Annotated in this window: 43 protein-coding genes; 20 read left to right on the top strand and 23 right to left on the bottom strand. The window is 62.8% G+C overall.

The features are described 5' to 3' along the window. Positions 1-414 precede the first annotated feature (414 nt). Together N7590_RS11345 and N7590_RS11350 are read left to right on the top strand one after the other, a co-directional pair. Positions 415-2,118 (top strand): proline--tRNA ligase, encoded by a 1,704-nt coding sequence (locus N7590_RS11345; RefSeq protein ID WP_049458183.1) that lies wholly within the window; start codon positions 415-417, stop codon positions 2,116-2,118. A gap of 222 nt (positions 2,119-2,340) precedes the next feature. Next, positions 2,341-2,724, top strand: a complete 384-nt coding sequence (locus N7590_RS11350; RefSeq protein ID WP_164241837.1) for an H-NS histone family protein — start codon at positions 2,341-2,343, stop codon at positions 2,722-2,724. Positions 2,725-2,834: 110 nt separating this feature from the next. On the opposite strand, the gene N7590_RS11355 is transcribed toward N7590_RS11350, so the two are convergent. Further along, positions 2,835-4,094 carry a threonine/serine exporter family protein gene (locus tag N7590_RS11355; RefSeq protein WP_004154117.1) on the bottom strand — a complete coding sequence of 420 codons (1,260 nt, stop codon included), beginning with the start codon at positions 4,092-4,094 and terminating at the stop codon, positions 2,835-2,837. Positions 4,095-4,186: 92 nt separating this feature from the next. Here N7590_RS11355 and N7590_RS11360 point away from each other — a divergent pair, with 92 nt between their 5' ends. From N7590_RS11360 to N7590_RS11375, 4 genes are read left to right on the top strand one after another with little or no spacing between them, the layout of a single operon-like run. Then, positions 4,187-5,308, top strand: coding sequence for an ABC transporter permease (locus N7590_RS11360; RefSeq protein WP_004154116.1), 1,122 nt, complete (start codon positions 4,187-4,189; stop codon positions 5,306-5,308). A gap of 1 nt (position 5,309) precedes the next feature. Continuing rightward, the gene (locus tag N7590_RS11365; RefSeq protein ID WP_133933750.1) at positions 5,310-6,137 is read left to right on the top strand and encodes an ABC transporter ATP-binding protein; all 828 of its coding nucleotides are present in this window, start codon (positions 5,310-5,312) and stop codon (positions 6,135-6,137) included. 3 nt (positions 6,138-6,140) lie between these two features. After that, positions 6,141-7,067 carry an MlaD family protein gene (locus N7590_RS11370; RefSeq protein ID WP_004154114.1) on the top strand — a complete coding sequence of 309 codons (927 nt, stop codon included), beginning with the start codon at positions 6,141-6,143 and terminating at the stop codon, positions 7,065-7,067. Continuing rightward, on the top strand, positions 7,064-7,705 hold the full coding sequence (locus tag N7590_RS11375) for an ABC-type transport auxiliary lipoprotein family protein (protein ID WP_049446186.1): 642 nt from the start codon (positions 7,064-7,066) through the stop codon (positions 7,703-7,705). Before N7590_RS11370 ends, N7590_RS11375 begins: the two co-directional genes overlap by 4 nt. Positions 7,706-7,748: 43 nt before the next feature. On the opposite strand, the gene N7590_RS11380 is transcribed toward N7590_RS11375, so the two are convergent. Then, positions 7,749-8,336, bottom strand: a complete 588-nt coding sequence (locus N7590_RS11380) for an alpha-ketoglutarate-dependent dioxygenase AlkB (protein WP_164241838.1) — start codon at positions 8,334-8,336, stop codon at positions 7,749-7,751. 116 nt (positions 8,337-8,452) lie between these two features. Between N7590_RS11380 and N7590_RS11385 the strand changes: the two genes are divergently transcribed. Next, positions 8,453-10,513 carry a glycoside hydrolase family 99-like domain-containing protein gene (locus tag N7590_RS11385; protein ID WP_279935518.1) on the top strand — a complete coding sequence of 687 codons (2,061 nt, stop codon included), beginning with the start codon at positions 8,453-8,455 and terminating at the stop codon, positions 10,511-10,513. A gap of 10 nt (positions 10,514-10,523) precedes the next feature. Here the strand turns inward: N7590_RS11385 and N7590_RS11390 are convergent, their stop codons facing one another. The 6 genes from N7590_RS11390 to rfbB all read right to left on the bottom strand — a co-directional run bounded on the left by N7590_RS11390 (position 10,524) and on the right by rfbB (position 15,374). Then, positions 10,524-11,156: a CoA transferase subunit B gene (locus N7590_RS11390; RefSeq protein ID WP_049446193.1), complete on the bottom strand. Its 633-nt coding sequence runs from the start codon at positions 11,154-11,156 to the stop codon at positions 10,524-10,526. Position 11,157: 1 nt separating this feature from the next. Continuing rightward, positions 11,158-11,880 carry a CoA transferase subunit A gene (locus N7590_RS11395; RefSeq protein ID WP_049459253.1) on the bottom strand — a complete coding sequence of 241 codons (723 nt, stop codon included), beginning with the start codon at positions 11,878-11,880 and terminating at the stop codon, positions 11,158-11,160. Between the two features lie 86 nt (positions 11,881-11,966). Beyond that, on the bottom strand, positions 11,967-12,866 hold the full coding sequence (rfbD, locus tag N7590_RS11400; protein ID WP_049459254.1) for a dTDP-4-dehydrorhamnose reductase: 900 nt from the start codon (positions 12,864-12,866) through the stop codon (positions 11,967-11,969). Further along, positions 12,863-13,420 carry a dTDP-4-dehydrorhamnose 3,5-epimerase gene (gene rfbC / locus N7590_RS11405; RefSeq protein WP_049446198.1) on the bottom strand — a complete coding sequence of 186 codons (558 nt, stop codon included), beginning with the start codon at positions 13,418-13,420 and terminating at the stop codon, positions 12,863-12,865. Before rfbC ends, rfbD begins: the two co-directional genes overlap by 4 nt. After that, the gene (gene rfbA, locus N7590_RS11410; RefSeq protein ID WP_053508778.1) at positions 13,417-14,304 is read right to left on the bottom strand and encodes a glucose-1-phosphate thymidylyltransferase RfbA; all 888 of its coding nucleotides are present in this window, start codon (positions 14,302-14,304) and stop codon (positions 13,417-13,419) included. The genes rfbC and rfbA overlap by 4 nt, the downstream gene beginning before the upstream one ends. 14 nt (positions 14,305-14,318) lie before the next feature. Further along, positions 14,319-15,374 (bottom strand): dTDP-glucose 4,6-dehydratase, encoded by a 1,056-nt coding sequence (gene rfbB, locus N7590_RS11415; protein ID WP_049459256.1) that lies wholly within the window; start codon positions 15,372-15,374, stop codon positions 14,319-14,321. A 284-nt stretch (positions 15,375-15,658) separates the two neighbouring features. Between rfbB and N7590_RS11420 the strand changes: the two genes are divergently transcribed. From N7590_RS11420 to N7590_RS11465, 10 genes are all read left to right on the top strand, one after another. Beyond that, positions 15,659-16,405 carry an electron transfer flavoprotein subunit beta/FixA family protein gene (locus N7590_RS11420; RefSeq protein WP_008267872.1) on the top strand — a complete coding sequence of 249 codons (747 nt, stop codon included), beginning with the start codon at positions 15,659-15,661 and terminating at the stop codon, positions 16,403-16,405. Beyond that, positions 16,405-17,346 (top strand): electron transfer flavoprotein subunit alpha/FixB family protein, encoded by a 942-nt coding sequence (locus N7590_RS11425; protein ID WP_279935520.1) that lies wholly within the window; start codon positions 16,405-16,407, stop codon positions 17,344-17,346. Before N7590_RS11420 ends, N7590_RS11425 begins: the two co-directional genes overlap by 1 nt. 139 nt (positions 17,347-17,485) lie before the next feature. Beyond that, positions 17,486-18,844, top strand: coding sequence for a phosphomannomutase (locus N7590_RS11430; RefSeq protein ID WP_164241834.1), 1,359 nt, complete (start codon positions 17,486-17,488; stop codon positions 18,842-18,844). 20 nt (positions 18,845-18,864) lie between these two features. Continuing rightward, complete coding sequence (locus N7590_RS11435) at positions 18,865-20,277, top strand: mannose-1-phosphate guanylyltransferase/mannose-6-phosphate isomerase (protein ID WP_049446209.1); 1,413 nt, start codon at positions 18,865-18,867, stop codon at positions 20,275-20,277. A gap of 52 nt (positions 20,278-20,329) precedes the next feature. Then, on the top strand, positions 20,330-21,025 hold the full coding sequence (locus N7590_RS11440) for a hypothetical protein (RefSeq protein ID WP_049446210.1): 696 nt from the start codon (positions 20,330-20,332) through the stop codon (positions 21,023-21,025). Then, positions 21,003-21,968, top strand: a complete 966-nt coding sequence (locus N7590_RS11445) for a glycosyltransferase family 2 protein (protein ID WP_049446212.1) — start codon at positions 21,003-21,005, stop codon at positions 21,966-21,968. Before N7590_RS11440 ends, N7590_RS11445 begins: the two co-directional genes overlap by 23 nt. Beyond that, a complete protein-coding gene (locus N7590_RS11450; RefSeq protein ID WP_049459259.1) occupies positions 21,965-22,387 on the top strand; it encodes a GtrA family protein in 423 nt (140 codons plus the stop codon). The genes N7590_RS11445 and N7590_RS11450 overlap by 4 nt, the downstream gene beginning before the upstream one ends. Then, entirely contained in the window at positions 22,384-23,703 is a 1,320-nt protein-coding gene (locus N7590_RS11455) for an NAD(P)/FAD-dependent oxidoreductase (RefSeq protein WP_049446215.1), read from the top strand. Before N7590_RS11450 ends, N7590_RS11455 begins: the two co-directional genes overlap by 4 nt. A gap of 4 nt (positions 23,704-23,707) precedes the next feature. Next, the gene (locus tag N7590_RS11460; RefSeq protein WP_164241833.1) at positions 23,708-25,672 is read left to right on the top strand and encodes a hypothetical protein; all 1,965 of its coding nucleotides are present in this window, start codon (positions 23,708-23,710) and stop codon (positions 25,670-25,672) included. Between the two features lie 171 nt (positions 25,673-25,843). Then, positions 25,844-26,581 carry a DUF4214 domain-containing protein gene (locus tag N7590_RS11465; protein WP_053508782.1) on the top strand — a complete coding sequence of 246 codons (738 nt, stop codon included), beginning with the start codon at positions 25,844-25,846 and terminating at the stop codon, positions 26,579-26,581. An 81-nt stretch (positions 26,582-26,662) separates the two neighbouring features. Here N7590_RS11465 and N7590_RS11470 read toward each other — a convergent pair whose 3' ends face one another. The 13 genes from N7590_RS11470 to N7590_RS11530 form a co-directional block, all read right to left on the bottom strand. After that, entirely contained in the window at positions 26,663-29,050 is a 2,388-nt protein-coding gene (locus N7590_RS11470; RefSeq protein WP_164241832.1) for a glycosyltransferase family 4 protein, read from the bottom strand. 15 nt (positions 29,051-29,065) lie between these two features. Further along, positions 29,066-30,103 carry a glycosyltransferase family 4 protein gene (locus N7590_RS11475; protein WP_279935521.1) on the bottom strand — a complete coding sequence of 346 codons (1,038 nt, stop codon included), beginning with the start codon at positions 30,101-30,103 and terminating at the stop codon, positions 29,066-29,068. A gap of 1 nt (position 30,104) precedes the next feature. Then, positions 30,105-31,088 carry a GDP-mannose 4,6-dehydratase gene (gmd, locus tag N7590_RS11480; protein ID WP_049446224.1) on the bottom strand — a complete coding sequence of 328 codons (984 nt, stop codon included), beginning with the start codon at positions 31,086-31,088 and terminating at the stop codon, positions 30,105-30,107. Next, positions 31,088-32,005 carry a GDP-mannose 4,6-dehydratase gene (locus N7590_RS11485; RefSeq protein WP_164241830.1) on the bottom strand — a complete coding sequence of 306 codons (918 nt, stop codon included), beginning with the start codon at positions 32,003-32,005 and terminating at the stop codon, positions 31,088-31,090. Before N7590_RS11485 ends, gmd begins: the two co-directional genes overlap by 1 nt. After that, positions 32,002-33,954, bottom strand: coding sequence for a methyltransferase domain-containing protein (locus N7590_RS11490; RefSeq protein ID WP_164241829.1), 1,953 nt, complete (start codon positions 33,952-33,954; stop codon positions 32,002-32,004). The genes N7590_RS11485 and N7590_RS11490 overlap by 4 nt, the downstream gene beginning before the upstream one ends. 19 nt (positions 33,955-33,973) lie before the next feature. Next, positions 33,974-35,212 (bottom strand): ABC transporter ATP-binding protein, encoded by a 1,239-nt coding sequence (locus tag N7590_RS11495; RefSeq protein WP_049459265.1) that lies wholly within the window; start codon positions 35,210-35,212, stop codon positions 33,974-33,976. Further along, positions 35,209-36,003 (bottom strand): ABC transporter permease, encoded by a 795-nt coding sequence (locus N7590_RS11500; protein ID WP_049446229.1) that lies wholly within the window; start codon positions 36,001-36,003, stop codon positions 35,209-35,211. The genes N7590_RS11495 and N7590_RS11500 overlap by 4 nt, the downstream gene beginning before the upstream one ends. Further along, on the bottom strand, positions 35,996-37,339 hold the full coding sequence (locus N7590_RS11505) for a glycosyltransferase family 4 protein (protein WP_049459270.1): 1,344 nt from the start codon (positions 37,337-37,339) through the stop codon (positions 35,996-35,998). Before N7590_RS11505 ends, N7590_RS11500 begins: the two co-directional genes overlap by 8 nt. A gap of 67 nt (positions 37,340-37,406) precedes the next feature. Next, entirely contained in the window at positions 37,407-38,579 is a 1,173-nt protein-coding gene (locus tag N7590_RS11510; RefSeq protein ID WP_049459266.1) for a cystathionine gamma-synthase, read from the bottom strand. A gap of 133 nt (positions 38,580-38,712) precedes the next feature. Continuing rightward, on the bottom strand, positions 38,713-40,083 hold the full coding sequence (locus N7590_RS11515) for a pyridoxal-phosphate dependent enzyme (protein WP_004154078.1): 1,371 nt from the start codon (positions 40,081-40,083) through the stop codon (positions 38,713-38,715). 302 nt (positions 40,084-40,385) lie between these two features. Further along, positions 40,386-40,622 carry a YdcH family protein gene (locus tag N7590_RS11520; RefSeq protein ID WP_004154075.1) on the bottom strand — a complete coding sequence of 79 codons (237 nt, stop codon included), beginning with the start codon at positions 40,620-40,622 and terminating at the stop codon, positions 40,386-40,388. A gap of 323 nt (positions 40,623-40,945) precedes the next feature. Beyond that, the gene (locus tag N7590_RS11525; RefSeq protein ID WP_080281838.1) at positions 40,946-41,830 is read right to left on the bottom strand and encodes an OmpA family protein; all 885 of its coding nucleotides are present in this window, start codon (positions 41,828-41,830) and stop codon (positions 40,946-40,948) included. Further along, complete coding sequence (locus N7590_RS11530) at positions 41,827-42,192, bottom strand: DUF4398 domain-containing protein (RefSeq protein ID WP_005415160.1); 366 nt, start codon at positions 42,190-42,192, stop codon at positions 41,827-41,829. Before N7590_RS11530 ends, N7590_RS11525 begins: the two co-directional genes overlap by 4 nt. 121 nt (positions 42,193-42,313) lie before the next feature. On the opposite strand from N7590_RS11530, the gene N7590_RS11535 reads away from it, so the two are divergent. From N7590_RS11535 to N7590_RS11545, 3 genes are all read left to right on the top strand, one after another. Then, positions 42,314-43,441: a PilT/PilU family type 4a pilus ATPase gene (locus N7590_RS11535; protein ID WP_053508796.1), complete on the top strand. Its 1,128-nt coding sequence runs from the start codon at positions 42,314-42,316 to the stop codon at positions 43,439-43,441. A gap of 123 nt (positions 43,442-43,564) precedes the next feature. Beyond that, the gene (locus N7590_RS11540) at positions 43,565-44,848 is read left to right on the top strand and encodes a putative DNA modification/repair radical SAM protein (protein WP_053508798.1); all 1,284 of its coding nucleotides are present in this window, start codon (positions 43,565-43,567) and stop codon (positions 44,846-44,848) included. Beyond that, on the top strand, positions 44,829-46,289 hold the full coding sequence (locus tag N7590_RS11545) for a UdgX family uracil-DNA binding protein (RefSeq protein WP_164241828.1): 1,461 nt from the start codon (positions 44,829-44,831) through the stop codon (positions 46,287-46,289). Before N7590_RS11540 ends, N7590_RS11545 begins: the two co-directional genes overlap by 20 nt. A gap of 48 nt (positions 46,290-46,337) precedes the next feature. Here N7590_RS11545 and maiA read toward each other — a convergent pair whose 3' ends face one another. Together maiA and N7590_RS11555 are read right to left on the bottom strand one after the other, a co-directional pair. Then, complete coding sequence (maiA, locus tag N7590_RS11550) at positions 46,338-47,006, bottom strand: maleylacetoacetate isomerase (RefSeq protein ID WP_279935522.1); 669 nt, start codon at positions 47,004-47,006, stop codon at positions 46,338-46,340. A 14-nt stretch (positions 47,007-47,020) separates the two neighbouring features. Next, positions 47,021-48,010 carry a fumarylacetoacetate hydrolase family protein gene (locus N7590_RS11555; protein WP_004154063.1) on the bottom strand — a complete coding sequence of 330 codons (990 nt, stop codon included), beginning with the start codon at positions 48,008-48,010 and terminating at the stop codon, positions 47,021-47,023. Positions 48,011-48,501 lie beyond the last annotated feature (491 nt).

Consider the following 48,501-nt stretch of genomic DNA (forward strand, 5'->3'; position numbering starts at 1 on the left):
GCGGCTCACACCCCGCAAACCCACAGTGCCCCGCCTTCGACAGTTGGCCGGTCGCCAGTAGATCCACGCCATGCGTGGATGAATCTCCATGGAAATCGAATATTTCGAGAATTGATCGAACAGCAGCCGAGCATGGCTCGGCTCTACAAAAGGGGGGCAGATCGCGGGAAACTGTCGAAGGCGGGGTGGGTCCGGTTGCGGGAGTGTCCGCGGCATGGATGCCGCGGCCAAGCCCCCATGGACGGGTTTACGGCGTCTCCCGCAACCGGACCCACCCCGCCATCCCACGGAAAACCCGCTGTTGCTGTTGCAGGTGACGTTGCCTGAGGCAGGTGCAGGGCGCAGCCCTGCCAGTACCCCCCACCCCGGCCGGGCTGGCAGAATAGGCGTCTCTGCCGTTATCCGAAGCCGACGATGCGCCTCTCCCAGTTCCACCTGCACACCACCAAGGAAACCCCCAGCGATGCCGAGCTGACCAGCCACCGGCTGATGCTGCGTGCGGGCATGATCCGCAAGCTGGCATCGGGCCTGTACACCTGGTCGCCGCTGGGCCTGCGCGTGCTGCGCAAGGTTGAACGCATCGTCCGCGAGGAAATGGACCGCGCCGGCGCCGTGGAATTCCAGATCCCGACCATCCAGCCGAAGGAACTGTGGGAGCAGACCGGGCGCTGGCAGAAGTTCGGCCCGCAGCTGCTGAAGATCAAGGATCGCAAGGACCAGGTGTTCTGCTACAGCCCGACCGCCGAAGAAGCCGCCTGCGACTTCGCGCGCAGCGAGCTGTCCAGCTACAAGCAGCTGCCGGTCAACTTCTACCAGGTGCAGACCAAGTTCCGCGACGAGATCCGTCCGCGCTTCGGCGTGATGCGTTCGCGCGAGTTCCTGATGAAGGACGCCTACTCCTTCCATCTGCACGATGAGTGCCTGGTGCGCGAGTACGAGAACATGAAGTCGGCCTACAGCCGCATCTTCACCCGCCTCGGCCTGGATTTCCGCATGGTGCAGGCCGACTCCGGCGCCATCGGCGGTGATGCCTCGCAGGAATTCCACGTGATCGCCGATTCCGGCGAGGACGCGCTGGTGTTCTCCACCGGTTCGGACTACGCAGCGAACATGGAAGCGGCGATCGCTGCCGATCCGGCGCCGCGTGCGGCCGCCGGCGAAGCCCTGCGCAAGGTCGATACGCCCACCCAGAAGACCTGCGAGGACGTTGCAGCCCTGCTCGGCATCGACCTGCAGCGCACCGTGAAGTCGGTGGCGCTGATCGCCGGCGAAGGCGAAGCGCAGCAGTTCGTGCTGGCGCTGGTGCGCGGCGATCATGAGGTCAACGAGATCAAGCTGGCCAAGGTTGCCGGCCTGGCTGAGCAGCGTTTCGCCAGCGAGGCGGAAATCGCCGAGCACCTCGGCAGCGTGCCGGGCTTCCTTGGCCCGGTCGCGCCGGCCAAGGCCATCCGCGTGGTCGCCGATCGCGAAGTTGCGGCAATGTCCGACTTCGTCGTCGGTGCCAACGAAGCCGGCTTCCACCTGGCCGGCGTCAACTGGGGCCGTGACCTGGCGGAGCCGGAAGTGGCCGACATCCGCAACGTGCGTGCCGGTGACCGTGCGCTGGACGGCGGCGAACTGAAGATCGCCCGCGGCATCGAAGTCGGCCACGTGTTCCAGCTCGGCCGCACGTATGCCAAGGCGCTGGACGCCACCGTGCTTGACGAGAACGGCAAGGCGGCGGTGATGGCGATGGGCTGCTATGGCATCGGCATCTCGCGCGTGGTCGCTGCCGCGATCGAACAGAACCATGACGAGGCCGGCATCATCTGGCCGGATGCGATGGCGCCGTGGCAGGTGGTGGTGTGCGTGATCAACCCGAAGGGCGACGCCGCCGTCGCCGACGCCGCTGCCAGCCTGCTGCAGGAGCTGCGCGATGCAGGCCTGGATGCGGCGCTCGACGACCGCGGCCTGCGACCGGGCGCGATGTTCGCCGACATGGAACTGATTGGTATCCCGCACCGCGTGGTGGTGAGCGAACGCGGCCTGGCCGCTGGTACCTACGAGTACCGCTCACGTCGCGCCAGCGAAGCGGAAAGCCTCGACAAGGCCACCCTGCTGCAGCGCCTGCAGGGTTGATCAGGAGAAGACCGGGGCATGCCCCGGTCTTTTCTTGCCGCCCGAACCACCGCCTGATACTGCAACATACATAATCCGGTCAAAATCGACGCCATGCAGCCTGCATGCCGCCAAGCCCTGACCCGCCTGCATTTGTGCTTGGATTAATTCATCTTTATTCTGTCCCGCGACGCCATGGACTGGCTCGTCCCGTCCACACATTAGTTTCCGGAGTAACCGTAAATGAGCATTGACCTGACCGGCCTGTCGGCACGAGAGCTGGGCGCCCTGATCCGCACCGCGAAGAAGCAGCAGACCATCGTCGCCAAGCGCCGGCCGATCACCAAGGTCCGGGCCCAGCTGAGCAAGCTGGCCAAGACCGAGGGTTACACCATCGAGGAACTGTTCGGCAGCGCCCCCGCTCCGCGCGCCCGCAAGGTCGCCACGGCGACCAAGGCGCCGTCCAAGACGGCTGGCCGCAAGCTGGGCAAGGTTGCCCCGAAGTACCGCAACCCGGCCAACCCGAAGGAAACCTGGACCGGCCGTGGCAAGCAGCCGCGCTGGATGGCCGAGCTGACCGCCAAGGGCAGCAAGAAGCCGGAAGATTTCCTGATCAAGAAGGCCTGAGGCCAGATCGGGAAACAATGAAAAACGCCGGCGAACGCCGGCGTTTTTCATTTCCCGGGAGGTGTGTGGAGCAACGGCCCACACCCACAGCAAGCAGCACAGAAGGACGATTACAGGGTTTTGCGCGCGGGCATCAGCAGGTTGCCGAACAGCAGGCCGGCGACCAGCGCCATCACCACGTTGAGCACGGTGAGGAACACGCTCTGGCCGGCACCCACGTCCTGCTGCTGGACCAGGGTCAGCACGCCACGCAGGCTGGTGCTGCCGGGCACCATCATGATGATGCCCGGCAGGCGGATGATCGCGCCGGGGCGACCGACCAGGCGGCCGAACAGATTGCCGCCCGCGGTCAACAGCATCGCCGACAGGAAGATGCCCGCCGGTGCCCCCCAGGCATGGCCACCGAACTTGGAAATCGCATAACCGGCCACCGAGGCGGCGATCACCCACGGGTAATCGCGGCGGTTGGCCTTGAACAGCATCGCGAACGCGAACGCGGCGGTCAGCAGCGAGCCCCACTCCACCCACGGCCCCTGGGGCCGCGCCGCACGGATCACCGGGTCCAGCCCGAGCACGTCGGCCAGGGTCACCGCGATCATCGCGCCGACGCTGAGCTTCATGATGGTGGTCAACGCGCCGGCGAAGCGCGCGGTGCCCGACACCCAGTGCTGGCTGGCCAGTTCATTGACTGCATTGGTGAGCGACATGCCCGGCAGCAGCACCACCAGCGAGGCGATGATCACCGTGTTGAGGTTGAGCGCGCCGATGAACGACGCGACCAGAGTGGCGACCAGGCCCGCCAGCAGTGCGGCCAGTGCTTCGGCCGCCTCGCGGGTGGCCGGGCGACGGTCGGTGACCATGCCGAGCAGGCCGATCATCAGGCCGATGACACCGGCGGTGGCGATGTCCAGCCACGGCAGCTTCCACATGCCGGCCACGCCGGCCGCGCCGAGGCTGAACGACAGGATGGTGCGCAGCTTGCCGCGACGGCCCGGATCCTTGTCCAGCTGGCGCAGTGCAGTGTGGCCCTGGGCGATGCTCATCCGCCCGTTGGACACTTCCTCGGCGATATGGTCGGCGACGCTGAGCTTGTGCAGGTCGTTCTCGCCGGGCGCCAGCCGGATCACACGGGTGATGTCACTGGAGCCGATCGCCTGCGCCGGGTCGCTGAAGCTAAGAATGATACCGGTGGGATTCGACCACGGTTCACAATCCAGATCGAGCTGGCGGGCCAGTGCCACGACTGCCGTTTCCAGGCGCTGGGCCGTGGTGCCGTAGCTGTGCAGGCGTCCGGCGATCTCGGAAACGAAGGCCACGCGCTGCGCGTAGGTGGCCTGGGGCGTGGGGATCGTGTGAGCGTCTGCGGACATGCGACGTAGTATTACCTAGGCCGGGCCTTACCGGAGAAATTCATCCGAGTTCGACGCGATGCCCAATACAGACCTGTTATGCTGCGACCCGAATGGCCCAAGTGACCCCGAACCTCGCCCCCCAGCTCGAACAGGACGCCCATGACCCGGGCCTGATCCGCCTGTCCGGCACCTGGACCCTGAAAACCGCGCTCGCCGCGGCCGAAGTCCTGCGTGGCGTTCCCGAAAAGCTGACCGGCATCGATGCGACCGGCATCGAGCAGATGGATTCGGCCGGCGTGCTGCAGGTACTTCGCGTGGCCCACCGCGCCGACCTCGGCGAAGACGCGCTGCAGTTTCGCCAGGACCACCAGGCGCTGGTCTGCACCATCGAAGAGGTCGCCGACGACCGGCCCAAGCCCAAGCGCGACTTCGGCGTGCTGGCGGCACTGGAGCGACTGGGTGTCAGCGTCCATGCCACCGGCCACAACATCAAGGCGCTGTGCAGTTTCCTCGGCGAGAACCTGGTCAAGGCCGCGCGCCTGGTCAAGGAACCCCGACGCTTCCGCCTGACCGCCACCGTGCACCAGATGGAACAGGTGGGGCTGGATGCGGTACCGCTGGTGGCGCTGCTGTCCTATCTGGTCGGCGCGGTGATCGCCTTCCTCGGCTCGACCATCCTTCGCGATTTCGGCGCCGAGATCTACGTCGTCGAGCTGGTCAACATCGCCTTCCTGCGCGAGTTCGCCGTGCTGCTGACCGCCATCGTGCTGGCCGGCCGCACCGCCAGTGCCTTCACCGCGCAGATTGGCGCGATGAAGGCGCGCGAGGAGATCGATGCGATGCGCACCCTCGGCCTGGACCCGGTCGACCTGCTGGTGCTGCCCCGCTTGCTGGCGCTGCTGGTGACCCTGCCGCTGCTGACCTTCATTGCCATGGTTGCCGGCCTCGCCGGCGGCATCACCGTCGGCGCATTCGACCTGGACATCCCGCCACAGATGTACATCGCGCGCATGCACGAGACGATGGAAGTGCGGCACATGCTGGTCGGCCTGTCGAAGGCGCCAGTGTTCGCGCTGGTGATCGGCCTGATCGGCTGCCTGGAAGGACTGAAGGTGGAAGGCACCGCGCAGTCGGTCGGCGAACGCACCACCTCCAGCGTGGTGCAGACGATCTCGCTGGTGATCATCATCGACGCCTTCGCGGCGTTGTGGTTCATGCACATGGACTGGTGACATGAGCACATCCGCCCGCCCCGAAATCCTCGACATGCGTGACGACCAGGGCCATGAACTGGCGATCCGCGTGCGCGGCCTGGTCAACCGCTTCGGCAGCCAGACCGTGCATGAGGACCTGGACCTGGACGTGCGCCGCGGCGAGATCCTGGGCGTGGTCGGCGGCTCCGGTACCGGCAAGTCGGTGCTGATGCGCTCGATCCTCGGCCTGCGCACGCCCGACGAAGGCCAGATCGAAGTGCTGGGCCGCGACGCACGTGCCGACGATGCCGAAAGCCGCCTGCACATCGAGCGCAACACCGGCGTGCTGTTCCAGGACGGCGCCCTGTTCTCCTCGCTGACCGTGGGCGAGAACGTGCAGGTACCGCTGAAGGAGCACCATCGTGAGCTTCCCGAGCGCTGGCACTACGAACTGGCACTGCTGAAGGTGAAGCTGGCCGGCCTGCCCGCCGACGCGATCAACAAGCTGCCTTCGCAGCTGTCCGGCGGCATGCGCAAGCGCGCCGGCCTGGCGCGCGCCCTGGCGCTGGATCCGCCGCTGCTGTTCCTGGACGAACCCACCGCCGGCCTCGACCCGATCGGCGCGGCCGCGTTCGACCGGCTGATCAAGACCCTGCAGGAAGCGCTGGGGCTGACCGTGTTCCTGATCACCCACGACCTGGACACGCTGTACGCCATCTGCGACCGCGTCGCCGTGCTGGCCGACCGCAAGGTGGTGGCCAATGCACCGTTGCCGGAAATCGAGAAACTGGATCATCCGTGGATCCAGGAATACTTCCACGGACCGCGTGCACGTGCCGCGCGCGGCGAACAGATCGAGAGTGCCTGAGCCATGGAAACCAAAGCCAACTACGTGCTGATCGGCGCGTTCACCCTGATCACCGGCCTGGCCCTGCTGGCCTTCGGCCTGTGGGCCGCCAAGTACTCCTCCGACCGTACCTGGCAGGAATACCGCGTGGTGTTCCGCGAGGCGGTGACCGGCCTGTCGGTGGGCAGCCCGGTGCAGTACAACGGCATAGCGGTCGGTTCGATCACCGAACTGAACCTGGTGCCGGACGATCCGCGCCAGGTGGTCGCACGCATCCGCCTGAACTCGACCACGCCGGTCAAGACCGATACCCGCGCCAAGCTGGCGATCACCAGCCTCACCGGCCCGTCGATCATCCAGCTCAGCGGCGGTACGCCGCAGTCGCCGGCGTTGACCACGGTCAACAAGGACCCGGCACCGATCATCCCGACCACGCCTTCGGCGCTGCAGAACATCACCGACGTGGCCAACCGCATCGTCGAGCGCATGGACCAGATCCTCAGCGACCGCAACGTCGCTTCGATCAACGCGACGCTGGCCAATCTTGAAACGATCAGTGGTGGCCTGGCCGACCGTGACCAGGGCACCCAGGCGCTGCTGCTCAGCGCGCGCGATGCCGCACGCAGCCTGGACACCACGCTGAAGACCACCAACGGCACCATCGAGCGCCTGGACAAGAACCTGGTGCAGCAGCTGCCGGGCATCATCGACAAGCTCGACGCCACGCTGGGCAAGCTCGATTCGGCCGCCGGCAATGCCGATTCGATCCTGGGCGAGAACCGTGCGGCGATCAACAGCTTCGCCAACGACGGCCTCGGCCAGCTCGGCCCGACACTGACCGAGCTGCGTGGCCTGATCCGCGACCTGCGCCGGGTCAGCGACCGCCTCGAGAACAACCCCGCGCGCTACCTGCTGGGCCGCGACGCACCGAAGGAGTTCGAACCCAAATGAGCACGACCACCCTTCCGCGCCTGCTGCTGGCCGCCTCGTTGGTCACCCTGCTGGGCGGCTGCTCCATCCTTGGCAGCAGCGAGAAAACCGCAGTGACCCTGTACTCGCCTGCCGTGCAGGTGAAGGCGGATCCGGCATGGCCGCAGGCCAGCTGGCAGCTGGTACTGGCCAAGCCCAGCGCCGCGCGCATGGTCGACAGCCCGCGCATCAACGTGCGCCCGACGCCGTCGCAGATGGAGATCTACAAGGGCGCCAGCTGGGCACAGCCGGCCACCGACATGATCGAGGACACCCTGCTGCGTGGTTTCGAGGACTCCGGCCGCATCCGCGGCGTGGCGCGCAGCAGCGCGGGCATCCGGGCCGACTACAAGCTGTCCACCGACGTACGCCGCTTCGAGTCGGATTACCAGGGCCAGGCCACGCCCACCGTGGTCATCGAGGTCAATGCCAAGCTGATCCACGTCGCCGACCAGCGCGTGGTCGCCGACCGCACCTTCCGCCAGGCCCAGCCGGTCGGCAGCACCGACGTCCCGGCGGTCACTGCCGCGTTCGAACGCGGCCTGCAGCAGCTGGCCCAGGACGTGGTCGGCTGGACGCTGGTGAGCGGACAGGCCGACCAGCCGGGCGTCACGCGCTGATCCCAAGCCCCGGTAGCGCCGGGCCATGCCCGGCGGCCGCCCATCAGCGCGGCGCAATCCAGCGGAACGTCAGGTTGATGCGCTCTGTCTGCACCCGTGCCATCTTCGGTAGTGCGTGCTGGTAGAACCGCTGGGTCTGTCCGGCCATCAGCAACAGATCGCCATGGCCAAGCAGGAACTCGGCCTTGCGCGTCGTGTCATCTCGCCGCCGCAGCAGGAAACGCCGGGCGGCCCCCAGGCTCAGCGACGCGATCACCGGCGCCGGGCCCAGTTCGGGCTCATCATCGCTGTGCCAGCCCATATGGTCAGTGCCGCCGCGATAGCGGTTCAGCAACACGCTGTTGAAGCGACCGATGCCCGCGGCCTGCAGGCGCCCACGCAGGGCCTGCAACACAGGTGGCCAGGGATGCGGCACGAACTCGGCACCGGAGTAGCGATAACGGGCCTCTGGGTCGCCGATCCAGCAGCTCAGCCGCGGCGAATCCACCCAGCGGCCGAACATGCGGATGCGATGGACCTCCCATGGCACATCAGCCTCCAGCGTAGATATGAGCCGGTCCGCGTCGGCCGCAGCCAGCCAGCCCGGCAGGTGCTGGACATCGGCGTCAGGAAGGTCGAGAGGAAGCAGCATGGTGGCACAGTAGCACCGGACCGATTTGCCGTTGAAGCAACGTTTACCGGAAAATGGACTCAGCCCCACCGCTGGTCCCCCATGATGCGCAGCTCCCTTCCCGCCAGGTTCCACCCATGAGTCACGCTGCGTCCGGCATCCGCCAGCTCAGCTTCTCGGTGCTGCGCGCGCTGTTCCGCGCTGTTCCGATGCCCGCATCGCTGCGTGATCGCCTTCGCAACAGGGGCCTGGACCGCATCGGCAGCTGGAGCCCTCCTCCGCCGCGCGGCCGTGTCGGCGCAGCAGCCGATGGGGCGCGTGCACTGCTGCGTGCCGATGAGCGGGCAATCGGCTACGCCGCCGCAGAAGACGCGCCGTTGCCGGCCACACTGCCGGCCACGCTGGTGGCCTTCTACCTGCCGCAGTTCCATCCGTTCGAAGAGAACGATGCCTGGTGGGGCAAGGGCTTCACCGAATGGCGCAACGTCAGCCGTGCCCTGCCGCAGTTCGAGGGACATGTGCAGCCGCGCCTGCCCGGCGACCTGGGCTTTTATGACCTTCGTGTTGGCGAGACACTGCGCGCGCAGGCGCGGCTGGCGACCGACCATGGCATCGGCGCGTTCTGCTTCTATTTCTACTGGTTCAGTGGCTACACGCTGATGGAGCAGCCCCTGCGCCAATGGCTGGCCGACAGCACGATTGAACTGCCGTTCTGCCTGTGCTGGGCCAACGAGAACTGGACCCGGCGCTGGGATGGGCGCAACCAGGACGTACTGATCGGCCAACAGCACAGTGCCGAGGATGACCTGGCGTTCATCGCCCACGTTGCCGATTACCTGCGCGACCCGCGTGCGTTGAAGGTCGAGGGACGACCGGTGCTGTTGCTGTACCGGCCGCAGTTGCTGCCCGATCCCAAGGCTACGGCGGCGCGCTGGCGTGGCTGGTGCCGTGACAATGACATCGGCGAGATCCACCTGGCCTACGTGCAGAGTTTCGAGCGACCGGATCCGCGCGAAATCGGCTTCGATGCCGCTGTGGAGTTCCCGCCGAACATCGCCGCGCCACGGCAGCTGAACACCAGCCAGTTCCTGCTCAACCCCGACTACGAAGGCGACGTGCGCGACTGGCGCGAGCTGGCTGCGCAGATGCGCACGGCACCGCTGCCGGACTATCCGCTCTATCCAGGCGTCAACCCGGGCTGGGACAACGAGGCCCGCCGACCCGGCCGCGGCCGTGTTCTACTGCATGCGTCTCCGCGTGGCTACAGCGACTGGTTGCACGACACGGTGCACCAGCGCCTGCGTGATGTAGCGCCCGCTCGGCGCCTGGTGTTCATCAATGCCTGGAACGAATGGGCGGAAAGCGCCGTTCTTGAACCGGATGCCCGTCTCGGGCATGCCTGGCTGCATGCCACCCGGCGCGCGCTGTCCCCCCCGCAGGCCGCTCCGTCGCGTCCCTGCATCGTCATCCACGCGTGGTATCTGGATGCGCTGCCGGAGCTGTTGCAGGCGGTGAAGGACAGTGGGCTGCAGGCACGCCTGGTCATCACCACCACAGGGGAGCGTCAGGCACAGGTGCAGTCGATCGTCGATGCGCAGGGCCTGGCCGCTGAAATCTGGGTCTACGACAACCACGGCCGTGACGTCCTGCCGTTCCTGCACGCAGCCGACCGGCTGTTGCGGCAGGATGAATCACTGGTGCTGAAGCTGCATACCAAGCGCTCCAGCCATCGTGACAATGGCGACCAGTGGCGGCGCGAGATGGTCGACGCGCTGCTGGGCCCTGCCCAGGCTGCTGCGAACCTGGCCCATCTGCAGGCCGATCCCCGCATCGGCCTGATGGCTCCGGCAGGCCACCTGCTGAAGGTGGCCGACTACATCGGCGGCAATGCACTGCGCATGGAGCGGCTCTGGGCATTGCTGGGCCTGGACAGTGCACCCGGCGATGGACAGTTCGCGTCCGGCAGCATGTTCTGGGTACGCCTGCCGGCGCTGCGCCCCCTGCTCGATGCCCATCTGCTGCCGAGCATGTTCGACGCCGAAGCAGGGCAGATCGATGGCACGCTGGCGCATGCCATCGAACGTGCGACCGGAGCCGTGGTGTCCGCTGCCGGGTTCACTGTAGCCGACACCTCCGAGGTGGAAGGCGCTCCCCCGCGCGCTTCCTCCTCGGAATATGCTTACGCCCGAGGACGCTGAGGCCCAGGCGTCAGCTGCGCGCAAACGCCACGCCGGTCTTCTCCTTCAGCTCCTCGTCGCCCACACCTGGCGCCGCTTCCACCAGCACCAGACCGGCATCGGTCACGTCGAAAACGGCCAGATCGGTGATGATGCGGTCGACCACACCGACGCCGGTCAACGGCAGCGTGCATTCGGACAGGATCTTGTGCTCGCCGTTCCTGGCGGTGTGCTCCATCAGCACCACCACGCGCTGCACGCCGGCCACCAGGTCCATCGCACCGCCCATGCCCTTGACCATCTTGCCAGGCACCATCCAGTTGGCCAGGTCGCCCTTGGCCGTCACTTGCATGGCGCCAAGGATGGCCAGGTTGACGTGGCCACCGCGGATCATCGCGAAGCTGTCATGGCTGCCGAAATAGCTGGCACCGGCACGCGCGGTGACGGTCTGCTTGCCGGCATTGATCAGGTCGGCGTCGACTTCAGCGTCGGTGGGGAACGGGCCAATGCCAAGCAGGCCGTTTTCTGACTGCAGCCACACGTCCACGCCTTCGGGAATGTGGTTGGCCACCAGCGTCGGCAGGCCGATGCCCAGGTTCACGTAGGCGCCATCGGTCAATTCCTGGGCAGCGCGGGCCGCCATCTCATCACGGGTCCACGCCATGTCAGTTGCCCTCCGCGCGGATGGTGCGCTGTTCGATGCGTTTTTCAGGATGTGCGTTGTGCACGATGCGGTGCACGTAGATGCCCGGCAGGTGCACCTGGTCCGGATCGATGCTGCCAACTGGCACGACCTCTTCGACTTCCACGATGCAGACCTTGCCGGCCATCGCGCAGGCCGGGTTGAAGTTGCGCGCGGTCTTGCGGAACACCAGGTTGCCAGCTTCGTCGGCCTTCCAGGCCTTGACCAGCGCGACGTCGGCGCGCAGCGCGGTCTCCATCACGTAGTGCTTGCCGTCGAACTCGCGGGTTTCCTTGCCTTCGGCCACCACCGTGCCATAGCCGGTGGCAGTGAAGAATGCCGGGATGCCCGCACCGCCAGCACGCAGGCGCTCGGCCAGGGTGCCCTGCGGGTTGAACTCCAGCTCCAGCTCGCCGGCCAGGAACTGCCGCTCGAATTCCTTGTTTTCGCCCACGTAGGACGAAATCATCTTCTTGATCTGCCGTGTTTCCAGCAGCTGGCCGAGGCCGAAACCATCGACGCCGGCATTGTTGGAAATCACGGTCAGGCCCTTGGCACCGCTGTCGCGCAGGGCGGCGATCAGTGCCTCTGGAATACCGCACAGGCCAAATCCGCCCACGGCCAGGGTCTGGCCATCGGCGACCACCCCCTGCAGGGCGTCCGCCGCGCTGGCGAAGCGCTTGCTGCCGGAATTTGCATGTCCCATCTCTACAGCCCTGCAGGAAAGAATCAGCGCATTCTAGCCGGACCCTATCGGGATGCTGGGGTGCACCGCAGCAATTGCGCGGACACTCAGCTGTGCGCGATCTCCGCCATCACGCGCTTCAGCCCGGCCTGCCACGCCGGCAACGCGATGCTGAAATCCCGTTGCAGCTTGCCATTGTCCAGTACCGACCAGGCAGGACGTGGGGTCGAAGCCGGGTACTCGGAACTGGGAATCGCCTCCACCACGGGTACCCTGTCCAGCAGCCCCATGGCGGCAGCTTCTGCAAAGATCGCCTCGGCAAATCCGTGCCAGCTTGTCTGCCCGGTGGCGGTCAGGTGCCAGGTACCTGACAACTGGCCCGGGTGCTGCAATGCCAGCGCAGTGACATCGGCGATCAATGCTGCAGGGGTCGGCGTGCCGACCTGGTCGGCCACCACCCGTAGCGTGTCGCGCTCGGTGCCGACCCGCAGCATGGTGCGCAGGAAGTTCGCGCCGTGCGAGGCATACACCCACGCCGTGCGGAAGATCAGGTGGCGTCCGCCCGCTGCACGCACGGCGAGTTCGCCATCACGCTTGCTGGCGCCGTACACGCCCAGCGGTGCGGTGGGTTCGTCCTCGCGGTATGGCTGCGTGCCGTGTCCATCGAATACATAGTCCGTGGAGTAGTGCACGAACGGCACGCCCTGCAGCGCGCACCAACGCGCGATTACGCCCGGTGCCAGCGCATTGGCCGAAAAAGCCGCGTCTGCGTCCTGTTCGGCGCGGTCCACTGCCGTATAGGCGGCCGCATTGACCACGATTGACGGCTGCAGCCGGTCAAGCAGTGCCGGGAGGCTGTCAGGGTGGCCAAAATCGGCAGTTTCGCAGGCACTACCATCAGGCAGGATACCGCTACGGGTGGTCGCGACGACCTTGCCCAATGGCGCCAGTGCGCGCAGCAGTTCCTGCCCCACCTGACCATTCCCGCCCAACACCAAAAGTTTCATGGCCTGTAGACCGGCAGACGATCCCCAGCAATGTCCTTCAGGAACGGCGCACTCTCATCCTTGGCCGAAAGCATCGGCGCACCTATCGGCCAGTCCACGGCGATGTCTGCATCATTCCAGCGGATGCCAGCATCGGCCTCCTTTACGTAGACATCGGTGCAGAGATAGTTGAACAACGCCGTTTCAGACAGCACAGCGAAGCCGTGCGCGAACCCTTCCGGAATCCAGAACTGTCGCTTGTTTTCGGCGCTCAGGACCACCGCCTCCCAGCGCCCGAAGGTCGGCGAGCCGCGGCGGATGTCCACTGCGACGTCATAGACCTCACCCTGCAGCACCGAAATCAGCTTGCCCTGTGGGCGCGGCCATTGATAGTGAAGGCCACGCAGCACGCCTCTGCTTGACGACGAAACATTGCTTTGTACGAAGCCGCGTTCCAGGCCCGCCTCCGCAAACCGGTCGGCATTCCACGTTTCAAAGAAAAATCCACGGGCATCGCCGAACACGTTCGGCTCGATCACTTTGCAGCCAGCCAGACTCGTCTCGATAACTCTCACGGCACGACACCACGCTGCAACAGCTTGATCAGGTACTGGCCGTAGCCGTTCTTGCTCAACGGTGCAGCGAGTTCTTCCAGCTTGGCCGCATCAATCCAGCCCTGCCCGAAGGCGATCTCTTCAGGGCAACACACCTGCAGGCCCTGCCGGGTCTGGATGGTCTCGATGAAGTTCGAGGCTTCCAGCAACGACTGATGGGTACCCGTATCCAGCCAGGCGTAGCCGCGGCCCAATGCTTCAAGGTGCAGATTGCCTTCGGCCAGGTAGCGGTTGTTGAGATCAGTGATTTCCAGCTCGCCACGCGGCGAAGGCTTCAACTCGGCTGCATACTCGCTGGCGTTTCCATCATAGAAGTACAGACCGGTCACAGCATAGTTCGAACGCGGACTCTCCGGCTTCTCGACCAGATCGATCACTCTGCCGTCCTTGTCGAACTCGGCCACGCCATAGCGCTCCGGATCATTCACCCAGTAACCGAACACCGTGGCACCTGCGTCGCGCTGGTCGGCGCGCTTGAGCACCTCGCGCAGGCCGGTCCCGTGGAAGATGTTGTCTCCCAGCACCAGGCAGCTCGGTTTGCCAGCCACGAAGTCGCGGCCGATCAGATAGGCCTGCGCCAGGCCATCGGGGCTGGGCTGCACCGCGTACTGGATGTCCATGCCCCACTGCGAGCCGTCGCCCAGCAACTGCTGGAACAGCGCCTGCTCGTGCGGGGTGTTGATGATCAGTACCTCACGGATGCCCGCGAGCATCAGCACGCTGAGCGGGTAGTAGATCATCGGCTTGTCGTACACCGGCAGCAGCTGCTTGCTGACACCCTTGGTGATCGGATACAGCCGGGTGCCGGAGCCACCGGCGAGAATGATGCCCTTGCGTTGGGTCATGAGATCTCCAGGGTTCAAGCGGCGGTGCCGATGCGCTGCAGGCGGTAGCTGCCATCCAGCACGCCGTTGACCCACTCCTGGTTGCCCAGGTACCAGTCAACGGTAAAGGCGATGCCCTGCTCGAAGGTGTAGGCCGGTTCCCAGCCGAGGTCGTTCTTCAGCTTGGAGGCGTCGATCGCATAGCGGCGGTCGTGCCCCGGACGGTCGGCCACGTAAGTAATCTGGCTGCTGCGCGGCTGGCCATCCTCTCGCGGGCGGCGTGCATCAAGCAGCGCGCAGATCGCCTGCACGACCTCGATGTTCTGCTTCTCCGAATTGCCACCAACATTGTAGGTCTCACCCACTTGGCCCTTGGCCAGCACGGTGCGGATGGCTTCGCAGTGGTCGGACACGAACAGCCAGTCGCGCACCTGCTTGCCATCGCCATACACCGGCAGCGGCTCACCGGCCAGCGCCTTGGCGATCACCAGCGGAATCAGCTTCTCCGGGAAGTGATACGGGCCGTAGTTGTTGGAGCAGTTGGTGGTCAGCACCGGAAGTCCATACGTATGGTGGAAGGCGCGGACCAGATGGTCAGACGCAGCCTTCGACGCCGAGTACGGCGAGTTCGGGGCATACGGCGTGGTCTCGCTGAACTTGCCGGTTTCTCCCAGGGTGCCGTAGACCTCGTCGGTGGACACGTGCAGGAAGCGGAAGGCCGCACGCTGCTCGGCCGGCAAGGCCTTCCAGTAGTCGCGCACCGCTTCCAGCAGGCCCAGGGTGCCGACCACGTTGGTCTGGATGAAGGCGCCCGGACCATCGATCGAACGGTCCACATGGCTTTCTGCAGCGAAATTCAGCACCGCCTCCGGCCGATGCTCGGCCAGCAGGCCGGCGACCAGAGCCTGGTCACCGATATCGCCCTGCACGAACACGTGGTCGGGATTGCCATCCAGGCCACCCAGGGTCTTCAGATTGCCTGCGTACGTCAGTGCGTCGAGATTGATGACCTTGATGCCACGGGCGACCGCTTCGAGAACAAAGTTACCGCCAATGAATCCGGCACCGCCGGTGACAAGCCATGTGGGCACTACATGTTCTCCTGTTGATGATCCATGTGGGCCGCACCCGGCAACCCGACTCAGCGCGACAGGATACATCGGAGGCACCTTCACGACTGCCCTCACACCGTGAACAAGACGCATGGCCTCGCGGATTTTGCGGCATCGCAACAAAACCATACGCATTCGCATGGCGCCACGCCACCCGCTAGAATCGGGATCCCACCCCCGAACCGGTTGCTGTCGCAGGACCGGATGTTCCCCCAGCAAATGTGAGCCGGCCAGCGGCCGGCACTACAAGGACCCCGTACCAGATGAAAATCCTCGTCGCGTACAAGCGCGTGGTGGACTACAACGTCCGCATTCAGGTCAAGCCGGACGGTTCCGGCGTGGTCACCGACGGCGTCAAGCTGTCCCCCAATCCCTTCGATGAAATTGCCCTGGAAGAAGCCCTGCGCCTGCGCGACAAGGGCATCGCCAGCGAAGTCGTGGTTGCGACCATCGCACCGGCCGACGCCCAGGCGCACCTGCGCAACGGCCTGGCCATGGGCGCGAACCGTGCCATTCACGTCGTCACCGATCAGGCCATCCAGCCGCTGACCGCCGCCCGCACCCTGCTCAAGCTGATCGAGAAGGAACAGCCGGACCTGGTGATCCTGGGCAAGCAGGCGATCGACGATGACGCCAACCAGACCGGCCAGATGCTGGCCACGCTCTGGGGCCGTCCGCAGGCGACCTTCGCCAGCAAGCTTGAGATCGCTGACGGCAAGGCCACGGTCACCCGCGAGGTCGATGCCGGCCTGGAAACGCTCGAAGTGGACCTGCCGGCGGTGGTCACCACCGACCTGCGCCTGAACGAGCCGCGCTTCATCAAGCTGCCAGACATCATGAAGGCCAAGGCCAAGCCGCTGGAGACCCTGCAGCTGGCCGACCTCGGCGTTGAAGCCGCCGACACCTTCAAGACCACCCACTACGCCGCGCCGTCAAAGCGCAGCAAGGGTGTGATGGTCAAGGACGCAGCCGAACTGGTTGCCGCACTCAAGCAGAAGGGGCTGCTGTAATGAGCAAGATTCTCGTCATCGCCGAGCACCACGACGGCAAGCTCAATGCCGCCACCGCCAAGACCGTCAGCGCCGCCGCCGCCATCAGCGGCGCCAGCATCGACGTGCTGGTGCTGGCCGCCGACCCGGCCGCTGTCGCCGCTAACGCCGCAAAGATCGCCGGCGTCGCCAAGGTCCTGACCTTGGCCAACGCCGCCAATGCACAGGCCATCGCCCAGGTGCTGGCGCCGCAGATCGCACAGCTGGCCAAGGGCTACACCCACGTGTTCGGCCCGTCGACCACCTTCGGCAAGGACCTGATGCCGTGCGTGGCGGCCCTGCTCGGCGTCAACCAGGTCTCCGACCTGATGAGCGTCGAAGGCAGCCACACCTTCAAGCGCCCGATCTACGCCGGCAACGCGATCATCACCGTCGAAGCCCCGGCCGACCAGGTCGTGGTTGCCACCGTGCGTGCCGCGTCCTGGCCGGAAGCCGCCCAGGGTGGCAGTGCCGCCGTCGAAGCGGCCAGCGTCGACGCCCCGCTGCCGACCCACACCCGCTTCGTCGGCCTGGCCGCCGGTGCCAGCGACCGCCCGGACCTGCAGAGCGCCAAGCGCGTGGTCTCCGGTGGCCGTGGCGTCGGCTCGGAGGAGAACTTCAAGGTCATCTTCCAGCTGGCCGACAGGCTCGGCGCTGCCGTCGGCGCTTCGCGCGCCGCGGTCGATGCCGGCTATGTGCCCAGCGACCTGCAGGTCGGCCAGACCGGCAAGATCATCGCGCCGGAGCTGTACGTGGCCGTCGGCATCAGCGGCGCGATCCAGCACCTGACCGGCATCAAGGACGCCGGCACCATCGTGGCGATCAACAAGGACGGCGACGCGCCGATCTTCGAGATCGCAGATATCGGCCTGGTCGGTGACCTGTTCACGATCCTGCCGGAGCTGGAAGCGGCGCTCGGCTGATCCCAGCAAAGGAATCGCATAATCAATGAGTTATGCGATTCCTGGTTTTTTCCCGACCGGCAAGGATGCTGGACAGGATTACCCGCCTTGGCGGAGCGTGTCGCTATAATCGGCGGTCACCCCAGTTAGGACCGCATTGATGACGCTCCCGTGTTTCAAGGCCTATGACATCCGTGGTCGGGTTCCGGATGAACTCGACGCCAACCTGGCCAAGCGCATCGGCGCAGGCACGGCGGCATTGCTGGGGCCGGGACCGGTCATCGTCGGCCATGACATCCGCCTGAGCAGCCCGGAGCTGCTGCAGGCCGCGATCGAAGGGCTCACCGCAAGTGGCCGCGATGTCATCGACATCGGCCTGTGCGGCACCGAGGAAGTGTACTTCCAGACGTTCCACCGCCAGGCTGCCGGCGGCATCATGGTTACTGCCAGCCACAATCCGATGGATTACAACGGCATGAAGCTGGTGCGCGAACAGTCCAAGCCGATCAGCGGCGATACCGGCCTGTTCGACATCCGCGACTTCGCGGCCTCCGATGCGCCGTTGGGCAACGGCCACGGCACGGTCAGCCAGGATGCCGACAAATCGGCCTACATCCAGCACCTGCTCGGCTACATCGATGTCGCCAGCCTGAAGCCGCTGAAGATCGTCACCAACGCTGGCAACGGTGGTGCCGGCCTGGTGATCGACGCACTGGGCCCGCACCTGCCCTTCGAATTCATCCGCATCCAGCATGAGGCCGACGGCAGCTTCCCAAACGGCATTCCCAACCCGCTGCTGCCGGAAAACCGCGCGGCCACCCGCGACGCGGTGCGCGAACACGGTGCCGACTTCGGCATCGCCTGGGATGGCGACTTCGACCGCTGCTTCTTCTTCGACGCCGATGGCAACTTCATCGAGGGCTACTACCTGGTCGGCCTGCTGGCCACCGCGCTGCTCGCGCGCCAGCCGGGCGGCAAGATCATCCATGATCCGCGCCTGACCTGGAACACCATCGAGCAGGTGCAGCAGGCTGGTGGCGTACCGATCATGAGCAAGACCGGCCACGCCTTCATCAAGGAACGCATGCGCGCCGAAGATGCGATCTACGGCGGCGAGATGAGCGCGCACCACTATTTCCGCGATTTCGCCTACTGCGACTCCGGCATGATTCCCTGGTTGCTGATCGCCGCACTGGTCTCGCAGACCGGCACCCCGCTGGGCGAACTGGTCGCGGACCGGGTGAAGGCTTTCCCCTGCAGTGGCGAGATCAACTTCCGCGTGGAAGACGCCAAGGCGACGGTGGCCCACGTCCTTGCCCACTACCAGGCCGACGCACCGTTGCTGGATCATACCGACGGCGTCAGCGCCGAGTTCGCCGACTGGCGCTTCAACCTGCGCAGCTCGAACACCGAACCACTGCTGCGCCTGAACATCGAAACCCGAGGCGACGCCGTGCTGCTGGCGCGACGCACCCAGGAACTTACCGCCCTGATCGGCGGCAGCCCGGCTCATCATTAAGTTAAGTAAGGAAGGACTCCATGCTCCCCATCGTTCCCGTCATCCTCTCCGGCGGCTCCGGCACGCGCCTCTGGCCGCTGTCGCGTGAAGCCTATCCCAAGCAGTTCCTGCCGCTGGTCGGCGAGGACACGATGCTGCAGGCCACCTGGAAGCGCGTGGCGGACATCGCCGGCAAGGCGCCGATCGTGGTGGCCAACCAGGAGCACCGCTTCATGGCCGCCGAGCAGCTGCGCGAGTGCAATGTGCGCCCGCAGGCGTTGATCCTGGAGCCGATCGGACGCAACACGGCTCCGGCCATCGCGATCGCCGCGTTGCAGGTCCTGGCGGAGAACGACGACGCTCTGCTGCTGGTGCTTCCCTCGGACCACGTCGTGCGCAACGAGAATGCCTTCCACGCTGCGGTTGCCCAAGCTGCCAGCGCCGCCGATGCCGGCAAGCTGGTCACTTTCGGCATCGTGCCGACCGCGCCGGAAACAGGCTATGGCTACATCAAGGCGGGCCCCGGCGAAGGTGCACGCGCCGTCGAGCGGTTCGTGGAGAAGCCCGATCTGGCGACGGCCGAAGGCTATGTGTCTTCCGGGGAGTACTTCTGGAACAGCGGCATGTTCCTGTTCAAGGCATCGCGCTACCTGCAGGAACTGGAGCGGTTGCAACCGGCCATTCTCGTCGCTTGCCGCAGTGCGCTCGAGAAGGCCGCGCGTGATACTGATTTCGTGCGGCTGGACGCCGACGCATTCGCCGCCAGCCCGAGCGATTCGATCGACTATGCCGTCATGGAAAAGACCAGCGATGCCGCGGTCGTGGCAATGGATGCAGGCTGGAACGATGTTGGCTCGTGGTCCGCGCTGTGGGATGTGTCCGACAAGGATGCCGATGGAAATGCCTGCCACGGTGACGTGATCGCGCTGGACTGCCGTAACAGCTACGCCTACGGCAACCGCCTGATCGCGATGGTGGGACTGGAGGACGTAGTCGTTGTTGAAACCGACGACGCTGTTTTCGTCGGTCACAAGGATCGCGTGCAGGACGTCAAGTCGATCGTCGCCCAGATCAAACGTGATGGGCGCAGCGAAGCTGCGGCGCATCGCAAGGTTTATCGCCCCTGGGGCGCCTACGACTCCATCGATAATGGCGCACGCTTCCAGGTCAAGCGCATCACCGTCAAGCCGGGTGCAACCCTGAGCCTGCAGATGCATCACCACCGTGCCGAACACTGGATCGTGGTGAGCGGTACCGCGGAAGTCACCCGTGGCGATGACGTGATCCTGCTGAGCGAGAACCAGAGTACCTACATTCCACTGGGTGTGACCCACCGCCTGAAGAATCCGGGCAAGTTGCCGCTGGAACTCATCGAAGTGCAGTCCGGAAGCTACCTGGGGGAGGATGATATCGTCCGTTTCGAGGATCAATACGGACGAGCCGGGAACAAGTGAGGATGCAGATTACATCGGAAGCAGGAATTTCGGCGTCGGCAAGGAGCTGGGCATGATCGTGGGTAACGGGCTGCTTGCCTCCGCATTCAGCCCTGAATGGGTAAGCACCCATAACGCTGTGTTGTTTGCTTCCGGCGTATCGAATTCCCATGAGTCGCAGCCGGAAGCATTCCAGCGTGAGGCGGATCTACTATCAAGCCATCTGGAACGTTGCTCTGGCGCCTTTATCTATTTCAGCACCTGCAGCATTTCCGACCCGGACAGAGCAGCAAGCTTCTATGCAAAGCACAAGCTCGCCATGGAACGACGTGTCGCCCAGCACCCGGAGCACTTGATTCTTAGACTCCCTCAAGTAGTTGGACGAACATCCAATCCCAACACACTGACAAATTTTCTGGTTGACAAACTGAAATCAGGCCAGGTGATTCCGATATGGACGCATGCCCTGCGTTGCCTCGTTGATGTCGAGCATGTGGCCGCCGTGACAAAATCATTGATAGTCAGCGGATCAGAGCATCGCACGTACGAAATCGCGCCACCTGAGACGATCACCATGAGCCTCCTTGTTGATCTCCTGGAGGAGCTCCTTGGCGTACAAGCCCTCCGCTCCAACGTTGAAAAAGGCGGTGGCGCCATTCCAGATCCATCACTGATGCAGGAACTGGCTCCCAAACTGGGGATTGATATCAATCCCGGCTACATCATTCGACTACTGCAGAAGTACTATGGCCCCCGATCCGACTCTTGAACTCTCGGTCGTCATCCCCGTTTACCGTAGCGAGACGATCCTGCCTGCATTGGCGGCGAAGCTGGGCCAAACGTTACCTCTCAGTTTCGGCGACTCGTTTGAGGTGATACTCGTCAATGACTGCAGCCCTGATCGTTCATGGGATGTCATCGTCGAACTGGCACGCGAGCGCCCTTGGCTCAAGGCTGTAAACCTCAGAAAGAATGCTGGTCAGCACAATGCCATCATGGCAGGGCTGAGGCTGGCGCATGGCAAGAAAATCGTTACGATGGACGATGATCTTCAGCACTCGCCTGACGATCTGCCCGCCCTGCTTGCCGCGCTCGGAGAGGACCAAGACGTCTGCTATGCGGGATTCCACAACAAGCGCCATGCGTTGTGGAAACGGGCCGGCAGTTCATTCAATGACATCATGGCAACCCTGCTGCTGGGCAAGCCGAAAGGACTTTACCTGTCGCCGTTCAAGGCAATGGTCTCCGGCGTTCGCGACGAGGTAGTCAAGTTCACAGGTCCACACGTCTATCTGGATGGCCTGATCCTGTCCACGACAAGTCGCATCACCAGCATCACGATCGACCACCACGCTCGCGCCGACGGCCAGTCGGGATACAGTCTGCGCAAGTCGATTTCACTCTGGCTGAAGATGGCAACCAGCTTTTCCATCCTTCCGCTGCGGGTGGCATCCATGCTGGGACTTGCATTCTCGGCGCTGGGATTCCTGCTCGCCATTGCCTTCGTCATCCAAAAGTTCACTGTTGACACGATGCCAATTGGTTGGTCGTCTCTTATCGTCTCAGCATTGATCATTGGTGGCGTGCAGCTGCTCGCCGTCGGCATGATAGGAGAATACGTGGGACGCGTGCTTCTACATGTAAATGGTCGCCCGCAGACTGTCATCGAGTCGACTCGAAACATCAGCCTGTCATCGGGAGAGGATCGATGATTTCCATCCGTGCACTGGCCTCCGACCCGCGCCTGAAGCAGTTCATCATCTACGCCATCTGTGGCGGCACCGGTGTCACACTGGATCTGACGACCTACACAACGCTGATCTATTTCGGCTGGAATTATCAACTCGCCAATGCAATCGGCTACGCCGCAGGAACGCTGGTGAGCTTCCTGCTGAACCGCCACTTCACATTCAAGACCTATGACCAGACGCTCCGACGCTTGGCATTGTTCTTCGGCACCGCGCTGCTTGGGTACCTGATATCCAGCGCATTGCTTTACTTGCTGGTTGCAGTACTCCAATTGTCGCCACTTGTTTCCAAGCTGGTGACGCTGGCCGTCGTTCTCATTCTGCAGTTCTCGCTTAACCGCGCGGTCACCTTCCGCGCCTCAACGGACCCTTCCAAACCATGAGCAGCAACTATCACACCGCAATCGTTGGCGGCGGTTTCGCCGGCCTGACGGCAGCATACGAACTGGCGAAGGCTGGGAAGCGCGTCATTGTCCTGGAGCGTGATAACGAGCTCGGCGGGCTTGCAGGCGGCTTCAAGGTAGGGAATGAAGTCCTTGAGAAGTTCTATCATCACTGGTTCAACAACGACGTCGAAATTTTCAAGCTGATTGAAGAGCTGGGAGAGAACGACAACATTCTGCTGCGCCCCACGCGCACCGGCATGTACTTTTCCAACCAGTTCTTCCGGCTCAGTACACCTATGGACCTGCTCCGCTTCAAGGCGCTGCCGTTCATCGACCGGATCCGTCTTGGCGTCGCGGTGCTCCGTGCTAAATCGATCAAGGATTGGCGCCAGCTCGAGGGTCTCAGCGCGAAGGAGTGGTTGATCGACCTGTGTGGCCAGAAAGCCTATGACGTTGTATGGGACCCACTCCTGGTCGGAAAGTTCGGCGATGTTGCCGAAGACGTTTCGGCCGTATGGTTCTGGAAGAAGCTTGTGCTCCGAGGAGGCAGTCGCAGCAGCTCCGGGGATGAGGTCCTGGCCTACTACAAGGGCGGCTTCGCCGAATTGGCCAATCGACTGGGCGAAGCAATCATCAAGCTCGGAGGCGAGATCCGCCTCAACAGCGGCGCAACTGCAGTAACGTCTGACGAGGGGCACGCTACCGGCGTCCAGGTCGGAAGCGAGTTCATATCTGCGGACAACGTGCTTCTCTCCACAGCACTGCCGATCTCCGCAGGCCTTCTGGAGGGCGTCGCCGATGACGACTATCTACAGAAGCTCCGGCGCATCCGTTACCTGGCCAATGTCTGCATGGTTCTGAGCCTCGATCGTAGCCTGTCCGATACTTACTGGCTCAACGTCAACGACCCCGGGTTCCCTTACGTGGGGGTCATCGAACACACCAACTTCGAGCCACCGAGCTCCTATGGCGGTCGTCACATCGTTTACCTCTCCAAGTACCTGCCGCCGCATCACCCGATGTACACCATGAGTGATGCCGAACTGGTGGAGTTCTCCATCCCGCACCTGCAGAAGATGTTCCCGGAATTTGATCGCAGCTGGATTCAGGATCTGCATGTATGGCGCGCGGATTACGCACAGCCCATTGCAGAGAAGCACTACTCAAAGTTGATCCCTGGCCGCTGCACCCCGATCAGCAATGTATTCGTGACGAGCATGGCGCAGGTTTATCCAGAAGATCGCGGAACCAATTACGCAGTCCGTGAAGGGCGCGAGGTCTGCGCTCAGATCCTCAAGACGGGCAGGAACTGAACCAATGCTCGCAGTATCGGCCCGCAACGGGAGCGCGCATTGGCGCTCCCTCTTCGTGACGTTGGGGGGATGGCTTGCCATCTCGATCGTGACACTGTGGCTGCTGCTGCAGGTGCCAGCCGTGCGGACGGGAGATGGCTCTGAGTACTACGCGATGGAGGTGGCGCTTAGTGCCAGCAAGCATCCGTATCTGACCGAAGCCGACTGGAACGCGTACGACACGCTCTATCTCAGCGGCACCATCGAGTCCATGGTGCCCACCGACACGCTGAAGCAGTCGTTCCCTGCCTTGGTCAAGGACGGGCAATGGGATTTCAATCATTTCTGGATGTATCCCCTGCTCGCATCGATCGTTGCCGAGCCGGTGAGACTCATGGGATATGCGGTTTCGCACAACGCATCATTCCTGATGCTGCACGCGATGATGTTCAGCTCCCTGCTGCTGTTGGCATTCAGAACATATGGTGCCCGCGGCGTAGCTGCCGTAATGATCCTGACGCTTGCGTCTCCCATCTTCTGGTTTGTCAACAAAGTCCACACCGAGTTCTTTACCTTCTGTCTAGGTTGCGGAGCAGTACTGCTTACCGGGCGCCGTCAACCCGGCTGGGCCGCTGTGTGCCTAGCACTGGCATCCACGCAGAACATCAGCCTGGCAGCCCCAGCGGGTGTACTGGTTCTCGCCGATTTCCTGATGAAATGGCGTGCATCGTCCATCCCCCAGGCACTACGGGGGATGATGCCGCCTGCCGTACTGAGCTGCTGCCTGGTCTTGCTCCACCCGATCTACTACTTCATCCGACACGGTGCAATCACACCGCAATTGATTGCCGGTGGAGCATCAACAGATTCGGCAGGAATCATCAGGGGAACGGTATTTCTGTTTGATCCGGATGTGGGCCTGTTCCCCAATTGGCCCCTCGGTGCACTGCTCGTGCTCGCGTTCCTGCTCGTTCGTCGCGCACGCACCGATTACCGTGCCCCATTGATGATGACGCTTGTCATCAGCTATCTGGCCTTCAACCTGTATGCGCAGTCAGCTACAGAGAACGTCAATGCCGGAGCTACAGTCGATGTCGCGCGCTATGGCCTTTGGTATCTGTGCCTGTTCATTCCAGGGATCATTGCCCTGATAGATGCATTGATGGCAAGCCGACACCCTCGATCATTGGTCGCCATGGCAACCATCGGCCTCGCCTTGTACATTCCCTACAACATTTACACATACAATCCTTGGCGTTACGAGGACACAGGCACTCCGACGCGTGCCTCGCGGTTTGTTCAAGGCACGCTGCCTTGGGCATACGATCCGTTGCCGGAGATTTTCTTCGAGCGCTACTCCACTCGCGGCGAGACTGACACGCCGTTCTCGAGCGTTGTGGTCGGGGCCAACTGCAGAAAGCTGCTGGTGACCCGCAAGGACGATGAAGACCTTCAGGTACTGGGACGCGAACGTTGCGCGATGAGTGACGCCGTAATTCGGGCACTGGCTGAACCTGTTCTTCCAACAGGAAGCAGAGGGGTACGCTACATGGAGTTGACTCCAACCCAGATTGAAGAAGCTGCCCAGCCTATCCAACGTGGCGTCCATAGTGTTGCCGAGGTTGAGGGCGTCTTTCTTTCTGGCTGGGCTGCACCCGAGGCCTGGGGGCGCTGGAGTTCAGCGCCCTCCGCCAGCCTGAGAATGAAGCTCCCCGACAACGCGAAGCTCCTTGTACTTCGGACGGAGGCCTTCGTCAACGAACGCCATCCTTCGCTGAAGGTTACTGCGGTCGTGAACGGTGTGGCTGTAGAGACGTACAGTTTTGAGGCAACGCGACCAACACGAACGGTGGCGCTTTCCATACCATCGAACAGCTCAACGCTCGATGTTCAGTTCTTGATCGACTCACCGATCTCGCCGAAGGCATTGGGCATGTCCGAGGATGTGCGCGATCTCGGCATCTCGGTCAGTGCAATCGAGGTTCGATAGCACCCAGGCTCGCTGAAAGGCTTGGAGGACGGCGCCGGATGTCGGCGCCCCATGCACAGAATTCCAACGGCTTCTGCGGCATAGTGGCGGCATCACAAGCAAGCGCTCTGTCGTGTATGCCTGCGATGGCGGGCATACACCCTGCTCTTCCCTGAAGGAGAGGCCCCTAGCATGTCCAACCCTAGTGTGAGCATTGATCCGGCAGCATTTCCCAGACAGCTGAACATTGGATGCGGCTTCGACAAGCGCGCCGATTTTCTGAACGTGGACCTGAATGATTTCCACGCCCCGGACCTGGTCAGTGACGCCTCGCGTCTTCCAATGCTGCCATCCCAGTACTACGTGCACATCCTGGCCAATGACGTCCTTGAGCACATTCCTAGAGCCAAGTGCCTCAGTACATTGAAGGAATGGAATCGACTGTTGGGAGTTGGAGGCACATTGCATATCCAGATCCCCAACATCGTCGGCGCATGCGCCTTGATCTCTTCCAACGACGCGCGTGATCCTGCCTACCACGACAGCATCGTCGCCTGTTTGTTCGGCACTCAGGGCTATACCGGGGACTACCATTTCAACAGCTTCACGCCAGAGTCCGCGCGCTGGTGGCTCAGCCGTGCCGGATTCGACGTAGTTGCGCTTAGCGAGCGCGACACATGGCTGCTTGAGATCGACGCCATCAAGACATTCCACGTCGAACCCGAGTACTGGATCGAGGATGGAGATGACAACGCCTTTGTGACGGCCATGTACGAAAAACTGCTCGCTCGGGCTCCAGACCCAGCTGGGCTGGAGTACTTCCTAGGCCGACTAAGTAACGGATGCGAGCGGGAGACCGCCATTGCCATCATGAGGCAATCGAATGAAGCTGAAGCTTTGCATGCCCAGATCAATGGTGACCGCCTGTAGGTCTTCGGTAGCGGCGCCAACACTGAAAGGATGACTTGGAGTAAACGATTCCGTTTACTCCAAGCAGTTGCAGGATGCCGCTCAGATGTACTTGATCACACGACTTGCAACAACATCCCACGAGAACTCCCGCTCCACCAAGGAACGCCCATGGCGCACCCTGGTTTCGACATCCTCGCCACTTGCATTGAGCAGACTGCGTACAACCTGCGACAGGTCTTCCCCGTCATAGATCCACGCCTCAGCACTGCTGACGCCAGTGCCTCTCGCACCAAATGCACTGGTTACCACCGGTGCGCCCGAGGCCATATAGTCGAGTAATTTCAGGTTGCTACCGCCACCCGATACCATTGGGTTGACCGCGAACGTTGCCGCACCGAGCAGCGCATCTTTCTCGTCGTCCGTGACCATACCAAGGAAATGAACATTCTCCGGAAGCACTCGATCCTTGAATGCGCCGGATGCACTACCAATGATGCAGAAATCCACATGCTTGAGTTCCTCAGCATGCCGGATCAGAACGTCCACGGCTTCGAGATTCGGACCGTGCCAACTGGCAAGCATCATCGCTACTGGACGATGCAATCCAAAGCGCGCAGCAAGCAGCTTTCGCGCCTCCTGATCACGGAAAGCAACTGAATCCAGATCAACACCGTTGACAGCAATGATGAAACGATCAGCGGCCACTTCGTGCCGCTCACCCAAGGCTCGCGCATCAGCGTCAGATACAGCAACGATCTTTGACGCCGTTTTGCACAACCAACCTTCGAGCTCATCAATCGCGGCGACCACAGAGTTCGCGCCTGGCGTATCCCCGTACATCCCCCGCTTCATCGGCGCCTCGTGATTATGTGCCTCGTACCATACAGTCGGGAGTTCTACGTCGCGGACCACTGCTGCCGCATATGGGTGCGAGGCAACCAGCAGGGCAGCATCTGGCAGCAGTGAAAGCAGGATTCTTCGATACTCGGGAGTCAGGTCTGGTCGCATCGCGAACGCAACGTCGGATGCAGGCTGCCATCCAAGGCTTTGCGAAACCACACGCTCGTGATCCTGCTGTTCCTGCGTTACTGGCACAACGATCTCACGCAGGCCGGGTGCGATCTCCCGATCAAGCATGGCGTCGGATGCACTGGTCAGCGCGAGGATAATGACATCGTGATGCCTCGCGATTCTTCTCCAAAGGTGGAATATACGCGCCTGACCACCACCGCGTGGCGGAAACACCGGGAAGGAGCTGAGGACGACAATTCGCTTTCTCACGCGAGCCGATCTGCTCCCGGCGACAAAGCTATTGGCTTGAGTCGACGTAACTGGGCCGAGCAGGACAGATGCAACGTTTGGCCAGTTTGCGACCCCAGCGATACGATCCCGCGCAACCCGTCCCATCTCGGCGGTGCGATTCTTGTCGAGCGCCGCCTTGTTGAACGCAGCGGAAAGCGATGATGGCGTCGGCTCACAGATCCAACCTGTTACGCCATCCTCGACGAACTCAGTCGGACCGCCCGAGTCACGGGTCGTGATCACTGGCTTGCCCGACGACATTGCCTCAAGGGTGATCAGACCGAGATCTTCATCCTGCGGCACAAATGCCACACAGAGCGCATTCCTGTAGTAGTCCGCGAGGTGTTCATCGCCCACATAGCCGACGAACTCAATTCGCGCATCTTCACCCGCGAGCTGTTTCAGAACCGAAAGCTGCGGACCAGTACCTGCAATGAGCAACCTTGTCTCGCCCTTGGTCTGCCGCATGGCCTGCACCAGTAGATCGATTCGCTTTGGTGCATCCAGCCGACTGACCGTAAAGATGTAGTCCTGCGGGTCAGGTGACTTGGGAACCAGGCCGCTGGGAGGCACGGCGACATGAACTTGAGCTTCTGCGGGGAAGTACGACTTCCGCTTCGCCACAGTTGCAGAGATAGCGCTGAACACCGAGACGTCACGCATGGCAATGGCATCAAGCCGGTGGACTACGCTACGTACAAGAGGACTGGGCAAGGCTGTCCACGCCGAATTCCCGCCCTCCCGCAGAACCTTCTGCGCAGCATCGAAAATCGCAGGAAGATCGTACCTGTCGAAATGCTTTCTATTGACGATACTCCACAGCTTCTCAACCTCAGCCGGCGCACCTGCTGGAAGTGAAAGCCCCATCTGCTGCTCCGGATACGTGTCATACAATCCGCGCAGACAATGTGCCATGTAGATACGATGATCCGGGTGTCGGACCATCCAAGCCGGATACTTGACGCTGATGATTGAATCGAAATGCGTCAGATCCAGGAGCGAGAACCTCTCATAACTGGTCATCAGCGATTCGAAGTCGTACTCGGGGCTGGGGACCTTGATCAGTTCAACGTGGACATCTCCAGCTCCATTGAGGTAACCGGCGAGAGACCAAGTCAGGTTCTCGATTCCACCGTTAACGAACGGAACAGGACTGGGGGAGACTATCGCTATCGTCTTCTTCATGATTCGCCAGGTTCTTCAGTCAAGCAGTGTCGAAATTACGTTGTCCCAACTCACATTCAACGCAGCATAGCGGTCAAAACCGGAAGCTCCGTGCTCAACCGCAAGTGTTTTATTGGCATACGCCTCAATGGCTTCGGAAACTGCTTCGGCGGTGGGATCCAACACCCGTCCATTCAAGCCGTCCTCCACAAACTCGAGAACGCCTCCTGAGTCCTTGCAGGTAATTACCGGCTTGGCAGACAGCATTGCTTCAAGCGTGATGTAACCGTAGTCCTCGCGATAGGGCGCGAAAAACACCGCGCGTGCATTGGCATAGTAGGCACGCATTTCCTCATCCGTGACCGCACCAACCAATGCGACCCTATCCTGCAGCCCGAGTTCGGCGATCCGCCTGCGAAGATCACCCTCTGCCCCTCCTGTCCCTGCGATGATCGCCCGAAGCGGCGACCTCACCTTGGCCATGGCATTCACAAGCAGCATTTGCCGCTTGAGCGGCTCCAGACGGGATGGTGCGAATATGTAGGGCAGCGAAGGACCGGTGTGCAGCAACTCCGCATTCTTCGGTGGGTGATAGATGGGGCTGGAGCTGACACCGTTGAATCGCTCCAAACGCTCACTTACCGTCTCGGCAATTGTGTAGCGCCTGGAGATGGCACCGAGATGCCGGGTGTCAAACTCATGAACCAGGCCCTTTACTCTCAGCTCATCAGGAGATGCATTTGCGCCAGGACCGTACTCGGTATCCCAGAGCTCATAGCAAGCGCGATGCTGATGCAGCAACCAGAGTCGTGCGTCTGGATGCGCAGCGCCATAGCACGGAAACTTCAGGTGGATGACCTTGTCCACCTGACCTGCGCAGAAACTGGACAAATCCTGTGCAGCCCACCAGTTCATCGATGCTTCCACACTTGAAGGAGGCGAAAACCTGAACGGATTGGTCAACAGATCGACTCTGTATCCGCGCAATGCGATTTGATCCCTCAGATTTTCCGCGAGGATTTCGCCGCCTCCGCGAATGAACGGAACCTGCACCGATGTAATGAGCACACCCATTTTATCGAGTTCCGCCGTCCCTGACGCGCCGCAGATCGGCGTCGACCATCATGCAGATCAGTTCCTGCAATGAGGTCTTCGGCGACCAGCCCAGCTTCTCTTTGGCCTTGTCCGGATTTCCCAACAGCACATCGACTTCCGCAGGGCGGAAGAACTTCTCGTCAATTACGAGGTGATCCTCGGCCTGCAGACCCACATGTTCGAAAGCAATCCGGCACATCTCGCGCACCGTGGTGGTCATGCCGGTTGCGACGACATAATCGTCTCCCTTTGGCTGCTGCGTCATCAGCCACATTGCTTCGACGTAGTCGCCGGCAAAGCCCCAGTCACGCTTGGCATCAATGTTGCCCAAACGCAGCTCCTTCTGCTTGCCAAGCTTGATCCTGGCAACAGCGTCGGTGACCTTGCGGGTTACGAACTCGATGCCGCGCAGCGGTGATTCATGGTTGAAAAGGATACCGCTGGAAGCATGCAGGCCGAAGCTCTCGCGATAGTTCACCGTTGCCCAATGCGCCATGAGCTTGGCGACACCGTAAGGACTACGCGGATAGAACGGCGTCGTCTCGCTCTGCTTCTCGGCCTGAATCAGGCCAAACATCTCACTGGTTGATGCTTGGTAGAAGTGAGCTTCCGGATTGACGATGCGCACAGCCTCCAGAACATTCAGCGCGCCGACACCATCGACCTGGGCAGTCAGGATAGGCTGCTGCCAGGACGAACCGACAAAGCTCTGGGCAGCCAGGTTGTAGACCTCGGCTGCGCCTGAACTCTGCATCGCACGGATCATCGACGAAAGATCGGTGAGGTCGCCGTCGTGAAGCACGACGTCGGAGGCGATACCGAGTTCACGCAAGCGCCAAAGCGTATCGGTACTGCGGCGCGCCAGCACGCCGTGCACGTTGTATCCCTTGGAAAGGAGCAACTGCGACAGGTAGGCGCCATCCTGGCCGGTGATCCCGGTGATAAGAGCATTCTTATGGGTCATTATTTTGTCCTTACGTCCATTAGTATCTGTTCAAGTGTCGTCTCTACCGGGATCCTGGGCATCCAGCCGGTATGTATCCTTAGCAACTCCGGAGACGACCACATCCGTCGCTGCTCCGAGGGCCGCATCCTCTTTGGGTCCTGCCGCACTTCGGCAACTACACCTGCCTGTGCCAGCAGTATCTCCAGCAATGATCTGACCGTGCGCTCCCGCCCCGACCCGACCACATACGTTGCCCCAGAACGCCCCGCGGACAACATTGCCGCATAGGCCGCCACCACGTCCCGGACATCGGTGAAGTCGCGGGTGACATCAATATCCCCGGCCTCGATCACGGCGCTTCGCTCTCCGTCTCTGATCTCCACGACCTGACGTGCGAGCGAAGGGACAACGAAGCTCGCAGATTGTCCGGGGCCGATGTGATTGAAGGGACGCGCAATCATAACGTCCAGCCCCTCGGTACGGTGCCATTGCAGACACAATTGCTCAGCGGAAATCTTGCTGACGCCGTAGGGGCTTCGCGGGTGCGGGATTGTCCTTTCGTCTACCGGCAAATCCACCTCGGCAACCTGCCCATAGACATCGCCAGAACTGACGTAGACCATCCGGCCATTGAATGCTGCGGCCCTCAGCGCAAGCAACAGATTGAGGGTGCCTAGCAGGTTGATCTCTATGGTTTCTGCAGGATCATCGAACGATCGTGGAACGAAGCTCTGCCCAGCAAGATGCAGCACGAGATCCGGCTTGAGCTCCAGCACTGCGGCTGCAACCGAAGCGGCATCTCGAAGATCGACCGAGCGCGGCAAGGCCTGAACGACGACGTCGCCAAAGACTCCCTGCGCAGCGGCAGTGATCACGTGCCCCCCGACAAACCCAGAGCTTCCTGTCACCAGAAGTCGTTTGATGGATGAGGTCATATCGCAGCCTTCCGACCGACAATCGCGTAGTCGGCAGGAAACGATACTTGCTTGAGCAGGAAATTGACGACATTGCTGGTGGCATCGTCGCCTTCAAGGGGAGTGGGCACGTCCATCTCACGTCCGTACGTGAGACGCTCGATTCTGGCCTCTTGGAATCCTCGCTGCTTGACAAGCCAGGCGAGGCTCGCCGGAGGAATCGGATTCCGGTGCGTAGGATCAAGATAGAACCAATGCGCGCCTACCATCAGGTTCTCCGGATTGGGCGTCTCCAGGATCAGACTACCCCCCGGCCTCAGTACCCGCAGGGATTCATCAATCAAGGCGATTGCAACTTCATAGGGCAGATGCTCGACCAAGTGCATGGACGTGACAGCCCCAATTGAACCGTCGGGAATCTCACGAAGGAGCGCAATGGCGTCGCCCTGTGCTACGTCGAGACCAAGCGATCTGCAATGTTCAACGAAGCTCTTGTTGAGATCGATGCCGCGACCTACCCACTGGTTCTCACGGACCAGCTCAAGCCATTCGCCTCGCCCACAACCAATATCGAGGATGGGGCCATCACTGGAACCTGCGCCACACTCCTTCATCCAGGCGTTGTAGGGCTCGACCTTGCGAAGAAGGCTCTCACGGCTTCCGCGGAACGCGTCTTCGAACGCAGCATATACTTGATCTGATATCCCTGCGGAAAGCTGTTCCGGGCTGGTCGACAGCTCCTGGCTGGCTCGGGCTTCGCTCTGCTGACCGATCACCTGCAGCGCTCGGGCCATCTCACCTAGACGCGCGGCCACCGAGTCATACAACTGCTCCACCTCGCCGGTGCGCTTTTCCAGAAGACCATGGGAATGCTCCGCGTTGGCATGCTGTCCTTTGATGAGCTGCTGCCCCTGCTCCAGTTCCACAAGCCGACCGGATGCCAGCTCATGCAATGCATTCGCCTCGGCAACGTGCCCATTGATCAGGTCAAGCGAGAGCTCCGCCTCGACGAGGCGCCCGATCACCAGCTCATGTTCCTGATGTGCCTCAGCAAGACGAACACTCATCAGGCCCTGCGAACGTTCCAGCTCGGAAACCCGCCCAAGCACCAGATCATGCAACCGATGTGCCTCAACAAGACGCACATTCAACAGATCCTGAGAGCGCTCCATCTCGGCAACGCGCCCGCTCAGCAGATCATACGCACGCTTCAATCCTGCATGGGTAGCCTCGAGACGAATGTACTCGTCTCTTGAAACGTGGTCATTCTCAAGGCTGTCTGTCCTGCTTGAAAGCGTACTGGTCTGTCCGGAAGCATCGTCAAGCGTGCGCAGGCGCGCGCTGATATCAGCGAGCTCCCGCTGCATCTGTATGGATTCGAGAGCGCGTGCATTGTCGTGCATGCGGAGCTGGAATTTGATCCGGGAGATTCCCAACAACGCGTGCGACCAACGGACCACTGGGCCGACGATGCGCCGCCGGCTGACCCGGCCAATCTGATACGGCAGCCACAAGCCACGGATCGGCACATTGTGGCTTCGTCCCTCCGCTGACCAGCGAAGTACGCCAAGAATATCAACCTTGGACAGCGTCCCGGCTCGCAGCAACCCGAGGTAGTACTTCTCTCCACCTGGATCAGGCGCACGCCCAAGCGCTGCCATGTAGGCTGCATGAATAAACTCTACATCATAGAACGAGTAGATCTCGGCTGCAGAGTAGCTTTCCTTGCGAGGAAGGGTCCGGATTCGCTGCTCTGCAGCAACCTTGGCAACCGCATGGCGGCGCCGATCAAAACTGAGCTTACGAGCCGGCGAAGGCGCGGCCGTCGAGATGCGAGCGATAATCTCCTCGATCGTCATGCTCTCAGGCACATCTTCTTCGGTGACAGCTCGCCCGGGCACAGCGACTTCCATGCGTATCGCATTCATGAGCCGGACGGGATCAAGGGGCTGGTTCTCAGTGTCAGTCATGTAAAAAGCTTCTCCACCATCAACGCTGTAGCGTCAACTGTTTGGTGATCGTAATTGCAGGCGGGATCCAAGCACTTCCAACGAAGGTCGGTCGATCGGCATTGGCCACGGTGAACACCATTGCCAGATCACGCCACTGGTAGTTCTTGACCAGGTGCGTTTCGGTACTCGACAGCGCTACAGATATCGAGTAGGAGCCAGTTCCCAGCCCTGCATTGAAGGCAACATCAAAAGCGACGCGCTCCCCCTTTCGAAGGTTCGCGAGGGGTTGTTCAGTGTAATGAGTATTCGTTCCAAAAATCGCCTGTCCCAAGCGATCCCGGATCATGTATCCGAAAACGAGCTGATCAATGTCTTCATTGATGACAACCTCGGCACGAAGTACCACCTCCTGCCCTACCAGCACATACTCAATCGCTCTACCGGTTTCGTCCAGCAGTTTCAATTCCTCGATCACGGCCTCACCTGTCCCGGACTCTGTCACAACGCGCCCCTCCGCATTGGACTCAGAGCGGACGGTGCTGTTCTCCTTTTCGGCGATCAAGGCGTTGTAGTAATCGAAAACCTGCTGAGGCTCACCGTCGAGCACAAGCTTTCCTTGATCGAGCAGCACAGCACGATCGCAAAGTGACTGGACAGCAGTGGGATCATGGGAAACGAACAGCAGCGTCGTTCCAGCCTCACGGAACTCCCGGATCCGCTGGAAGCACTTATGAATGAAGTACGCATCGCCGACAGAAAGCGCTTCGTCAACGATAAGCATATCCGGACGAAAGGCCGTGGCTACACTGAATGCCACGCGCATCTGCATACCACTGGAGTAGGTTCGTACCGGTTCATCAAAGTAGGATCCGATCTCGGCGAATTCCTCGATCGCCGGGAGGGCCCTTTCGATCTCATCAATCGGATACCCCATGAGCCCAGCCGCATGCCTGGCATTCTGGCGACCAGTCAATTCGACATTGAACCCCATGCCAAGCTCAAGAATCGCGGCCACCCTACCCTGAAGATGAATCGCCCCCTCGGTAGGACGAGTCGTACCGGTAATCATTTTCAGAAGGGTGCTCTTACCCGCGCCGTTCTGACCGATGATCCCAACCGCCTCTCCTGGGCCTACCGAGAAACCGATATCCCGTAGAACCCAATGCTCGGATCTGGCCAGGGTAGGAAAACCGAACCACGAAAGCACGCGGGCCCATTCTGAACCCCACTCGCGATATGCCTTGCCTACCTTTTCAACCTTCAGCTGCCCACTCATAGCGAATCCACCATTTCAGCACTGGCACGACGGAAAACAGCGAGTGCGACGCAGGCGACGGCTACCGTTGCAAGAACGAGTCCAGCCAGGTCCCCCCAAAGCGGCGGCCTATTGAATACAAGAACGTTCTGGTAACTGGTAACCAACGGGTATAGCGGGTTGAACTTGAAAAGATCCCGATAGCGATCTGGCAGGATCGCAACACTATAGACAATCGGCGTGAGCCAGAAGAACGCCTGCAGAAAAACGGGGACAATCTGCCCTATATCACGCATGAAGACATTCATCACGCCCAACAGCATGCCCACTGCCATGGAAAGACTCACTGTAATGAGAATCAGCACTGGCAACCACCAGGCTTGCGAACCAGGCATGTGACCCAGGCACAGGAAGACTCCGAATATTGCCGCCATCAACAATAGATTGTTGACCAGCATTGACCCGCCAGCAATTATGGGCAGGCAGATTCTTGGAAACGCCATTTTGCGCAGAAGATTTCCATTATCCACAAACAAGCTGGTGAACTTCCCAAGTGTTTCCGAGAAGAGCGTCCAGCACAGTATTCCTGAAAGCAGATACAGCGCATATGCAAACTTGTTGTCCACGCCAGGAAGCTTGGCCGCCAGCACTTCGCTAAGTATCAAGGCAAAGATGAGCACTTGGACCAAAGGATGAATGATCATCCAAAGCCCTCCCAGCTTACTGCGAACAAAGCGCAGCCGGAGTTCGTTCTTTATCGACGACGCGATGAAGTAGCGATACGCCCAAATAGCCGCAAATGTTTCACGCATTGCCACAACCTCCGTCAGGCTTCTCTTTTCCAGACATTACTTCCGCGATCCTCGCGTTGATCAGGGACGCACACCGCTGCGGCGATAGAACGTGATGAACCTTGGCAGATCCCGCCTTCGCGAGTTCATGACGAAGGTCTGGATCATCCATCAATCGGCGCATATGACGCGCCGCGTCCCGTACATCAGCAGTTGCCCACCGATCGCCAGCCTCATGTGGATATTCTCCCTCGCCCACCATCTCCAACCTGTAGTCGACAAGCGCTGCAGATCCAGCGTCCATGAACTCCATGTTGCCCGACCATCCAGTTGCCATGACAGGCTTGCCAAGCCACATCGACTCAGCCATGCCAAGTCCGAATCCTTCTGCCCGGTGCAAGGAGACATAGACGTCGCAACAGCGTTGCAGTGCGCCAACATGCGCGCCATCAATCAGATCGTCGCGGACCAGGATGCGAGGATCGGACCGGGCCTGATCCAGGAATCGCTGGAAGGCCTCCACATGCCGATGCCCATTGATGGTCTTAAGAAGAAGTCGTACTGATGGATCATCAGGGAAGGCCAGTTTGAAAGCATCGATAGCTGCCTGCGGGTTCTTGCGTGCAATCCAGGAGTTGAAATCGAAGGTGCAAAGGAAGATGAACGAATCTTCTTCGAGGCCGAAGTCCGCGCGAGTGAGCTCACTTGTTCTTGGACCGCCAACCGGTAACGGCACGCAAAGCACCGGCTTGGACGTTACACGTCTGAACGCGCCCGCAACGAACTCCGATGCAACAAGAATCTCGTCGACCCGCTCGATCACAGGCAGCCAACTGGAGGGAATGGTCTCAAGCTCCCAGAACCAGCAAGCGATGAGGTGCTTGTGCTTGAGTCGCTCCGGACCAATCTTCTGGAGGGCCTCCTCGAAGTAGTCCGGGTTCACGAAAATAAGGCTCACGGGATAGGGCGCCACCTCTCCAAGCTGCTGCTGGAGGCTGTCGTCTTGCCATCCATGAGGCAGATCGAGCTCGAGATCGACCAGAGCCACAGGCGTTCCCGCCTCCATCAGTGCCCGAGCATAGTATCGAGCACTTTCCGCCAGACCGAACTGCCCACGAAGATAGCCGAACACATTGATGCCCGCGCGCTCTCCATGCCGGCTTTCGCCGGGCAAATTCTGCAATCCAACTGGCGGCAACTCCACTTTCCAGTTTGGCGTCCGGACAAACCGCGTGTTCTCGCTGGCCTTCAGCGCAGCTCGATGCATGGCGTTCAAGCGGACAGATCTGGGCAGCAATAGGCGTGCCAGCCCTCGCACCATCGGCCGTTGGTAGATCCACATCAGCACCTTGAGCATTGTCATGGACTCAGGTGCCTCTCGAATCTGTAATGGACAGGTCCGCACATAACTGGGGCGCGGCCACTCAACCCAACGCCCGTTCCAGATCCACCTGCAGATCCCCCAGCTCTTCAACACCCACGCTCAACCGCACCAGCGCATCACTGATGCCCAGCTGTTCGCGGCGCGCGACCGGGATCGAGGCGTGGGTCATCACCGCCGGGTGGTTGACCAGGCTCTCCACGCCGCCCAGCGACTCGGCCAGGGTGAACAGCTCGGTCTTCTCGCAGAAACGCTTGGCCGCCTCGAAACCGCCCTTGAGCACGATCGAAACGATACCGCCGTAGCCGGCCATCTGCTTGCCGGCGAGTTCGTGCTGCGGATGCGACGGCAGGCCCGGGTAGATCACCTTCTCCACCGCCGGGTGCTTTTCCAGCCACTGCGCCAGCGCCAGCGCGTTGGCACAGTGCGCCTTCATGCGCAGCGGCAGGGTCTTCAAGCCACGCAGGGCCAGGAAGCTGTCGAACGGACCCTGCACGCCCCCCACCGAGTTCTGCAGGAAGGCCATCTGCTCGGCCAGTTCGGCGTTGTCGCCAACCACCACCATGCCACCGACCATGTCCGAGTGGCCGTTGAGGTACTTGGTGGCCGAATGCAGGACCAGGTCGGCACCCAGGTCCAGCGGGCGCTGCAGCATCGGCGAAGCAAAGGTGTTGTCCACCACCACGATCAGGCCATGGCGCTTGGCGATGGCGGCGACCGCGGCGATGTCGACGATCTTCAGCATCGGGTTGGTCGGGGTCTCGATCCAGACCATCTTCGTCTTCGACGTGATCGATGCCTCGAACGCAGCCAGATCGGTCAGGTCGACGAAGCTGAAATCCAGCCCGGCGGTGCGCCGACGCACGCGCTCGAACAGGCGGAAGCTGCCCCCGTAGATGTCATCCATCGCCACCACGTGGCTGCCGGCATCCAGCAGTTCGATCACCGTCGAGCTGGCCGCCATGCCCGAGGCGAAGGCGAAGCCGCGGGTGCCACCTTCCAGCGACGCCACGCAACGCTCGTAGGCGAAGCGGGTCGGGTTGTGGGTACGCGAGTACTCGAAACCCTGGTGCTCGCCCGGGCTGGACTGGGCGTAGGTCGAGGTGGCATAGATCGGCGGCATCACTGCGCCGGTGCTCGGGTCCGGCGACTGGCCGCCGTGGATGGCCAGGGTGGCCAGGGCCAGCGCACGGTCGGTCGAAGAGGAGTTGGACATGTCGTTTCCTGAATGGCGCCGACCTGCGGCGCCGTCAAAGGATCGGGAGTCTACCAGCGGGGCCTTAATGACCTTTGACGCAGATAAACCTGAATTCAGTGGCGATCTGTGACGATCTGCAGGGATCTTCGCCCTACTGCACGCGACGGCGCAGATAGTTCAGCAGGTCGATGCGGGTGATCAGGCCCAGGAAGCTGTTGCCATCCATCACGATCGCCACCTGGCCACGGTCGAACACCGGCAGCAGGGCCTCGATCGGCGATTTCACGTCCAGCCGGTCCAGCTTGCTGACCATCGCAGTGGCGACGGTGTCGCGGAAGCGCGCTTCATCACCATAGACATGCAGCAGCACGTCGCTTTCATCGACGATGCCGACCAGCTGGTCGCCGTCCATCACCGGCAGCTGCGAAACGTCGTACAGCTTCATGCGCTGGTAGGCGGTGGTCAGCAGGTCGTTCGGGCCGATCACCACGGTGTCACGCTGGCCGTACGGGCGCAGGATCAGGTCGCGCAGGTCGCCGTGCTGCGGGCGCTGCAGGAAGCCGTTGTCCAGCATCCAGTAGTCGTTGTACATCTTCGACAGGTACTTGTTGCCGGTATCCGGCACCAGCACCAGCACCTTCTTCGGCGTGGTCTGCTCGCGGCAGTACTTCAAGCCGGCGGCCAGCAGGGTGCCGGTGGACGAGCCACCGAGAATGCCTTCTTTGCCCAGCAGTTCGCGCGCGGTGTGGAAGCTCTCGGCGTCGCTGATGGCATAGGCCTTGGTGACACGGCTGAAATCGGAGATCGACGGCAGGAAGTCCTCGCCGATGCCTTCCACCAGCCAGCTGCCCGACTTGTCGTTGAGGTTGCCCTCATTGATGTACTCGGCCAGGATCGAGCCGACCGGATCGGCCAGCACCAGTTCGGTCTTCGGCGACAGCTTGGCGAACGCGCGCGACAGGCCGGTCATGGTGCCGGAGCTGCCGCAGCCGAACACGATGGCGTCCAGATCGCCGCCCATCTGCTCGAGGATCTCCGGGCCGGTGCCGAATTCGTGCGCGGCCGGGTTGTCCGGGTTGCCGAACTGGTTGATGAAGTAGGCGCCCGGGGTCTGCTCGGCGATGGTCTTGGCCAGGTCCTGGTAGTACTCGGGGTGTCCCTTGGCCACGTCCGAGCGGGTCAGGCGCACTTCGGCGCCCATCGCCTTCAGGTTGAAGATCTTCTCGCGGCTCATCTTGTCGGGAACGACCAGGATCAGCTTATAGCCCTTCTGCTGGGCGACCAGCGCCAGGCCCAGGCCGGTGTTGCCGGCCGTGCCCTCGACCAGGGTCGCGCCCGGCTTCAGATCCCCACGCTGTTCCGCCGCTTCGATCATCGACAGGCCGATGCGATCCTTGATCGATCCGCCCGGGTTGGCGCTCTCGAGCTTCAGATAGAGCTCGCAGACGCCGGTGTCCAGGCGCTGGGCCTTGACGATCGGGGTCTGGCCGATGAGTTCGAGGACGGAAGAATGGATGGGCATTCGGGGGCTGTCGGTTCGCGCCGCACGGGGCAGGACCGATGATTATCCGCTGGATGACGTTGAAATGTCAGGTCGGAATCGGCCTACCCGGCCGCCCACCCCGAAAGAGATGCGGGCGGCCCCGGATCGACGAGGAGACCGGTACCACCCGCATCGGTGAGTTGTGCCTGCAGGCCAAGGCACCACCGCCTGTGGTGCCTTGGCGCGGCCGCCTCATCGGCGGTGCCGCGATGCCGGGGCAGGAGCGCCCGGCGGGGCCATCACTGGCCGGGGTCACGCCGTTCCGGGCGCGACGGGGTGCGTCAAAGCGTGGGGGACGTCATCGGGAGCGGTGTTTCGTACATTCGCAGAAGTCGTTGCTTGGCCAGCAGCTTCTCGCGCTTCATGCGACCCAGGGTGACATCATCGATCGGGAGTACGCCCAACTCCGCGTCCATGCACTTCTTGTTCAACTTGCGGTGCTGGTCATGGAGTGCCCTGAACTCCGGATCACGCGCGCGACGTGCGTCGATCTCGCTCTGGGGCTGATCTTCAAACATGATGGACCTCCTTCGACAGATACACGAACGCCCCGGCCGCAAGGCACGGGGCGTTGTTCATGGAGGAGTGCCGGTCGATGGCCACCTGGACGCCTGCAACGACCTGCGGCACTGGCCTGCGCACGTCGATCTGCTGCGGTTCGCGCCCTGCTTGCATCGGCCCGGCCCTCCCATCGTCCGGTCCGCGGCATTGCGTCCCGGACGATTGACCCTACGCCTGCTCCGGGCGGGGTTCAAGCCCCTGCGTCAAAAAGACCGAACCCCGCCGGGGCGGGGTTCAGGCTGAATGCTCATCGCAACGAAAAACAAACAATATCAATGCATTACGGGGCGATGATGACCTCGGCCGAGCGCGCCCGGGTGGAGGCCGCCTTCTTGCCGCTGACCTGGATCCGGTTGCTGGCGACACCGGCTGCGACCAGGGCATCGCGCAGCGCTTCGGCCCGCTTCTGGCCCACGCCATTGGCGTTGTCGTAGGCCTCGATGCGCAGGCGGCCCTTCTTGCCGATGTTCAGGTATTCGGCCAGTGCCTTGGCCTGGTTGCGGGCGCCGCCGGACAGGCTGGAGGCGCCGGCGGCGAACGCGTCGCCATTGAAGGTGAAGACTTCGCCACGGCCATCGAACTTCGAGCCCGGCAGCTTCTGCCCGGACACCAGCTCGGCTTCCTCGCGGGCCAGCTTGGCGGCGTTCTGCTGGGCGGCGCTGAGGCGCTGCTGCTGCTTGCCGGCCACGCTGGTCAACGCATTCTCGGCATCCTGGCGGGCCAGGGTCTCGGCCTCGGCGGCCTGGCGCAGGCGCTCGGCCTCCTCGGCCTGCATCTGCGCCTGCATGCGCAGCTGCTCGGCTTCCTGGCGGGCGCGGGCCGCATCGCGGCGGCTGGCCTCGATCAGCAGATCGCTGCGGGTACGTTCCAGGCGGTCGACCTCACGCGCGGCCATCGCGGTACGCACGGCGGTCTCGGCGATCTCCACCCGACGCTCGGCCAGATAGGTGGCCAGTTCCTGGTCGCGGCGCTTGGCCTTGTCCAGGGTGGCGATCGCCTGCTGGGCCTGCATGCGCTCGAACGCGCCCAGCTCAGCGGTGTCGGGGTTGGCCTGGATGGCCATCAGGCGCTGGCTCAGCTGCGCCACCATCGGGTTGTCGGCGGCCACGGCCAGGGTCGGCAGCGCCAGCAGCGCGGCCAGGGTTGCGGCAGTCATCGGCTTCACCGGCGGTCCTCCCCGGTCGACAGCTGGCGTTGCAGCTGGTTGACCTCGTTGCGGCGCAGCTGCAGCTGTGCGGTGACGGTGGCTTCCTCGCTGCGGACGCGCGCCAGGTCGGCGTCGGCGGCGGCACGCAGGGCCATCGCCGGGGCGTTCTTGCGCTCGCGGCGGTCGCCGGCGGCGCGCTGGGCCTGCTCCAGCCCCTGGCGGGCCAGCCCGATCAGGTCCGGGGCGTACTGGTCGGCATCGGCCTGGGTGGCCTTGTCCACCGCCTGCCGGGCCTGCGCCAGTTCCAGCGCGGCGTCCTGCGCCCAGGCGGGGGCAGACAGTGCGAATGCAAACGCCATCACATACAGGCCATGGCGCATTCGTGCGAAGCTAAGTCGTTTCATTGGGGAGGCCGTACCGGTTGTCGGTTCACGGCCATTGTCGTCAAGCCGACACCGTGCTGGCAACGGGCGTCGGCCGTTTCGTTGGGGAAAATTCGCAATGGATATCGGCTACTTCCTGAAGCTGATGACCGAAAAGAACGCTTCGGACATGTTTCTGACCACCGGGGCACCGGTCTACATCAAGATCGAGGGGAAGCTCTATCCGCTGGGCAATACCGGCCTGCCGCCGGGCATGGTCAAGAAGATCGCCTACTCGCTGATGGACGAAGGCCAGGTGCCGCAGTTCGAGCGCGAGCTGGAGCTCAACATGGCCATCGCCCTGCCCGATGCCGGGCGCTTCCGCGTCAACGTGTTCAAGCAGCGGGGCGAGGTCGGCATGGTCATCCGCGCCATCCGCAGCCGCATCCCGAGCATCGAGGAGCTGAACCTGCCGCAGGTGCTGAAGGACGTCATCATGACCCCGCGCGGGCTGGTGCTGGTGGTGGGGTCCACCGGCTCGGGCAAGTCCACCTCGCTGGCGTCGATGATCGACCACCGCAACAGCACCACCACCGGGCACATCCTCACCATCGAGGACCCGATCGAGTACCTGCACAAGCACAAGATGTCGATCGTCAACCAGCGCGAGGTCGGGCTGGACACCCATGCCTTCCACAACGCGTTGAAGAACGCCATGCGTGAAGCGCCGGACGTGATCCTGATCGGCGAGATCCTGGATGCGGAGACGATGGAGGCGGCGATCGCCTTCGCCGAAACCGGCCACCTGTGCCTGGCCACCCTGCACTCCAACAACGCCGACCAGACCATCGAGCGCATCCTCAACTTCTTCCCGGAAAGCGCGCACAAGAACGTGCTGATGAACCTGGCGCTGAACCTGCGCGCGGTGATCAGCCAGCGCCTGGTGAAGAACAAGGAGGGCCGTCGCCTGCCGGCCACCGAGGTGCTGATCAACACGCCGATGATCCGCGACCTGCTGCGCCGCGGCCAGGTGCACGAGATCAAGGCGGCGATGGAAGGGTCGCTGGAGGAAGGCATGGAGAGCTTCGACCAGTGCCTGTTCCGGCTGGCCAAGGCCGGCGTCATCGATCAGGAGGAGGCGCTGCGCGCGGCCGACTCACGCGATGGCCTTGCGCTGAAGTTCCGCCTGTCCGAAGGCAGCACCGGCGAGCACGACCCGTACGCGGATTTCTCGGCCGGCGCACCCAGCATCACCCACGGCTTCTAGAAGAAGGGGACGGAGGGAATCAAGTCGTAAATGCACTTACGACGTGATTCCCTCCGTCCCCTTTTTCTGAAGGGTTCAGGAGGTGTCTCATCCGATGAGACCTCCCGTCCGTAGGTTTCCTCAATGGAAACCATCCGCAAGCTGGCCATCCTCGCCGATGCCGCCAAATACGATGCGTCCTGCGCCTCCAGCGGCTCGGGGAAGCGTGATTCGCGTGCCAGCGGCGGCATCGGCAGCACCGAAGGCATGGGCATCTGCCACAGCTATACGCCGGATGGCCGCTGCGTATCGCTGCTGAAGATCCTGCTGACCAACTTCTGCGTCTACGACTGTGCCTATTGCGTGAACCGCGTTTCCAGCAACGTGGCCCGCGCGCGTTTCAGCGTGGACGAGGTGGTCACGCTCACCCTGGATTTCTACAAGCGCAACTACATCGAAGGGCTGTTCCTCTCCAGCGGCATCATCCGCAATGCCGATTACACGATGGAACAGATGGTGGAGGTGGCGCGGCGCCTGCGCGAGGAACATCGATTCGCCGGCTACATCCACCTCAAGAGCATTCCCGAAGCCTCGCCCGAGCTGCTGGCCAGTGCCGGGCGCCACGCCGACCGCCTGTCGATCAACGTGGAGCTGCCCACCGAGGCCGGGCTGAGTGCACTGGCGCCGGAGAAGACCGTGCACTCGATCCGTGGCGCGATGGGCGAGCTGCGCTGGCGGATCGAGGAAGCCAGGGAGGCGCGCAAGGCGCCGGCCGTGCTGGCACCGGCAGTCACCCGCAGCGCACGGCCGAAGCCGCCGCGTTTCGCACCGGCAGGCCAGAGCACACAGATGATCGTGGGTGCCGATGGCGCCAGTGACCAGCAGATCCTGACCAGCGCCGACAGCCTGTACGGCAACTACCGCATGCGCCGGGTCTACTACTCCGCGTTCAGCCCGATTCCCGATGCCAGCCGGCAACTGCCCCTGCAACCCCCGCCGCTACAGCGCGAGCACCGGCTGTACCAGGCCGACTGGCTGTTGCGCTTCTATGGCTATGGCGTGGACGAGATCACCGACACCACGCAAGGCGGGATGCTCGATCTGGATATTGATCCGAAGATGGCCTGGGCGATCCGCCATCCCGAACGCTTTCCGGTCGATCTGAACCGTGCCCCGAAGGAAATGCTGCTGCGGGTGCCCGGCCTGGGGGTGCGCAATGCAAAGCGCGTGCTGATGGCGCGCCGTCATGGGCGCCTGCGCGTAGCCGACATTGCCCGCCTGAAGGCACCGATGAGCAAGCTGCTGCCGTTCGTGCTGCTGGCCGACCACCATCCGCGCAAGGCGCTGGATGATCCGGCCGCGCTGCGTGCGCAGCTGGCCCCGCCTCCGCGCCAGGGATCGCTGTTCGATGCACCGCCGGCAGCCTGACGCGCAGCGCTGGTCGCAGCGGGTGGATCCGCCATGGTCGCTGGAGGCCTGGCGCAACGGTGCGCGTGAAGCCCTGCTGCGCGACGTGGCGCCGGAGCAGCTGGACTGGCTGGAGGGCAGCGACGCATCACTGCTGGATGCACCCGCGGTCACCTCGGCGCCCGTGCAGGCCGATGCTGGCGCACCGAACGTACCGCGCGACTTCCTGGAGCTGGCGGCCACCTGCCTGTGTCATCGCGACGGACAGCGCATGGCCCTCCTGTACCGGTTGCTGTGGCGCATCACCCGTGGCGAACGCTCGGTGCTGTCAAACCCCGCAGATGCCGACGTACTGCGGGCGATGGCCATGGCCCAGGCCGTCCGCCGCGACACGCACAAGATGAAGGCGTTCGTTCGTTTCCGCGAGGTACCCGGGCAGCCCGAGGCGTTCATCGCGTGGTTCGACCCCCAGCACCACATTGTCGATCGGGTGGCACCGTTCTTCGCGCGCCGTTTCACCGGCATGCGCTGGGCCATCCTGACGCCCTCGCGCAGCGTCGCGTGGGATGGGCAGGCGCTTGCCTTTGGCCGAGGGGCACGGCGTGAGGACGCCCCGGCGGAGGACGCCCGCGAGGCCCTGTGGCAGACCTACTACGCCAGCATCTTCAATCCGGCCCGGCTCAATACGCGGATGATGATGCAGGAGATGCCGGCCAAGTACTGGCGGCATCTGCCGGAGGCGCAGTTGCTGCCGCGCCTGGTGCGCGATGCAGGCGATCGCGTGCAGGAAATGCATGATCGCCCCGCGCAGCCTCCGCAGCGCAGGATTCCCATGCGTGAAGACGCGGCGATATCGGCCACCGATACCCGCAGCCTGCAGAATCTGCGGCAACAGGCCAGCGCCTGCCGCCAGTGCCCACTGTGGGAGAACACCACGCAGACCGTGTTCGGCCAGGGGCCGGCCGATGCCGGCGTGATGCTGGTGGGGGAACAGCCTGGCGATACCGAGGATCTGCGTGGCCAGCCCTTCGCCGGCCCGGCCGGGCAGCTGCTGGACCGCGCCCTGGCCGAGCTGGGTATCGATCGCGCCACGTTGTACCTCACCAACGCGGTGAAGCACTTCCACCATGAGCGCCGCGGCAAGATCCGGCTGCACAAGCGTCCGGAAAGCCGCCACATCCAGGCCTGCCGGCCGTGGCTGATGGGCGAGATCGCGCGGGTGCGGCCGCAGGTCATCGTCTGCCTGGGCGCAACCGCGGCAGCCTCGGTATTTGGCCGTGACTTCAATCTGTCGCGCGACCGTGGACGCTGGCACGCACTGGAGGACGGTACCCGCGGCTACGCCACCGTGCACCCGGCGTGGGTGCTGCGGCAAGGCGATGACGTACGCCGCGAGAAGGCCTACCGCCTGTTCCGCGATGACCTGGCCCGGTTGCTGCAGAAAGGGGACGGCGGGGATTAAGTCGTTTGTGCCAAAAACGACTTAATCCCCTCCGTCCCTTTTTTTCTTTCAGGCGGCGTCGGGCTGGTTTTCCGGGCGGGCGCGGTCGAAGGCGTCCAGCGCCTGGCAGGCCGCTTCGATGCGGCGCAGGGTCGGGTACGGCGTCAGGTCCAGGCCGAAGCGGTGGGCGTTGTACAGCTGCGGCAGCAGGCAGATGTCGGCCAGGCCCGGGCGGTCGCCGTGGCAGAAGGTGCCGGTGTCGCGACTGCTGGCCAGCATCGCTTCCATGGCAGCCAGACCTTCGGCGATCCAGTGCAGGGTCCACTGCGTGCGGGCATCGGCTGGCAGCTGCAGGCTGCGCTCCAGGTACTGCATCACCCGCAGGTTGTTGATCGGATGGATATCGCAGGCCACCAGCTGGGCCAGCGCACGCACCCGCGCGCGGCCGGCGGCGTCGGCCGGCAGCAGCGGCACCTGCGGGAAGCGCTCGTCCAGATACTCGACGATCGCCAACGACTGGGTCAGCGTGTGCCCGTCATGCAGCAGGGTGGGCACCAGCTGCTGCGGATTCAGCGCGCGATAGGCGTCGAGGTGCTGCTCGCCGCCCTCGCGCACCAGGTGCACCGGCCGTGCATCCCAGGCCAGGCCCTTCAGCTCGAGCGCGATGCGCACGCGGTAGGCGGCGCTGGATCGCCAGTAGGTGTACAGCACGATGCCGTCGTCGACCGGGATCTCCATTGCCGCCTCCATGCTCAGGGCTTGGCCGCCTGCTCGATGCGCTGCTCGATCGCACCGAAGATGCTGTTGCCGGCAGCATCGAGCATCTCGATGCGGACCACGTCGCCGAAGGACATGAACGGCGTGCTCGGCTTGCCGTCGCGCAGGGTCTCGACCACGCGCTGCTCGGCGAAGCACGAGGCGCCCTTGCTGGTGTCCTCGTTGGCGATCGTGCCCGAGCCAACGATGGTGCCGGCGCCGAGTGGGCGGGTCTTGGCCGCATGCGCGACCAGCTGGGCGAAGTTGAACTGCATGTCCACGCCTGCTTCCGGCGCGCCGAACCACGTCCCGTTGATATGGGTCAGCAGCGGCAGGTGCACCTTGCTGTCCTGCCAGGCGGCGCCCAGCTCATCGGGGGTGACAAACACCGGCGAGAGCGCCGAGCGCGGCTTGGACTGCAGGAAGCCAAAGCCCTTGGCCAGTTCGCCCGGAATCAGGTTGCGCAGCGAGACGTCGTTGACCAGACCGACCAGCTGGATATGGCCCGCCGCCTGTTCCGGCGTTGCCGCCATCGGCACGTCGTCGGTGATGACCACGATCTCCGCTTCCAGGTCGATGCCGTAGTCCTCGCTGACCACCTTGACCGCGTCACGCGGGCCGTAGAAGCCTGCGCTGGTGGCCTGGTACATCAGCGGATCGGTGTAGAAGCTCTCCGGCACTTCGGCGCCACGGGCACGGCGCACGCGCTCGACATGCGGAAGATAGGCGCTGCCATCGACGAACTCATAGGCGCGCGGCATCGGCGCGGCCAGCGCCTGCGGGTCGAGGTCGAACACGCCGTCGGCGTCGCCGGCGTTGAGCGATTCGTACAGGGCGTTCAGGCGCGGCGCGATGCGGCTCCAGTCCTCCAGGGCCTGCTGCAGGGTGGCGGCAATGCCGGTAGCGCGCACGCCGTGGCGCAGGTCACGCGAGACGACGATCAGGGTGCCGTCGCGGCCGCCTTCCTTCAAAGAACCAAGCTTCATGGGTGGGTGTCCGGAGTCATGGGCAAACAAGTTTCAAGTGTAATCAAATATGCGGCGGCGCCAAGCTGCAGCGCGGCATCGGCCCACCCTACCGCAGTGGGGGGTTCGGCAGGGCTTGCAGCCCTGCACCTGCTCAATGCAACGACAACGGCAACGTCAAAAGCAGCTCTGGCTTTCTGCTGGTTGGGCGGGGCGGTGTGGGTGGGCAGGACACGCCGTAAACCCCGCTCTGCGGTCCGGCCCAGCCGCTGGCGGCTGTGCGTTCGGGCGCTTACGAAGCAGTGCTTCGCAAGCAAAGCGCCCTCACCCCTGGGGGCTCGATGGCGCCATCCATGGCGCCAACGGTCCTGCCCACCCACACCGCCCCACCCCCGACAATTTCCCGATGACGGATCGAACATCCACGTCATTCATCGTCGAAATCCACCAGATATCGAGATAAATCGAATGAGATCTGACAGATCGCGGAAAACTGTCGAAGGCGGGGTGGG

This window comes from Stenotrophomonas sp. GD04024 (assembly GCF_029837545.1).
Classification (GTDB): domain Bacteria; phylum Pseudomonadota; class Gammaproteobacteria; order Xanthomonadales; family Xanthomonadaceae; genus Stenotrophomonas; species Stenotrophomonas forensis.

Coding starts and splice junctions, on each gene's coding strand:
- N7590_RS11345 (WP_049458183.1), top strand. CDS start 415: ATGCGCCTCTCCCAGTTCCACCTGCACACCACCAAGGAAACCCCCAGC.
- N7590_RS11350 (WP_164241837.1), top strand. CDS start 2,341: ATGAGCATTGACCTGACCGGCCTGTCGGCACGAGAGCTGGGCGCCCTG.
- N7590_RS11355 (WP_004154117.1), bottom strand. CDS start 4,094: ATGTCCGCAGACGCTCACACGATCCCCACGCCCCAGGCCACCTACGCG.
- N7590_RS11360 (WP_004154116.1), top strand. CDS start 4,187: ATGGCCCAAGTGACCCCGAACCTCGCCCCCCAGCTCGAACAGGACGCC.
- N7590_RS11365 (WP_133933750.1), top strand. CDS start 5,310: ATGAGCACATCCGCCCGCCCCGAAATCCTCGACATGCGTGACGACCAG.
- N7590_RS11370 (WP_004154114.1), top strand. CDS start 6,141: ATGGAAACCAAAGCCAACTACGTGCTGATCGGCGCGTTCACCCTGATC.
- N7590_RS11375 (WP_049446186.1), top strand. CDS start 7,064: ATGAGCACGACCACCCTTCCGCGCCTGCTGCTGGCCGCCTCGTTGGTC.
- N7590_RS11380 (WP_164241838.1), bottom strand. CDS start 8,336: ATGCTGCTTCCTCTCGACCTTCCTGACGCCGATGTCCAGCACCTGCCG.
- N7590_RS11385 (WP_279935518.1), top strand. CDS start 8,453: ATGAGTCACGCTGCGTCCGGCATCCGCCAGCTCAGCTTCTCGGTGCTG.
- N7590_RS11390 (WP_049446193.1), bottom strand. CDS start 11,156: ATGGCGTGGACCCGTGATGAGATGGCGGCCCGCGCTGCCCAGGAATTG.
- N7590_RS11395 (WP_049459253.1), bottom strand. CDS start 11,880: ATGGGACATGCAAATTCCGGCAGCAAGCGCTTCGCCAGCGCGGCGGAC.
- rfbD (WP_049459254.1), bottom strand. CDS start 12,866: ATGAAACTTTTGGTGTTGGGCGGGAATGGTCAGGTGGGGCAGGAACTG.
- rfbA (WP_053508778.1), bottom strand. CDS start 14,304: ATGACCCAACGCAAGGGCATCATTCTCGCCGGTGGCTCCGGCACCCGG.
- N7590_RS11420 (WP_008267872.1), top strand. CDS start 15,659: ATGAAAATCCTCGTCGCGTACAAGCGCGTGGTGGACTACAACGTCCGC.
- N7590_RS11425 (WP_279935520.1), top strand. CDS start 16,405: ATGAGCAAGATTCTCGTCATCGCCGAGCACCACGACGGCAAGCTCAAT.
- N7590_RS11430 (WP_164241834.1), top strand. CDS start 17,486: ATGACGCTCCCGTGTTTCAAGGCCTATGACATCCGTGGTCGGGTTCCG.
- N7590_RS11435 (WP_049446209.1), top strand. CDS start 18,865: ATGCTCCCCATCGTTCCCGTCATCCTCTCCGGCGGCTCCGGCACGCGC.
- N7590_RS11440 (WP_049446210.1), top strand. CDS start 20,330: ATGATCGTGGGTAACGGGCTGCTTGCCTCCGCATTCAGCCCTGAATGG.
- N7590_RS11445 (WP_049446212.1), top strand. CDS start 21,003: ATGGCCCCCGATCCGACTCTTGAACTCTCGGTCGTCATCCCCGTTTAC.
- N7590_RS11450 (WP_049459259.1), top strand. CDS start 21,965: ATGATTTCCATCCGTGCACTGGCCTCCGACCCGCGCCTGAAGCAGTTC.
- N7590_RS11455 (WP_049446215.1), top strand. CDS start 22,384: ATGAGCAGCAACTATCACACCGCAATCGTTGGCGGCGGTTTCGCCGGC.
- N7590_RS11460 (WP_164241833.1), top strand. CDS start 23,708: ATGCTCGCAGTATCGGCCCGCAACGGGAGCGCGCATTGGCGCTCCCTC.
- N7590_RS11465 (WP_053508782.1), top strand. CDS start 25,844: ATGTCCAACCCTAGTGTGAGCATTGATCCGGCAGCATTTCCCAGACAG.
- N7590_RS11470 (WP_164241832.1), bottom strand. CDS start 29,050: ATGAAGAAGACGATAGCGATAGTCTCCCCCAGTCCTGTTCCGTTCGTT.
- N7590_RS11475 (WP_279935521.1), bottom strand. CDS start 30,103: ATGGGTGTGCTCATTACATCGGTGCAGGTTCCGTTCATTCGCGGAGGC.
- gmd (WP_049446224.1), bottom strand. CDS start 31,088: ATGACCCATAAGAATGCTCTTATCACCGGGATCACCGGCCAGGATGGC.
- N7590_RS11485 (WP_164241830.1), bottom strand. CDS start 32,005: ATGACCTCATCCATCAAACGACTTCTGGTGACAGGAAGCTCTGGGTTT.
- N7590_RS11490 (WP_164241829.1), bottom strand. CDS start 33,954: ATGACTGACACTGAGAACCAGCCCCTTGATCCCGTCCGGCTCATGAAT.
- N7590_RS11495 (WP_049459265.1), bottom strand. CDS start 35,212: ATGAGTGGGCAGCTGAAGGTTGAAAAGGTAGGCAAGGCATATCGCGAG.
- N7590_RS11500 (WP_049446229.1), bottom strand. CDS start 36,003: ATGCGTGAAACATTTGCGGCTATTTGGGCGTATCGCTACTTCATCGCG.
- N7590_RS11505 (WP_049459270.1), bottom strand. CDS start 37,339: ATGCTCAAGGTGCTGATGTGGATCTACCAACGGCCGATGGTGCGAGGG.
- N7590_RS11510 (WP_049459266.1), bottom strand. CDS start 38,579: ATGTCCAACTCCTCTTCGACCGACCGTGCGCTGGCCCTGGCCACCCTG.
- N7590_RS11515 (WP_004154078.1), bottom strand. CDS start 40,083: ATGCCCATCCATTCTTCCGTCCTCGAACTCATCGGCCAGACCCCGATC.
- N7590_RS11520 (WP_004154075.1), bottom strand. CDS start 40,622: ATGTTTGAAGATCAGCCCCAGAGCGAGATCGACGCACGTCGCGCGCGT.
- N7590_RS11530 (WP_005415160.1), bottom strand. CDS start 42,192: ATGCGCCATGGCCTGTATGTGATGGCGTTTGCATTCGCACTGTCTGCC.
- N7590_RS11535 (WP_053508796.1), top strand. CDS start 42,314: ATGGATATCGGCTACTTCCTGAAGCTGATGACCGAAAAGAACGCTTCG.
- N7590_RS11540 (WP_053508798.1), top strand. CDS start 43,565: ATGGAAACCATCCGCAAGCTGGCCATCCTCGCCGATGCCGCCAAATAC.
- N7590_RS11545 (WP_164241828.1), top strand. CDS start 44,829: ATGCACCGCCGGCAGCCTGACGCGCAGCGCTGGTCGCAGCGGGTGGAT.
- maiA (WP_279935522.1), bottom strand. CDS start 47,006: ATGGAGATCCCGGTCGACGACGGCATCGTGCTGTACACCTACTGGCGA.
- N7590_RS11555 (WP_004154063.1), bottom strand. CDS start 48,010: ATGAAGCTTGGTTCTTTGAAGGAAGGCGGCCGCGACGGCACCCTGATC.